General features: G+C 42.0%; 62 protein-coding genes and 2 pseudogenes (2 of these 64 running past the window's edge). 38 read left to right on the top strand and 26 right to left on the bottom strand.

Annotated elements, in window-relative coordinates; all coding sequences use genetic code 11:
• A protein-coding gene (gene strH / locus GOM47_RS00295) for an LPXTG-anchored beta-N-acetylhexosaminidase StrH (protein ID WP_235080707.1) crosses the window boundary here: on the bottom strand, positions 1-1848 show its beginning. The gene continues 2184 nt to the left of window position 1, outside the view; only the first 1848 of its 4032 coding nucleotides appear in the window; the start codon lies at positions 1846-1848; its stop codon lies off the left edge, out of view.
• A 299-nt stretch (positions 1849-2147) separates the two neighbouring features.
• Positions 2148-2864 carry a GntR family transcriptional regulator gene (locus GOM47_RS00300; RefSeq protein WP_235080708.1) on the bottom strand — a complete coding sequence of 239 codons (717 nt, stop codon included), beginning with the start codon at positions 2862-2864 and terminating at the stop codon, positions 2148-2150.
• Between the two features lie 315 nt (positions 2865-3179).
• On the opposite strand from GOM47_RS00300, the gene GOM47_RS00305 reads away from it, so the two are divergent.
• The 9 genes from GOM47_RS00305 to GOM47_RS00345 all read left to right on the top strand — a co-directional run bounded on the left by GOM47_RS00305 (position 3180) and on the right by GOM47_RS00345 (position 12014).
• The gene (locus tag GOM47_RS00305; RefSeq protein WP_000196619.1) at positions 3180-4967 is read left to right on the top strand and encodes a glycoside hydrolase family 35 protein; all 1788 of its coding nucleotides are present in this window, start codon (positions 3180-3182) and stop codon (positions 4965-4967) included.
• On the top strand, positions 4964-5440 hold the full coding sequence (locus GOM47_RS00310; protein ID WP_000156968.1) for a PTS sugar transporter subunit IIB: 477 nt from the start codon (positions 4964-4966) through the stop codon (positions 5438-5440). Before GOM47_RS00305 ends, GOM47_RS00310 begins: the two co-directional genes overlap by 4 nt.
• 26 nt (positions 5441-5466) lie before the next feature.
• The gene (locus tag GOM47_RS00315) at positions 5467-6372 is read left to right on the top strand and encodes a PTS mannose/fructose/sorbose/N-acetylgalactosamine transporter subunit IIC (RefSeq protein WP_235080709.1); all 906 of its coding nucleotides are present in this window, start codon (positions 5467-5469) and stop codon (positions 6370-6372) included.
• Entirely contained in the window at positions 6359-7180 is an 822-nt protein-coding gene (locus GOM47_RS00320; RefSeq protein ID WP_000185287.1) for a PTS system mannose/fructose/sorbose family transporter subunit IID, read from the top strand. The genes GOM47_RS00315 and GOM47_RS00320 overlap by 14 nt, the downstream gene beginning before the upstream one ends.
• Positions 7181-7183: 3 nt before the next feature.
• Positions 7184-7588, top strand: a complete 405-nt coding sequence (locus GOM47_RS00325; RefSeq protein ID WP_080702733.1) for a PTS sugar transporter subunit IIA — start codon at positions 7184-7186, stop codon at positions 7586-7588.
• A gap of 104 nt (positions 7589-7692) precedes the next feature.
• Positions 7693-8859 carry an SIS domain-containing protein gene (locus tag GOM47_RS00330; protein WP_042901933.1) on the top strand — a complete coding sequence of 389 codons (1167 nt, stop codon included), beginning with the start codon at positions 7693-7695 and terminating at the stop codon, positions 8857-8859.
• Between the two features lie 10 nt (positions 8860-8869).
• A complete protein-coding gene (lacD, locus tag GOM47_RS00335; RefSeq protein WP_042901976.1) occupies positions 8870-9865 on the top strand; it encodes a tagatose-bisphosphate aldolase in 996 nt (331 codons plus the stop codon).
• 145 nt (positions 9866-10010) lie between these two features.
• Positions 10011-11048, top strand: a complete 1038-nt coding sequence (locus tag GOM47_RS00340; RefSeq protein ID WP_000649398.1) for an aldose epimerase family protein — start codon at positions 10011-10013, stop codon at positions 11046-11048.
• 111 nt (positions 11049-11159) lie between these two features.
• A complete protein-coding gene (locus GOM47_RS00345; protein ID WP_235080710.1) occupies positions 11160-12014 on the top strand; it encodes a VOC family protein in 855 nt (284 codons plus the stop codon).
• A gap of 177 nt (positions 12015-12191) precedes the next feature.
• On the opposite strand, the gene GOM47_RS00350 is transcribed toward GOM47_RS00345, so the two are convergent.
• From GOM47_RS00350 to GOM47_RS00385, 8 genes and pseudogenes are all read right to left on the bottom strand, one after another.
• Positions 12192-12749: an SMI1/KNR4 family protein gene (locus GOM47_RS00350; protein ID WP_235080711.1), complete on the bottom strand. Its 558-nt coding sequence runs from the start codon at positions 12747-12749 to the stop codon at positions 12192-12194.
• A 12-nt stretch (positions 12750-12761) separates the two neighbouring features.
• A complete protein-coding gene (locus GOM47_RS00355) occupies positions 12762-13484 on the bottom strand; it encodes a DUF4241 domain-containing protein (protein WP_235080712.1) in 723 nt (240 codons plus the stop codon).
• A 27-nt stretch (positions 13485-13511) separates the two neighbouring features.
• Positions 13512-13673: pseudogene (locus GOM47_RS00360) on the bottom strand (SMI1/KNR4 family protein); the annotation flags it as partial.
• Positions 13674-13804: 131 nt separating this feature from the next.
• Positions 13805-14869 carry an ankyrin repeat domain-containing protein gene (locus GOM47_RS00365; RefSeq protein WP_235080713.1) on the bottom strand — a complete coding sequence of 355 codons (1065 nt, stop codon included), beginning with the start codon at positions 14867-14869 and terminating at the stop codon, positions 13805-13807.
• A 39-nt stretch (positions 14870-14908) separates the two neighbouring features.
• Positions 14909-15316 (bottom strand): hypothetical protein, encoded by a 408-nt coding sequence (locus GOM47_RS00370; RefSeq protein WP_235080714.1) that lies wholly within the window; start codon positions 15314-15316, stop codon positions 14909-14911.
• A gap of 51 nt (positions 15317-15367) precedes the next feature.
• Entirely contained in the window at positions 15368-16600 is a 1233-nt protein-coding gene (locus GOM47_RS00375) for a sensor histidine kinase (RefSeq protein ID WP_235080715.1), read from the bottom strand.
• Positions 16601-17275, bottom strand: a complete 675-nt coding sequence (locus tag GOM47_RS00380; protein ID WP_235080716.1) for a response regulator transcription factor — start codon at positions 17273-17275, stop codon at positions 16601-16603.
• 9 nt (positions 17276-17284) lie between these two features.
• The gene (locus GOM47_RS00385; RefSeq protein WP_414930295.1) at positions 17285-17905 is read right to left on the bottom strand and encodes a GTP pyrophosphokinase; all 621 of its coding nucleotides are present in this window, start codon (positions 17903-17905) and stop codon (positions 17285-17287) included.
• 182 nt (positions 17906-18087) lie between these two features.
• On the opposite strand from GOM47_RS00385, the gene GOM47_RS00390 reads away from it, so the two are divergent.
• The 3 genes from GOM47_RS00390 (at position 18088) to GOM47_RS00400 (ending at position 20458) form a co-directional block, all read left to right on the top strand.
• A complete protein-coding gene (locus GOM47_RS00390) occupies positions 18088-18345 on the top strand; it encodes a metal-sensitive transcriptional regulator (protein ID WP_000185163.1) in 258 nt (85 codons plus the stop codon).
• Positions 18346-18398: 53 nt separating this feature from the next.
• Entirely contained in the window at positions 18399-19709 is a 1311-nt protein-coding gene (locus GOM47_RS00395; RefSeq protein ID WP_235080717.1) for a DUF6630 family protein, read from the top strand.
• Positions 19710-19969: 260 nt separating this feature from the next.
• A complete protein-coding gene (locus GOM47_RS00400) occupies positions 19970-20458 on the top strand; it encodes a prolyl-tRNA synthetase associated domain-containing protein (protein WP_000388668.1) in 489 nt (162 codons plus the stop codon).
• Between the two features lie 44 nt (positions 20459-20502).
• Here the strand turns inward: GOM47_RS00400 and GOM47_RS00405 are convergent, their stop codons facing one another.
• The 3 genes from GOM47_RS00405 to GOM47_RS00415 are packed head-to-tail and all read right to left on the bottom strand — an operon-like array spanning position 20503 to position 22773.
• Complete coding sequence (locus tag GOM47_RS00405) at positions 20503-20799, bottom strand: rhodanese-like domain-containing protein (RefSeq protein ID WP_235080718.1); 297 nt, start codon at positions 20797-20799, stop codon at positions 20503-20505.
• Positions 20789-22444, bottom strand: coding sequence for an FAD-dependent oxidoreductase (locus GOM47_RS00410; protein WP_235080719.1), 1656 nt, complete (start codon positions 22442-22444; stop codon positions 20789-20791). Before GOM47_RS00410 ends, GOM47_RS00405 begins: the two co-directional genes overlap by 11 nt.
• 23 nt (positions 22445-22467) lie before the next feature.
• Positions 22468-22773, bottom strand: a complete 306-nt coding sequence (locus GOM47_RS00415; RefSeq protein WP_235080720.1) for a rhodanese-like domain-containing protein — start codon at positions 22771-22773, stop codon at positions 22468-22470.
• A 176-nt stretch (positions 22774-22949) separates the two neighbouring features.
• Here GOM47_RS00415 and GOM47_RS00420 point away from each other — a divergent pair, with 176 nt between their 5' ends.
• Complete coding sequence (locus GOM47_RS00420) at positions 22950-23513, top strand: sugar O-acetyltransferase (protein ID WP_235080721.1); 564 nt, start codon at positions 22950-22952, stop codon at positions 23511-23513.
• Between the two features lie 39 nt (positions 23514-23552).
• On the opposite strand, the gene GOM47_RS00425 is transcribed toward GOM47_RS00420, so the two are convergent.
• Positions 23553-24236, bottom strand: a complete 684-nt coding sequence (locus tag GOM47_RS00425; RefSeq protein WP_235080722.1) for a DUF4956 domain-containing protein — start codon at positions 24234-24236, stop codon at positions 23553-23555.
• A complete protein-coding gene (locus GOM47_RS00430) occupies positions 24229-25005 on the bottom strand; it encodes a polyphosphate polymerase domain-containing protein (RefSeq protein ID WP_235080723.1) in 777 nt (258 codons plus the stop codon). Before GOM47_RS00430 ends, GOM47_RS00425 begins: the two co-directional genes overlap by 8 nt.
• Before the next feature lie 199 nt (positions 25006-25204).
• Here GOM47_RS00430 and GOM47_RS00435 point away from each other — a divergent pair, with 199 nt between their 5' ends.
• A complete protein-coding gene (locus GOM47_RS00435) occupies positions 25205-26443 on the top strand; it encodes a carbohydrate-binding domain-containing protein (RefSeq protein WP_235080724.1) in 1239 nt (412 codons plus the stop codon).
• Positions 26444-26505: 62 nt separating this feature from the next.
• On the opposite strand, the pseudogene GOM47_RS09660 reads toward GOM47_RS00435, so the two are convergent.
• A pseudogene (locus GOM47_RS09660) lies at positions 26506-26640 on the bottom strand (low temperature requirement protein A); the annotation flags it as partial.
• A gap of 231 nt (positions 26641-26871) precedes the next feature.
• On the opposite strand from GOM47_RS09660, the gene GOM47_RS00440 reads away from it, so the two are divergent.
• The 10 genes from GOM47_RS00440 (at position 26872) to GOM47_RS00485 (ending at position 36288) form a co-directional block, all read left to right on the top strand.
• Positions 26872-27588, top strand: coding sequence for an ABC transporter ATP-binding protein (locus GOM47_RS00440; protein WP_235080725.1), 717 nt, complete (start codon positions 26872-26874; stop codon positions 27586-27588).
• 1 nt (position 27589) lies between these two features.
• Positions 27590-28672 carry an ABC transporter permease gene (locus GOM47_RS00445; protein ID WP_235080726.1) on the top strand — a complete coding sequence of 361 codons (1083 nt, stop codon included), beginning with the start codon at positions 27590-27592 and terminating at the stop codon, positions 28670-28672.
• A 39-nt stretch (positions 28673-28711) separates the two neighbouring features.
• Positions 28712-29335 (top strand): TetR/AcrR family transcriptional regulator, encoded by a 624-nt coding sequence (locus GOM47_RS00450; RefSeq protein WP_125827636.1) that lies wholly within the window; start codon positions 28712-28714, stop codon positions 29333-29335.
• Positions 29336-29619: 284 nt separating this feature from the next.
• Complete coding sequence (locus tag GOM47_RS00455; protein WP_235080727.1) at positions 29620-30384, top strand: nucleoside phosphorylase; 765 nt, start codon at positions 29620-29622, stop codon at positions 30382-30384.
• Between the two features lie 33 nt (positions 30385-30417).
• On the top strand, positions 30418-31797 hold the full coding sequence (locus GOM47_RS00460; protein ID WP_235080728.1) for a TrkH family potassium uptake protein: 1380 nt from the start codon (positions 30418-30420) through the stop codon (positions 31795-31797).
• A gap of 13 nt (positions 31798-31810) precedes the next feature.
• Complete coding sequence (locus GOM47_RS00465) at positions 31811-32476, top strand: potassium channel family protein (protein ID WP_001283883.1); 666 nt, start codon at positions 31811-31813, stop codon at positions 32474-32476.
• 235 nt (positions 32477-32711) lie between these two features.
• A complete protein-coding gene (rpsD, locus tag GOM47_RS00470; protein WP_000092756.1) occupies positions 32712-33323 on the top strand; it encodes a 30S ribosomal protein S4 in 612 nt (203 codons plus the stop codon).
• 220 nt (positions 33324-33543) lie between these two features.
• Complete coding sequence (locus GOM47_RS00475; protein WP_235080729.1) at positions 33544-34338, top strand: hypothetical protein; 795 nt, start codon at positions 33544-33546, stop codon at positions 34336-34338.
• A 20-nt stretch (positions 34339-34358) separates the two neighbouring features.
• A complete protein-coding gene (locus tag GOM47_RS00480) occupies positions 34359-35606 on the top strand; it encodes a toxic anion resistance protein (RefSeq protein WP_235080730.1) in 1248 nt (415 codons plus the stop codon).
• Between the two features lie 172 nt (positions 35607-35778).
• Positions 35779-36288 (top strand): hypothetical protein, encoded by a 510-nt coding sequence (locus tag GOM47_RS00485; RefSeq protein ID WP_235080731.1) that lies wholly within the window; start codon positions 35779-35781, stop codon positions 36286-36288.
• A 214-nt stretch (positions 36289-36502) separates the two neighbouring features.
• Here the strand turns inward: GOM47_RS00485 and rpmG are convergent, their stop codons facing one another.
• From rpmG to GOM47_RS00505, 4 genes are all read right to left on the bottom strand, one after another.
• Complete coding sequence (rpmG, locus tag GOM47_RS00490; RefSeq protein ID WP_001265622.1) at positions 36503-36652, bottom strand: 50S ribosomal protein L33; 150 nt, start codon at positions 36650-36652, stop codon at positions 36503-36505.
• A 15-nt stretch (positions 36653-36667) separates the two neighbouring features.
• A complete protein-coding gene (gene rpmF / locus GOM47_RS00495; protein ID WP_000290417.1) occupies positions 36668-36850 on the bottom strand; it encodes a 50S ribosomal protein L32 in 183 nt (60 codons plus the stop codon).
• A 151-nt stretch (positions 36851-37001) separates the two neighbouring features.
• Positions 37002-37202 carry a PTS ascorbate transporter subunit IIC gene (locus tag GOM47_RS00500; RefSeq protein WP_000796544.1) on the bottom strand — a complete coding sequence of 67 codons (201 nt, stop codon included), beginning with the start codon at positions 37200-37202 and terminating at the stop codon, positions 37002-37004.
• Between the two features lie 2 nt (positions 37203-37204).
• Positions 37205-38212 carry an SPFH domain-containing protein gene (locus tag GOM47_RS00505; RefSeq protein WP_235080732.1) on the bottom strand — a complete coding sequence of 336 codons (1008 nt, stop codon included), beginning with the start codon at positions 38210-38212 and terminating at the stop codon, positions 37205-37207.
• Positions 38213-38396: 184 nt separating this feature from the next.
• Between GOM47_RS00505 and ilvD the strand changes: the two genes are divergently transcribed.
• Positions 38397-40100, top strand: a complete 1704-nt coding sequence (ilvD, locus tag GOM47_RS00510; RefSeq protein WP_235080733.1) for a dihydroxy-acid dehydratase — start codon at positions 38397-38399, stop codon at positions 40098-40100.
• A gap of 165 nt (positions 40101-40265) precedes the next feature.
• Here ilvD and GOM47_RS00515 read toward each other — a convergent pair whose 3' ends face one another.
• Positions 40266-40607: a metal-sulfur cluster assembly factor gene (locus GOM47_RS00515; RefSeq protein ID WP_235080734.1), complete on the bottom strand. Its 342-nt coding sequence runs from the start codon at positions 40605-40607 to the stop codon at positions 40266-40268.
• 123 nt (positions 40608-40730) lie between these two features.
• Between GOM47_RS00515 and GOM47_RS00520 the strand changes: the two genes are divergently transcribed.
• From GOM47_RS00520 to GOM47_RS00580, 13 genes are all read left to right on the top strand, one after another.
• Positions 40731-41582, top strand: coding sequence for a helix-turn-helix domain-containing protein (locus GOM47_RS00520; protein ID WP_235080735.1), 852 nt, complete (start codon positions 40731-40733; stop codon positions 41580-41582).
• 196 nt (positions 41583-41778) lie between these two features.
• On the top strand, positions 41779-43026 hold the full coding sequence (locus GOM47_RS00525) for a transporter (protein WP_235080736.1): 1248 nt from the start codon (positions 41779-41781) through the stop codon (positions 43024-43026).
• 77 nt (positions 43027-43103) lie between these two features.
• Positions 43104-44384 (top strand): histidine--tRNA ligase, encoded by a 1281-nt coding sequence (gene hisS / locus GOM47_RS00530; RefSeq protein ID WP_235080737.1) that lies wholly within the window; start codon positions 43104-43106, stop codon positions 44382-44384.
• A 143-nt stretch (positions 44385-44527) separates the two neighbouring features.
• Positions 44528-44731: a helix-turn-helix transcriptional regulator gene (locus GOM47_RS00535; protein ID WP_125395540.1), complete on the top strand. Its 204-nt coding sequence runs from the start codon at positions 44528-44530 to the stop codon at positions 44729-44731.
• Positions 44731-44928: a hypothetical protein gene (locus GOM47_RS00540; RefSeq protein WP_235080738.1), complete on the top strand. Its 198-nt coding sequence runs from the start codon at positions 44731-44733 to the stop codon at positions 44926-44928. Before GOM47_RS00535 ends, GOM47_RS00540 begins: the two co-directional genes overlap by 1 nt.
• 2 nt (positions 44929-44930) lie before the next feature.
• Positions 44931-45281 carry a PspC domain-containing protein gene (locus GOM47_RS00545; RefSeq protein ID WP_235080739.1) on the top strand — a complete coding sequence of 117 codons (351 nt, stop codon included), beginning with the start codon at positions 44931-44933 and terminating at the stop codon, positions 45279-45281.
• Positions 45282-45294: 13 nt separating this feature from the next.
• Positions 45295-45996 carry a DUF3169 family protein gene (locus GOM47_RS00550; protein ID WP_235080740.1) on the top strand — a complete coding sequence of 234 codons (702 nt, stop codon included), beginning with the start codon at positions 45295-45297 and terminating at the stop codon, positions 45994-45996.
• A gap of 11 nt (positions 45997-46007) precedes the next feature.
• A complete protein-coding gene (locus GOM47_RS00555; RefSeq protein ID WP_235080741.1) occupies positions 46008-46832 on the top strand; it encodes an ABC transporter ATP-binding protein in 825 nt (274 codons plus the stop codon).
• Positions 46825-47523 (top strand): ABC transporter permease, encoded by a 699-nt coding sequence (locus GOM47_RS00560; RefSeq protein WP_235080742.1) that lies wholly within the window; start codon positions 46825-46827, stop codon positions 47521-47523. Before GOM47_RS00555 ends, GOM47_RS00560 begins: the two co-directional genes overlap by 8 nt.
• A gap of 9 nt (positions 47524-47532) precedes the next feature.
• On the top strand, positions 47533-48174 hold the full coding sequence (locus tag GOM47_RS00565) for a CPBP family intramembrane glutamic endopeptidase (RefSeq protein WP_235080743.1): 642 nt from the start codon (positions 47533-47535) through the stop codon (positions 48172-48174).
• Positions 48175-48191: 17 nt separating this feature from the next.
• Positions 48192-48410, top strand: coding sequence for a hypothetical protein (locus GOM47_RS00570; RefSeq protein WP_000832176.1), 219 nt, complete (start codon positions 48192-48194; stop codon positions 48408-48410).
• A 151-nt stretch (positions 48411-48561) separates the two neighbouring features.
• Complete coding sequence (gene aspS / locus GOM47_RS00575; RefSeq protein WP_235080744.1) at positions 48562-50325, top strand: aspartate--tRNA ligase; 1764 nt, start codon at positions 48562-48564, stop codon at positions 50323-50325.
• Positions 50303-51244, top strand: coding sequence for a YitT family protein (locus GOM47_RS00580; RefSeq protein ID WP_235080745.1), 942 nt, complete (start codon positions 50303-50305; stop codon positions 51242-51244). Before aspS ends, GOM47_RS00580 begins: the two co-directional genes overlap by 23 nt.
• A 30-nt stretch (positions 51245-51274) precedes the next feature.
• Here GOM47_RS00580 and GOM47_RS00585 read toward each other — a convergent pair whose 3' ends face one another.
• The 5 genes from GOM47_RS00585 to GOM47_RS00605 all read right to left on the bottom strand — a co-directional run.
• Positions 51275-52261 (bottom strand): LacI family DNA-binding transcriptional regulator, encoded by a 987-nt coding sequence (locus GOM47_RS00585; protein ID WP_235080746.1) that lies wholly within the window; start codon positions 52259-52261, stop codon positions 51275-51277.
• A 9-nt stretch (positions 52262-52270) separates the two neighbouring features.
• Positions 52271-53071 carry a DUF1189 domain-containing protein gene (locus GOM47_RS00590; protein ID WP_235080747.1) on the bottom strand — a complete coding sequence of 267 codons (801 nt, stop codon included), beginning with the start codon at positions 53069-53071 and terminating at the stop codon, positions 52271-52273.
• 181 nt (positions 53072-53252) lie between these two features.
• Entirely contained in the window at positions 53253-54095 is an 843-nt protein-coding gene (locus tag GOM47_RS00595; protein ID WP_235080748.1) for a sugar ABC transporter permease, read from the bottom strand.
• Position 54096: 1 nt separating this feature from the next.
• The gene (locus tag GOM47_RS00600; protein WP_000431414.1) at positions 54097-55389 is read right to left on the bottom strand and encodes a carbohydrate ABC transporter permease; all 1293 of its coding nucleotides are present in this window, start codon (positions 55387-55389) and stop codon (positions 54097-54099) included.
• A 126-nt stretch (positions 55390-55515) separates the two neighbouring features.
• Positions 55516-56235: the 3' portion of an extracellular solute-binding protein gene (locus GOM47_RS00605; protein ID WP_235080749.1), read on the bottom strand. The gene runs 552 nt beyond the window's last position; 720 of the gene's 1272 nt are visible here — the last part of the coding sequence; the start codon falls outside the window, past its right edge; the stop codon is at positions 55516-55518.

Consider the following 56235-nt stretch of genomic DNA (forward strand, 5'->3'; position numbering starts at 1 on the left):
GAAGTACTTACGTCCAGCGTCAATTGAGATCACCTTGTTCTTGGCAAGTTTTTCAACTTCACGTTTCGCGTCTTCTTCTTTTTGAGCTTCTGGTGTGAAGGTCAAGTTGGTAACAGCTTCTTGGAGTTTTGCAATTGCTTGGTCAATGGTGTCTTGTTGGGCACGACTGAGGTTGCTATCGAGTGAGCGAATGGCTTTTTCAGCTTCTTTTACAGCCGCGACACTTTCTGCAGTATAGCGGTTAAGGTCTGTTGGCACTTCTTTCAGAGCTTGCTCAGCAGACTCATAGTCGGCAGCAAAGTATTCAGCATTGGCATTTGCGAAGCTACGCATGAGTTTGAAGAGACGTGATGGAGAATAGCGTGCTGATGGAGTATCTGCCCAAGCAGCTACCATACCACCGATGAAAGGAATATCAGCTCCTTCAGATTTTGGTACAGAAGTGATTGGAGTGTTCTTGATTCCATTGAGTCCTTGGTCCAGGTTGTACCAGCCTTGGCCGTCGGCATTTCGTCCGAGAACATAGTACCAAGCATCGTTGGTATTAAGAATTTGGTGACCTTTTTCCACTAGGAGTTTAGAAGAAGCGACGTCGTAACCGCCCCATCCACCAGTCCACATAGAAACAATGATATCTTTATCAAAAGTACCAAAGCTTGTATCGCTATTGTAGTAGATACCATCGTTAAAGGCCATTGGTTTGAGACCGTGAGATTTGACGATGCGAGCAAGGTCGTTGGCGTAGGCGATAAATTTCTCATATCCATCTACAGGGTAGCCTTCATTTGGATAGTATTTATCAGCCTGAAGAACGCTCCATCCCTTGGCGTTTGTAGCATCGTTGGCATACTCGTCGAGTCCGATATTGAAAATGTCAGATTTGCCAGCGAAGTAAGCAGCATACTTGTCAATCAGAGCCTTGGTAAATGCAACTGCTTCTTTGTTATCAAGGTCAACGGTACGAGCAGATTCCTTATCAAAGTAGGTAAAGTTTGGTTTTTGGATACCTAGTTCTTTCATAGCATGCAAAATCGCATCCATGTGGCCAGGGCTGTTGACTGTTGGGATTAGTCCGATACCTTTATCTTTGGCATAGTTGATCAAGTCCGTCATCTGACTCTCTGTCAAATGGTTGCCGTTTGGATCCTTGTAGTAGGCATCGGTTCCTTTTTCGAGTGCACGTTTGACATCATCACTGGCATAGGTTTTGCCATTCGCTTTGATCGTCATGTCGTCCAGCATGAAACGCATGCCATCATTTCCGACTAGTAAATGAAGATCAGTATAACCGTAGTGTTTGGCTTTGTCAATGATTTCTTTGAGTTGGTCTGGAGAGAAGTACTTGCGTCCAGCGTCGATTGAGATCATTTTTCGTTTTGCCAGTTTTTCATTTACTTGACTTGCTCGTTCAGTGCTAGGAGCAACTGCAGCAGGTGTGGCTGGTTCATTTTTCTTGTCTGAAGAAGTACTTTCAGCAGGAGTTTCAGCTGGGGCAGGGCTTTCTTTCTCGGCAGTAGGAGTTGGAGCAGCATTTTCTGTCACAACTGGTGTGCTTGACTCTTCTGTTTTTGGAGCAACTGTTCGAGGAGCCTCCTGGTCTTCTTTGACCTCCTCTTTTACAGGCTTGTTAGCCTTTTCTTCCAGTTTTTCTGGAACCTTGGAGTCTACAGCTTCTTTGACTGCTTGAGGACTCTCCTGAATAGTTTGAACAGTTTCCTCAGCTGTTGGAGTTGGAGTAATCCCGTCAGCAGATACGACTTGTGCACTAAAAGCAAATCCTATAAGTACAGAAGCTGCCCCAACTGCATATTTACGAATGGAGAAGCGCTGTTTCTTTTCTAGTTTCATGATAAAACCTCCCTATTATTATATCGTATGATAGCGTTTACACAAAACTGTTTTTATTTTATTATCTAAGATATAAAAAGTCAAGCGGCTTTATGAAAGAACTATAATAAATGGAGGAAATCATAAGATTTAGGAAAAAATTGTCAAAAAACTAAAAACAAGGAAAATCTAGCCAATATTTAACTTGTTTTTAGTAAAAGCACTACTAATTAAAGAATTACCCTTCGTCATATGTTCATACTAAATGGTGCATGCTATAATGAACATAGAAAAAGCCTGAGCTAGGCTCAAGCTTTTTCTTAATGACCTCGATCACACGAGATGAATTTGATTTTGTAGTAGTCTGCTCGCTTATACGTTTCACTATAGGCAAGGACTTGGCCAGTGGCCTCAAGTTTTGTAGTCTTTGTTTGGAAGACAGTTGGAAATTGTGTATCAATTCCCAACATAGAAGCAGCATGCTCTGGTGTTGGGAATGCGATTTCGTTGATTTCCTCAAAATGCTCATCAGTCATGTGAATGCGGTAATCCAATTTGAAACGTTTATAGATAGAACTATAATAGTCAAGATTTGGATAGTTGGCATTGATATATTGTTCGGGAATATAAGAAGTGTGGTAGATATAGGTCACACCGTTAGTTTGACGTGTCCGTTCGATCTTGTAGTAGAACTGGTCTCCACGCAAACCAAGTTTTTCCAAATATTCAAGCTTATTTCCACGTTCGATAGAAAGGACAGTTACCTTATCGTCCTTTGTTTCAAAAATTTCCACATCTGAAAACTCAACGAGTTTGTGCTTACGAGCGCGTGAAACAAAAGTTCCTTTTCCTTGTTGGCGGACAATATAGCCATCTTTGGCAAGGTCGTTCAAGGCACGAACAACTGTGATAGAACTGACATCATACATCGCGATCAACTCTGCTTCAGTATAAAACTTGTCTCCACTCGCAAATTGACCTGAGATGATTTTATTCTTGAGTTCGTCTTTAATATATTGGTATTTTGGAATAGCCATAATTGCACCTCAATTTTTTTCTTTCTCCTTCTTTGATTTTACCACAAACACAAAGAAAATAGTAGCATTTAGATGAAAAAATAACATAATACATTAAAAATATTATTTTGCACATATATAAAAGCGCCATCAAAACAGAGGTCGTGCAAAAGCCCTCATTTCATGCTATTTTTAGATAATTTCGGTAAACGGTAAGTAAAAAAATAGAAAAATTTTAAATAATTTTCTAAAACCTATTGACAAATGCAAAAGATTTGATTATAGTTAATATTATAATAAATGAAAGCGCAAACTTAATTCGTCAGAGGTAATAACATGACCAGATTTAAAATTGAGGACGATTTCTATTTAGACGGAAAACCGTTCAAGATTTTGTCCGGCGCCATTCATTATTTTAGGATTCCAGCAGAGGATTGGTATCATTCTCTCTATAACTTAAAGGCGCTTGGCTTTAATACAGTCGAGACCTATGTGGCTTGGAATTTACACGAACCTGTTGAAGGGGAGTTTGATTTTGAAGGTGCCAGAAATTTGGAGAGATTTCTTCAAATTGCACAAGATCTAGGTCTCTATGCCATTGTACGCCCGTCTCCATTTATCTGTGCGGAATGGGAATTTGGTGGCTTGCCGGCTTGGCTCTTGACAAAGGACATGCGAATTCGCTCGTCCGACCCGGCCTACATCGAGGCTGTTGCTCGCTATTATGACCAATTATTGCCAAGGCTTGTGCCTCGCTTGTTGGATAATGGTGGAAACATTCTTATGATGCAAGTCGAAAATGAATATGGCTCTTATGGAGAAGATAAGTCTTATCTACGAGCAATTCGGAAATTGATGGAAGACCGAGGGATTGATTGCCCACTCTTTACTTCAGATGGCCCATGGAGGGCTACTCTGAAAGCCGGAACCTTGATCGAAGACGATCTCTTTGTGACAGGAAACTTCGGTTCTAAAGCTCCGTACAACTTTTCACAGATGCAGGAATTCTTTGATGAGCATGGCAAGAAATGGCCCCTCATGTGTATGGAATTCTGGGATGGTTGGTTCAACCGTTGGAAAGAACCCATCATCACTCGTGATCCTAAAGAATTGGCAGAAGCTGTTCGAGAGGTATTGGAGCAAGGCTCTATCAACCTTTACATGTTCCATGGTGGTACAAACTTTGGTTTCATGAATGGTTGCTCGGCTCGAGGAACTCTGGATTTGCCGCAAGTCACATCTTACGACTATGATGCCCTTCTCGATGAAGAAGGAAATCCAACTGCTAAATACTTAGCAGTCAAGAAGATGATGGCAACCCACTTCCCAGAGTATCCACAGTTGGAACCACTCTATAAGGAAAGCATGGAGATAGGGTCCATTCCATTGGTCGAAAAAGTTTCCTTGTTTGAAACCCTGGATAATCTCTCTAGTCCTACTGAAAGCCTCTATCCAAAAGCGATGGAAGAACTTGGTCAAAGTTATGGCTACCTTCTCTACCGCACTGAGGCAAGTTGGGATGCAGAAGAGGAACGTCTCCGTATCATCGATGGACGTGACCGAGCTCAACTCTTTGTAGATGGTCAATGGATTGCTACTCAATACCAGACAGAGATTGGTGAAGATATCTACTGTCAGGGCAACCGAGAAGGCTTTTCAGAGATTGACATCTTGATTGAAAATATGGGGCGTGTCAACTACGGACATAAGTTCTTGGCAGATACGCAACGTAAAGGAATTCGTACAGGTGTCTGCAAGGATCTACATTTCTTACTGAATTGGAAACAATATCCACTGCCACTGGATAATCCTGAGAAAATTGATTTTTCAAAAGGATGGACAGAAGGACAACCAGCCTTTTACGCTTTCGACTTTACTGTTGAAGAGCCGAAGGATACCTACTTAGACTTGTCTGAGTTTGGTAAGGGAGTTGCCTTTGTCAACGGGCGTCACTTAGGACGTTTCTGGAACGTCGGCCCGACCCTCTCACTTTATATCCCTCATAGTTATCTCAAGGAAGGTGCTAACCGCATCATCATCTTTGAAACTGAGGGCGAATATAAAGAAGAGATTCATTTAACTCGTAAACCTACACTAAAACACATAAAGGGGGAAAACTTATGACAATTGTAGGATGCCGTATTGATGGACGTTTGATCCACGGTCAAGTAGCCAATCTTTGGGCTGGAAAACTAAATGTTTCACGCATTATGGTTGTAGACGACGAAGTTGTTAACAACGATATTGAAAAGAGTGGTTTGAAACTTGCGACACCACCAGGTGTGAAACTCAGTATCTTGCCAGTTGAGAAAGCAGCAGCAAATATCCTTGCTGGTAAATACGATAGCCAACGTCTCTTTATCGTTGCACGTAAACCAGACCGTTTCCTTGGTTTGGTCGAAGCAGGTGTACCGCTTGAAACACTCAACGTCGGCAATATGTCTCAAACACCAGAAACTCGCTCTATCACACGTTCTATCAATGTGGTAGACAAGGATGTGGAAGATTTCCACAAACTAGCAGAAAAAGGTGTGAAACTCACTGCTCAAATGGTTCCAAATGATCCAGTTTCAGACTTTTTGAGCTTATTAAAATAGGAAAAAATTTTTAGGAGGTCATTGTTATGATACAATGGTGGCAAATTTTACTTCTCACTTTGTACTCAGCTTATCAAATCTGTGATGAGTTGACAATCGTTTCATCTGCAGGTTCCCCTGTATTCGCTGGTTTCATTACTGGTTTGATCATGGGAGATGTGACAACTGGTTTGTTTATCGGTGGTAGCTTGCAGTTGTTCGTTCTCGGGGTTGGTACCTTCGGTGGTGCTTCTCGTATCGACGCAACTTCTGGTGCGGTTCTTGCAACAGCATTCTCTATCTCTCAAGGTATTGATACAGACCTTGCGATTACAACAATCGCTGTACCAGTAGCAGCACTTTTGACATACTTCGACGTTCTTGGACGTATGACAACTACTTTCTTTGCACACCGTATTGATGCTGCGATCGAACGCTTTGACTACAAAGGTATCGAACGTAACTACCTACTTGGTGCGCTTCCATGGGCTCTTTCTCGTGCCCTTCCAGTATTCTTCGCTCTTGCTTTTGGTGGTGCTTTCGTACAATCAGTAGTAGACCTTGTTAAAGAATACCAATGGGTTGCAGACGGTTTGACTCTTGCAGGTCGTATGCTTCCAGGTCTTGGATTCGCTATCTTGCTTCGTTACCTTCCAGTTAAACGTAACCTTCACTACCTTGCTATGGGATTCGGTTTGACAGCTATGTTGACTGTTCTTTACTCAAACGTAACAAGTCTTGGTGGAGCAGTTGCGGGTATCCTTGGTACTCTTCCTGCTGAAGTTGCTGAAAAAATTGGCTTTGTTAACAACTTCAAAGGATTGTCTATGATCGGTATCTCTATCGTGGGTATCTTCCTTGCAGTTGTTCACTTCAAGAACAGCCAAAAAGTTGCTGTAGCAGCACCTTCTACACCATCAGAAAGTGGGGAAATCGAAGATGACGAATTCTAATTACAAACTAACAAAAGAAGATTTTAATCAAATCAACAAACGTAGCTTGTTTACTTTCCAATTAGGTTGGAACTACGAACGTATGCAAGCTTCTGGTTACCTTTACATGATCTTGCCACAATTGCGTAAAATGTATGGGGATGGAACTCCTGAATTGAAAGAAATGATGAAAGTTCATACTCAATTCTTCAACACTTCTCCATTCTTCCACACAATTATCGCTGGTTTTGACCTTGCCATGGAAGAAAAAGATGGTGTGGGTTCAAAAGATGCCGTTAACGGTATCAAGACAGGTTTGATGGGACCATTCGCTCCTCTTGGAGATACAATCTTTGGTTCACTTGTACCTGCTATCATGGGATCTATCGCAGCAACTATGGCGATCGCTGGGCAACCATGGGGTATCTTCCTTTGGATCGCAGTTGCAGTTGCTTATGATATCTTCCGTTGGAAACAATTGGAATTTGCCTACAAAGAAGGGGTTAACCTTATCAACAACATGCAAAGTACCTTGACAGCTTTGATTGACGCTGCATCTGTACTTGGTGTCTTCATGATGGGTGCTCTTGTAGCAACAATGATCAACTTTGAGATTTCTTACAAATTGCCAATCGGTGAAAAGATGATTGACTTCCAAGATATCTTGAACTCAATCTTCCCACGCTTGCTTCCAGCAATCTTTACTGCCTTTATCTTCTGGTTGCTTGGTAAGAAAGGTATGAACTCTACTAAAGCGATCGGTATCATTATCGTTCTTGCAGTAGGTCTTTCATTCATCGGTAAATTCTTGCTTGGAATGGGCGCATAATTTATGAGTAAATCATTAATTTTGGTGAGTCATGGTCGTTTCTGTGAAGAACTTAAAGGTAGCACAGAAATGATCATGGGTCCACAGGACAACATTCATACAGTGGCTCTTCTTCCAGAAGATGGCCCAGAAGAATTTACTGCAAAATTTGAAGCTGCTATCGAAGGATTGGATGATTTCCTAGTCTTTGCAGATCTTCTCGGTGGTACACCATGTAACGTGGTGAGCCGCTTGATCATGGAAGGTCGCGACATTGAACTCTACGCAGGGATGAATCTTCCAATGGTGATTGAATTTATCAATGCCAGCCTTACAGGTGCAGATGCGGACTACAAGAGCCGTGCTGCAGAAAGCATTGTGAAAGTCAATGATTTGTTAGCGGGCTTTGATGATGACGAAGATGAATAAGATGTGACTTAGGGCATCTTATATAGAATATACATGGGAATGGGAGTCAATCCCATTCCCATATTTTCAATAGGAATGAAACAACAATAGATTAGAGGAACTCTATGCTAAATTACACAAAAGAAGAATTACTTGAACTGGGTGCAGAAATCACGACTCGTGAGATCTACCAACAGCCTGATGTATGGAAAGAAGCTTTTGAAGCCTATCAAGCAAAACGTGAAGAAATTGCAGCCTTCCTACAAGGGATTGCGGATAAACATGACTATATCAAGGTCATCTTGACGGGTGCTGGTACTTCTGCTTATGTGGGAGATACCTTGGTACCATACTTTAAGGAAGTCTATGACGAACGCAAATGGAATTTCAATGCTATTGCGACAACTGATATTGTTGCCAATCCAGAAACTTATTTGAAAAAAGATGTGGCGACTGTCCTTGTTTCCTTTGCTCGTAGTGGGAATTCACCTGAAAGTGTGGCGACGGTTGATTTGGCTAAGGCCTTGGTGGATGACCTCTATCAAGTGACCATTACATGTGCTGCAGATGGTAAATTGGCTCTTCAAGCTCATGGAGATGACCGCAATCTCTTGCTTTTGCAACCAGCTGCTTCTAATGACGCTGGATTTGCCATGACTTCTAGCTTTACATCTATGCTACTAACAGCTCTCTTGGTCTTTGATCCTACAGAATTTGCTGTGAAAGCTCAACGTTTTGAAGTTGTGTCTAGACTTGTCCGCAAAGTTCTAGACAATGCAAAAGATGTCAAAGAGTTGGTTGACCTCGACTTTAACCGTGTTATCTACCTAGGCGCTGGTCCTTTCTTTGGACTTGCTCATGAAGCTCAGTTGAAGATTTTGGAATTAACAGCTGGTCAAGTGGCGACCATGTATGAAAGCCCAGTTGGCTTCCGTCACGGTCCAAAATCATTGATCAACGAAGATACAGTTGTTTTGGTATTTGGCACAACGACAGACTACACTCGCAAGTACGACTTGGACTTGGTTCGTGAAGTGGCTGGTGATCACATTGCTCGTCGTGTTGTGCTTTTGAGTGATCAAGCCTTTGGTCTTGAAAATGTCAAAGAAGTAGCCCTTGGCTGTGGCGGTGTTTTGAACGATATTTACCGTGTCTTCCCTTACATCGTTTATGCTCAACTCTTTGCCCTATTGACTTCACTCAAGGTAGAAAATAAACCAGATACACCATCTCCTACTGGCACTGTAAACCGTGTGGTACAAGGTGTGATCATTCATGAATATCAAAAATAAGGAAGTGTCTATGAGTAAATTACAATTAAGTCCCAATAAAGTAGCTTGCTTGCAAAAACTCTCTGACGAGAACGGCATTATCTCAGCTCTTGCCTTTGACCAACGTGGTGCTTTAAAACGCCTCATGGCTCAATACCAAACAGAAGAGCCAACAGTGGCTCAAATGGAAGAACTTAAAGTATTGGTTGCAGATGAATTGACAAAATACGCATCCTCTATGCTTCTCGACCCTGAGTATGGTCTCCCAGCTACAAAAGCGCTTGCTCCAAATGCTGGTCTTCTCCTTGCTTATGAGAAAACTGGCTACGATACAACTAGCACTAAACGCTTGCCTGACTGCTTGGATGTTTGGTCTGCCAAACGCATCAAAGAACAAGGTGCAGACGCTGTTAAGTTCTTGCTTTACTATGACGTAGACAGCGCTGACGAACTCAACCAAGAAAAACAAGCCTATATCGAACGCATCGGTTCAGAGTGTGTGGCGGAAGACATTCCATTCTTCCTTGAAATCTTGGCTTACGATGAAAAAATCGCTGACGCAGGTTCTGCAGAATACGCCAAAGTAAAACCACACAAGGTTATCGGTGCTATGAAAGTCTTCTCAGACCCACGCTTTAACATCGATGTTTTGAAAGTGGAAGTTCCAGTCAACGTCAAATACGTTGAAGGCTTTGGCGATGGTGAAATCGTACATACTCGTGAAGAAGCGGCAGCTTTCTTCAAAGCGCAAGACGAAGCAACTAACTTGCCATATATCTACTTGAGTGCAGGTGTATCAGCTAAACTCTTCCAAGAAACCCTTGTCTTTGCTCACGAATCAGGCGCAAACTTCAACGGCGTTCTTTGTGGCCGTGCAACCTGGGCTGGATCAGTTGAAGCTTACATTAAAGATGGTGAAGCAGCAGCTCGTGAGTGGCTACGCACAACAGGTTTTGAGAACATTGACGAACTCAACAAGGTTCTTCAAACAACAGCGACTTCATGGACTGAACGTGTGGAAGCATAAAACAAGAATAGAAGCCCCCCTTTTGTTAAGAAGATACTTAAGGTTTTCTGACAAAGGATTCTGAAAATAGAAACTACAACCATAGATGGTGAATACACTCTCTATGGTTTGTTTACTTAAGAGAAATGGATCAAAGGAGAGAAGAATGAAAGCATACACAGAGCGTGTATTTGGAAATCATGAGGGCAAGGATGTCTTGGCTTATCGCTTTGAGACTGATGGTGGTTACCAGCTTGAAGTTATGACTTATGGTGCGACCATCTTGCGCTATGTCACGCCTGATAAGGCTGGAAATTTTGCCAATGTTATCTTGGGTTTTGATGACTTTGATAGCTATGTAGGGAATAGTCCCAAGCATGGAGCTAGTGTAGGTCCTGTGGCAGGCCGTATTGCAGGTGCGACCTTTGAGCTTAATGGTAAGACCTATGACCTTGAGGTCAACAATGCTAGCAACTGTAACCACAGTGGTTCAACAGGTTGGGATTCGAGCTTGTTTGAACTAGTTGAAGTGAGCGACCATGGATTGACTCTCTATACAGAGCGTACAGATGGGACAGGAGGGTTCCCTGGTAACCTCAAGATCTGGATCAGCTATCACTTGGAAGAAACTGGTGCCTACGAAGTCAGCTATAAGGTGACGACAGATCAGGATACGCTTGTCAATCCAACCAACCACAGCTATTTTAACTTGTCTGGTGATTTCACGCAGACGGTTGACCGTCATGTATTCCAACTAAACACAGAGGGCATTTACCCAATCGCTCCCGACGGTGTCCCAGCTAAGACTCCAGACGCTACTCGTGATGTGGTTAAACATATCTACAATGGTGCTTTGTTGAAGGACATCTTTGCAGAGGAAGATGAGCAAATCCAGTTGGTATCTGGTTTGGATCACCCATTTGCTCTTCCCGCCGGTCATGACAATGCTGGTTTCCTTTATGACCAAAACTCAGGTCGCTTCCTACTTTTCAAGACAGAGGCCCCTTGCTTTGTGGTCTACACAGCAAACTTTGTGGATGAGAGTGTGCTCATCGGAGGCCAACCAATGGTACAGCACAATGGGATTGCCCTTGAAGCGCAAGCTTTACCAGATGCCATTCACAGTGACCTCAAAGACCAGGTCATTCTCAAAGCAGGGGAAACTTTCACTAGCAAAACTCGCTACGAGCTTGTTGTAAAATAAAAAGAAGAGCTGGTTTCCAGCTCTTTTGAGTTGTCTTCGTTGACATTTTATCTCAATAGTGTATAATTGATGTAATTAACAAAGTTACAACAAACAAAAGGAGACACCACGATGACTTATGCATACCAAAGCCACATTTACCTAGCAGAAGTGGTTTTAAATGTCAAGGATTTGACGCGTCAAACGGCTTTTTATCACCAGATTATTGGCTTGGAGATTTTATCCCAAACAGAGACAGAGGCGATTTTGGGACTTGGTAGAAAAGCCTTGGTCCACTTGATTCAGGCAGAAAAAGCTGGGGAAGTAAGGGAGCATTATGGGCTCTACCATCTGGCGATTTTGTTGCCGACACGAAAAGCCTTGGCAGATGTCCTGAAACACTTAAGTGATTTGCGCATTCCTCTGGTCGGAGGTGCGGATCATGGATACAGTGAGGCCCTTTATCTGGAGGATTTGGAAGGAAATGGCATTGAACTCTACCGTGATAAGCCAGTTTCTTCATGGGATATTCGAGAAGACGGACGCATTATCGGTGTGACAGAGGCCCTTGCGGCACAGGATATCTATGAGTTAGGGGAAAAGGTAGATCCCTTTATCCTAGCTGAAGGGACGAGAATGGGGCATATCCATCTATCAGTTAAGGATAGCCGCGCGGCGAGTCAGTTTTATCAAAAAGTGTTAGGGTTAGAGGATAAATTTAGCATCCCTAGTGCTAGTTGGATAGCGGCTGGTCAGTACCATCACCATCTGGCCGTCAACGAATGGGCTGGAAAAGGTCTAGCTCCGCGTAAATCTGGCTTGCCTGGCTTGGCCTACTATGTCCTTGAGGTCGAAAGTAAGGAAGAACTCTTAGCCATCGTTCAGCAAGCACAAGAGCTAGAAGCACCGATCAAGTGGATAAATTCGAGTGAACTGGATCTTGTAGACCCAGATGGGATTGTGACTCGCATTCGCTTGGCACGATGAGACGAGGAAAACACGTCATTTATTTTAGAGACATAGAAAAAGGCGGATAAGCTCGTATTCTGTTTTTAGAATGCGGACTTGTTCGCTTTTTATATTTAAGGTTAGACTTTTGTCCCAACTCATTTTGAGTTCCGTGCTGTTGTGATGACATTAGATATAACTTTACTAGCCCAAGGCTTATTTTCCTTTTTTCTGGGTCTCAATTCTCTCTAACATTCTGTTTTTACGCTCCTCCAGTTCTTGGATTTGCTTGAGCAAAAGATCTGAAAAGTCACTATCGAGTTCTTCAGCCTCTCCACTACTATACCAATCTAAGGCGACAATGTGATTATTTTTATCAAAGCAGAAAATCACATCTCCATCACCGATGATAGACAGAAAAGGGATATAATTTACAAAGCCTAGTTCATGTAATTCTTTGGTCTTCAGTCGAATATCTAGAAAATCAGGTATCTCATTTGCAATGCCGTAAACCTTAATACCACGGCAAAATGTCCAAAATGGTGCCACATCAAATGCTTTAGCTCTAGGCCACAGTTCCTCCCTGACTTCCATATAGAGTCCACCTAGGGGTGACATGGTAAACTCTTTAAAGTCGTATGGAAGACTGATTTGATACAGTTTTTCAAAATCTTCTATATCCTCTTCAGAGGGTTCATTTCCCATGCAGGCTACAACTTGGTAGGTTTTAGAATCATAATGATGAAAATAATCATAGACTTTTTCTAGTGACATGACTACACCTTTCTATCCTAGGTAAATATATTCGACAACCAAATCACAAAGCTGATTATCCTTATCATAGCCAAAGTACACAGGATAGACACCATCTCCAAAACCTGATTGGATCATCGGAATGCTTAGGTCAGTGTTGGGGATTTTAAAATTAATCCAATCCCCACCCTCACGTTGATAAAGGGGATTGTCTATGGCATTTTGAGCAAAAACTGCTGCAAAGAAATCGTCGTAGATATTTTTGTCAGGATTTTCTTTATACCAACTCTCTTCAAAATCGCAGTAGGCATTCTTGGTGTCAACGTCCACTATCGTTGCCAGACCTGCATCAACTGAAAATCCAAAATAAGAGTCTTTTTCAACAGCATCTAAATCTTCATCACCACTTAATGCTTCATAGTAAGTCACTGGCACTTGATCTGTAAATTGGATTCTCGTTGCTACATACCTGTAATGGTCTTCTTCTATCTTGGCTACTAAAGTTTTTAGTCTATATGTTCCTTTGGGAACAGATTGTAAGTAAGGCTTTTCCTCTCTACGGAGCCAGACCAAAGGATCTCGGACCAGAATTTCTCCACTAGGAAAAGTCACTTCCCCCATATCCAAAACAAAAACTCCCATGTCCTGTATTTCTTTCCTATCAAAATAGTCTGCATAATTGATAGACGAAGTGAGCAGGTGTTTTATTTCTTGGTATTTCTGTAACCACTCTTGTGAAGTTTGTATTTTTTCCATAAACAGCTCCTTTCTAAATCTTCTATCTTATGCTTTTATTTCCCTAATTATCGAAAAGATTAGGTCTTTAAGACTTTCTGCGACATACACAACTTCATCAGGATCATGAATATAGCAAAGAATCTGACCTTCTTTTCCTTCTTTGTCAGGATCAAAATCCAGCATCAGGAAACAGCTGTCACAATACTCCATCCCTTTGAAAATACTCATCTAGTGCGGATATATTCCCCTTTATAATATCACCTACAATTTGTGGAACAGATTTAAAATTTCCTATATCTTTTAATTTGACCATTTTAAGTCTCCTACAGATTATGTACTCATCTGTTATAATTTATTTCCCCTAAAGGAAGCGGATCAGGATTTAAGCTTACCCAGAGAACCGAAAGTTCACACAAACGTTCGGTTATAGTATCTTCATCACTGTCTTTTGCACGGATGCTGGAAATCAGTTCCTTAGTTTCTTCCAGTTCTTCTTCGGAAAGTGGTGTACCTGAAGCGAAATGATTTGGCAGGGATTTCAGCATGTTCCGGTAGTGTTTATCCCAGTTGACACCGCCATTTCTATAGAGCTCATCCTGTACGCGCCCTGTTATACGAATCACTTCGCCTTGTACAGTTTTTGCTGGTCCGCTTGAAGGAATGAGTAAATCCCAAAGCTCGTTATACTGCTCCTTCCAAGAACCTTTTTTTACAATAATAGGAGAAACTCCGTCATATATCTTGCGTTTTGGAGCAGGCTTTACACCAAACAGTGCATAGAGTTTCTCAAGCCCTGCTTCTGTTTCGGCCAAGTAATCTTTATTAAAGTTTTCTCTGTGAAATTCAAAATCCTTACCGATTAGTTCGACTCTTTCTGCCATATCAGGGGTTACCTCAGCGCCCGCCTTTATGAGCATTTCTGCAATTTTTGCTACCTGTGCAATATTCATATTCCTACAAGTAGCAAGGGCTTCAGCTAAAGGAGTTCGTCCCATATCAGTTTTGGGATTAACATCTGCACCTTTTTCAATCAAAAAACTGACTATCTTAGGTCGGAAAAACCCTGCTGCCGTATGTAGAGGTGTACTCCCATATGTATCAGGTTTTTGTATATCTCCGCCTAATTCATACAGCAGTTTTACAGTATCTCTCCCCAAAGTGGCATGTTTATATAATGGTGTACGCCCATAATAATCAGGAGTATTTACATCTAAACCCTGTTCCACCAGCCAGATAACAAGCTCATCAGGAACACCTCCAAAATGAAGTGCTGTATTTAAGCTGTATCTGCCGTCATGAGCAGTAAGCTCACATTTATCATATACGGCTTTAAGAGCTTCAATATCTCCTGCTGTAATCAGTTCATCAAAATTTTTAGGTAAGGTCACTCTTTTTTTGGCCATTATTTTTCTCCTTATGTTAAAAATCCACATTTTACATTTTTAAGACCACTTCAGTCCATTAAGATTTTTTAAAACCATAGACTTTCCATCGTAGTCGTTTTTCAGCTCGACTTCTTTTTCTTTAACGGATATGTTGTTGTACCAGTGGTCTAAACTGGCATATTTCCCTGTATGGATATTGATAAGCATGCTTGTTATAGGATTCCAAGTGCCCTTCTCCACTGTTTCTGCAAGCAAATAATAGGCATCTAAAAATATGAGATTTCTTCCATAGATCCAAAATGGAAGTTGAATATTTAATAAAAGCAATTTTGCAGAAAAAATATCATCTCCATGTGGCGGCACGGTTTCATAATGAAATTCTATCTCACTCCCATAATATGCTATCGTTGCTCCTTCGCAACCGATGCTTTGAGGAATACCCTCCTCAGCTACTAAAAATTCCATGGGCTTCTCCTTATATTGTAATTGAATGAACCCCGATCAGACTCTCCACGTTTACAACCAGATAGTAAAGGTAATCACTTGTTTTTTATAGGTGACAAAGATTTTTCCTCTAAACAGACTGACGAGGTGCTGGGCCATGGAGAGACCAATGCCATACCCAGAGGTGGTTTGGTTATTGTGTGATGTTTCGGCACGGTAGAAGCGATCAAAGAAGCGTTTGATATTGGCAGGCTGCCCATCCTTGTAGTCGTTAGACACAGTGATACAGGTGCGTTTGCGTAGGAGATAGGCTTTGCGTTTGAGAGTCAGACGGATGGTGCCTGCTGGATCACAGTATTTGCGGGCATTGTCGAGCAAAATACTGAGTAATTCGTAAAATTCCTCCTGAGCAACTTTTTCTATGATATCTGCTTCAATCAGGCTTTCAAAGTTTTTATCTTCTTTTTTAAAGAGGGGAGCAAAATCTGTCGCAACTTTCTCAGCAATAAGCGAGATATTTTGAGGAGCTAGTTTGATATCCTCTTGCTCCTCGAGCCGAGCAAGTCGGATCAGTCTTCCAATCAAGTGGTTGAGACGCTCGGTCTGTTCTTTGGTACTGATGCTCCACTCGGTCTCTCCTTCCATGAGTTCCTGAAGCTCCGTATTGGCCGAAATGATAGCCAGCGGTGTTTTGAGTTCATGACCTGCATTAGTGATAAACATCCGTTGTTTTTCATAGTTCTTGACAAAGGGACGGATAACAATCCCAGAAATCAAGGTAAAGAGCAGAGCAAGGAGAAATAGGCTAGCCAGCGATAACCAGATAGATACTTGAAAGAGGGTGTCGCGTTCGCGAATGTAGTTGGTAGCTTCAAAGAAGACTAGGAGCTTACCCGAAGCTGTCTGACTAATCTGGTAGGTGAAGTAGCGCCCGTTGCGAGTAATCGTGCCATAGGTTTCCGGTTTTTTAAGAATTTTCTGGAGAAAACCTCTGACGTCTGCTTCAGTCAGTGATTGGACATTCCCTAGAGAAATAGTGTAGTCATTCCCTTTTTCTCTGACAGAGAAATACTGAAAATTGTAGATAATCCCTTCCTGGATGTTCTTTTTGGTGAAACTTTCCTTGATTTCATCTGTGATTGGGAGTTCGCCTTCATTTTTAGACAAGATGGAGAGGACGGTTTGGATATTATCCTCTGTCTGAGTATAGACGATGCTATTCATCAAGACCAGAAAGAAAGCAAGAATCAGAGCGATAGCAGCAGTGGCTGTGACAATAAACTTGATACGTAGTTTTCGAAACATCTAGTCTCCTCCTATCAGTTGGAAAGGCCCTTCTGCAGATCCTAAGATTTGCAAGTTGGACTGAACGCTTTGAAGTTTTTGGCGGAGATAGGAAATATAGAGAAAAACGAGCTCGTAATCACTTTCTTCCAGCTCCTCTGGCCAGACTTGCTCTAGTAGTTGTTGACAACTGAGGGTCTGGTTAGCATGCTGGATGAGGAGGGTCAAGAGTTGAGTCTCCTTTTTCCCTAAACGAATGCTGTTTGTAGCAGCTAATTCTTGTTCGTCAATATCCAAGCGAGTATTTCCTAATTGGACCGTATCTGGGGTATAGTCCTCCAGACGGCGGGCAGTAGAACGGAGCCTAGCCAATAGTTCCTTGAGAGAGAAGGGTTTAGTCAAGTAGTCGTCAGCACCTGCATCGAGTCCGGTTACACGGTCATCTACTTCAGCCATGGCTGTCAGCATGATAACGTGGGTCGTATTGCCCAACTGGCGAATTTCTTTGAGGGCTTCGATTCCTGTCTTGATCGGCATCATGATGTCAAAAATCATGAGGTGATAGTGGTTAGTTGTAGCTTTTTCGACAGCATCTTGTCCATTAAAAACAGAATCAACGTTATAGCCTTCCCGTTCTAAAGCAACAGTGATGACGCGATTTAGTTGAGCTTCATCTTCGGCAAGTAGGATTTTCATAGGTTCTCCTTAGTCTTGGTCAGATCGCTGAATCAAATCACGGATGGTCTGCATGGTCAAGTCGCATGAAGCAAGCTCATCGGCACAACGTTTGAGCTCACGTGTGATTCGCTCAGGATTTTGGATGTTTTTCTTATATTTCATCTGATGCTCAAGGCTGGCCCAAGAGTCCATAGCAATCGTGCGTAGCTGGATCTCAATAAAGTAGGTACCTTGGTCATTTCCCAGACAGTCTGGGTAGGGGGTAGTCACTTCGAGAATCAGATGGTAAGAACGGTAGCCATTGGGTTTGACCTGACGGATATAGTCTTTCTCTTTAAAAATATGGATGGTGGGTATCTGGCGAATATAGTCAACGATGCGGTAGATATCATCTGTAAAGCTTGTGATGATCCGAACACCGATAGCATCTCGGATTTCTTTAAGAGCAGATTGACTCGTCTGAGGAAGGCCTTTGCGTTGGCATTTTTCACGCATACTTTCCTCGGTTTTGATACGCGCATGCAAATGCTCATATAGTTTGAGGGAGGTTTCTTTTTTGTAATTAGCTGCGGCTTCTTCCATATCTTCAATAAAGGTCTGCAAGATAGTGGGTAAGTAGACTTCGCAAGGGCCATAGATAGAGTTCATAGGCTGGTCCATTCTAAGAATGACTCGTATTGCTACGAGCATAGATTCTAATAGTATTTGTCATTCTATTATACCATGAAAGCGATAGCAGGGTGAGATTCTATTGATAAAGAGGGAACGAGAATTTTGACAAAGGAGTCCATTAGAGATATAATGAAGAAAAAGTGACCAAGGATAAATCAATGACAAACTCAAAGTATATTACACGGCTCAAACGCTCAGAAGGCCAGTTGCGTGGTATTCAAAAAATGATAGAAGAAGAGCGTGATTGTGCAGATATCATTACCCAGTTGACAGCGGTTCGTTCGAGTGTGGAGCGCGTGATTGAGATGATCATTACCGAGAATCTCACAGCCTGCATCAACCAACCCCTAGACGACCCTGAGGCTCAAAAAGAACGCTTAGAAAAGGCTGTTCAGTACCTAATCAAACGAAAATAGTAGTTCTCTATGTGATAGAACAAGATAAGAAAGTGGATCACCGGAGGGGAAAGATGACAAAAGAAGAGCGAGCAGAAAAATGGTTTCAGAGTATTCCTGAGACAGAAGCCATTCCTATGCAAACTAAAATGGAGATCTGTAGTCAGGCAGCGAAGCGAATGGCGCTTATCTGGCTTGGCCTACTTGGTGTGGAATGTTTGTTCCTATTCTGGATCACTGGAGGCGAACTTTTTAATCAAGTAGCGGACTTTCTAAATCAGCTATCAGAAGGGAGCCCCACAAAAAATCGATATAGGGGTCTCGCACTCGCAGGTACTCTTATTTGTCTGCCTGTCTTGATTTTGCCTAGCGTTGTTGCCCATTTCTTTAGACAAGTTTGGATTCAAAAAGAGACTGAAAAGGTTGTCAAAGAGATGGCCCCTGTTACAAGTGATCAGCCTTATCTAGATGGAGATGAGGGAGAAGATTTTGCGAGTATTTCCGGAAGAATCTTTGCGGATTGGGTGCTAGATGATGGTGAGAAGGAACAAAATGGCTTTGAACTTGAGGAAGTATGGCAGCAACTAGCAGCTGTACAAGATGGTGATAGGGATTTTCTAACTTTAATACCTCAGCAGCCAGTTAAACTAAAGGGGAGTCAGCTTGTATCGGATTTTGTACAGGTTTGTCAGGATGAAGATTCGGACGCTTTTCGTTTTGAGATCAGTATTGCCGACGCCGAACGAATCAACGAGAATGTAATCTACGAAAAAAATGGTCTGAGCGAGAAAGAAACTCAAGACTTGCTTCGGGCATATTTGGAGAACAGAGTCACACCGGACCTAGAAGACTGGGAAATTGTACTAGATATGCGGACAGATGAGCAGCAAAATATCACAATCTATCAGGAAATAACCCAATTGCTAACAGATGATAGTGAGGTACGATCTCGTTTGACCTCCTGTTTTGAGTCACCGAAAGCCTATTTCAAGCAGTATGCAGAGAGATATGACGAGCGGGGCATAGGCGAAGGAGTCGATGAAGCTACGATAAAATGGCTTGCTATTGCTGATGAACTGCTCGCTGTGAATACAGTGATTGAGTTAGACTGGAAGACAGATAAGGATGAATTTCTGTACCAATTAACGCCTCTGGCAGCTAAACAAACTCTTGATTTGGAGGAGAATTGGTTCGACGAGGATGACATCCTTACTTGGTGTAAGATTTTGGACGAAAGATGGGCTGGACACGATTTCTGTCTTGCTTGTATGGATATTAATAGTGATAGTTATGTGCTATTTATCTGCAAGAGGGATATTTTGGAAAAATTAGTCACTCTGAGTCACACAATCAATCAGCGTTTCGGCTATGCAAAAAATATGTAATGGCTAGTGTATTTCAAGGAGGGAGTTCAAGATGATTTTTGTTATACCCATCGGACAAATCGCGGATATACCTTGTGGCTATGCGGTGGAAAAGATGGGCTTGCTGGCTGGAAATCATGCCCATCCTAACAGTTGGGGTTCCGTCTAAGATAACTTGTATGAAAATGAAAGAAACCTAGAGATGCTTGGATATAAATTGGAAGAAAACCCATTTTGTGGTATAATTAAAGGTAGTAAGACAAGTTAAAGGAGGCCAGCAAATGGAAGCATACGAAAAAGTAGTAGAGATGCTAAATGGGCTAGATATTCCCTTTGAAATCGTGGAGCACGAGCCAGCCTTAACGACGGAGCAGGCAGATAGTTTTATCGAGGGAATCGAAGGTGTCCGTACCAAAACCATGTTTCTCACCAACAAAAAGAAAACAGCCTATTATCTCGTGATTATGGATGACAAAAAACGTTTGGATATGGACCTCTTGAAAGACTTGGTAGGAGCCAATAGAATCCGTATGGCTTCCTCTGAGAGCCTATTTGAAAAAATGAGCTTGCCCGCAGGCGTTGTCTCTCCATTTGGCTTGCTGAACAATACTGATAAGGACATTCAGGTTTATTTTGACAAAGAAATCATGTCTGAAAAACGGATGAGTTTTCACCCCAATACCAATGAAAAAACTCTCTTTTTAGATACGACAGATATACTCAAATTTCTAGAAGCCATTGGTTACGAAGCTCATATCATCGAGTTATAAAGATTAAAGAAACCGACTAAGTTCATCTTAATCGGTTTTTTTGATTATTCTACTTGCCCAGGCCAAGCATTCATACCACCTTCTACGTTGGTAACGGTGAGGCCTTGGGAACTGAGAAATTGGCAGGCAGATGCAGAACGCACTCCACCTTGACAAATGACATGGTATTCATGGTCAGGTTTGAGTTCTTTGTAGCCTTTCTCCAAGGTACTTAAAGGCAGATTTTTTGCACCTGGTGCATGTCCTGCTTGGAATTCATGTACTTCACGGACATCGATAAGATTTAGATTTTCATGTTGGTATTTTTCATAAAAGTCAGCCATGCTGATACTAGTTTCCATATTCTACTCCTTCTGGCTTAGCCATTTTGTATAGTGAATAAGCGCCGTCAAGGTTTTGGACGGTAAATCCTGCTTGTTTGAGGATACGCTCTGCGATATAGCTGCGCAAACCGCTGTGGCAGCTGACGATATAGGCTTGGTTCTTATCCAGTTCGTCCAAGCGTTCCCGTAGTTCGTTTAGGGGGATGTGGATGGTATCGACTTTGAGTCGGCCACTCTGGAATTCGCCACTTGTCCGTACATCTAGGAATTTCTTGCCCTTGTCCAGTTCATCTTCTAGTTGGTACCATTGAATATTGTCGCTTAAACCTTCGATTAGGTTTAAGGCTGCGTAGCCCAGCATGTTGACGGGATCCTTGGCGGAGCCAAATGGTGGCGCATAGGTGAACTCCAATTCTGGTAAGTCAAAGACGGTGAGATTCCCCTTGATAGCAGTTGCCAGGATATCGATTCGCTTGTCAACGCCTTTCTTCCCAACTCCTTGGGCACCGTAGATTTTGCCACTGGTTGGGTCAAAGAGGAGTTTCAAGGTCATATCAGTAGCGCCTGGATAATAACCAGCGTGGTCTTTCCCGCTGACATGAAGCGCCTTGTAAGGGAGTTGATTCATGCGAAGGATGCGTTCGCTGAGACCAGTCGAAGCGGCTGTCATATCAAAGGCACGAACGATAGCAGTGCCGATGCTGCCCTTGTTTGTACGACCGAGTCCTGCTATGACGTCCGCCACTTGGCGTCCTTGACGATTGGCAGGAGAAGCGAGAGAGATGAGGGCATCTTGGCCTGTAATCTCTTGCTTGACGACGATGGCATCCCCAACTGCAAAGATATCTTTTTGACTGGTTTCGTAATGTTCATCGACTAGGATACCACCACGTAGTCCGAGTTCAATCCCAGCTGCCTGAGCCAGTCTGTTTTCAGGCTGAACACCGACAGATAAGATAGTGAGATCAGAAGCGATCTTTTGCCCGTTTTCGAGAACGATGACTTTTCCTTGATCTTCAAATCGAGTCGCAGACTGAGAAGTGATAACGCGAACGCCGTTTTTGACCAATTCTGCTTGGACAAAGGCCGCCATTTCCTGATCTAATGGTGGCAAGACATGGGGTGCTTTCTCCACGATGGTGACTTGCAATCCACGTTTTGCCAGATTTTCAGCCATTTCAAGCCCGATAAAGCCTGCACCGATAACGACAGCTTCTTTTGGATGATTGCCCAAGGCTGTCATAATTTCATCGAGATCAGGAACATTGCGAAGTGTGTAGGCATTCTTAGTTTCTGCCAAACCTTCAATGGTAGGAACAAATGGTTTAGCTCCTGGAGAGAGGATCAGCTTGTCGTAGCTTTCTGTGAATTCCTGCCCATCATGCCGCACCGTCACAGTGTGTTCTTCTGGCGAAATCTGGATAACCTCGTGAAATGGTCGCACATCGAGATTAAAGCGTACCTTGAGACTTTCAGGAGTTTGAACCAATAAACTATCACGGTTTGCAATTTCTCCTGAAACATAGTAAGGAAGCCCGCAGTTTGCAAAGGAAACAAAGGGACCTTTCTCAAAAATAGTAATCTCAGCATCTTCCATCAGACGTCTGAGACGTGTTGCGGCGGACATTCCGCCTGCCACTCCTCCGATAATGACAATTTTCATCGGATTCCTCCTTATAATAAATTTTAGATCACTTTTCCTGTCCAAGCGCTCATACCGCCTCGGACATTGATAACATCGTAGCCTTTTTTCTTAAGTTTTTTCGCAGCTAGTTTGCTTCGCACACCAGAATGACAAATGACATAAAGTGTTTCTTTTGTCGCAGGTGTATAAGAACCGATTTCGGTTAGAGGGACATTCTTGGCATTTTTGATATGACCTCTGTGAAATTCCGTAGACGTCCGAACATCTAGTAGCTGAATTGGTTCCTTGAGTTTAGCTTCTAACTCTCTGGTAGAAATACTGTCGATTTTTGTAAATAAGTGAAACATAGGCACCTCCAAATATACCCTTATGGGGTATATTAAACCATGAAGTCAATCTTTTGTCAAGCAAGTTGTTTTGACTTGGGAGAGGGCTTGGTTTTGAGAGTTTAGAAAACAGGCTATTCTTGACCTTTCAAAGTCATTTTGATATGATGGGTCCAAAGTAAGTGTGAGGTGATAAGATGGCTAGCGAATACCAGAAAATGATAGCAGGGGAGCCTTACCGTCCGTCGGCCCCAGAGTTACGGGCCTTGGCGCAGGCTTCTCGCCAAAAACAGGCTGCCTTTAACAAGGAAGAAGACCCCTTGAAGGGGGCGGAGATTATCAAGACTTGGTTTGGTTCAACCGGGCAAAATCTTTATATCAATACTCGCTTGATGGTGGACTACGGTGTCAATATCCATCTAGGGGAAAATTTTTATTCTAATTGGAACTTGACCATGCTGGATGTTTGTCCGATTCGCATCGGGAACAACGCCATGCTTGGCCCCAACTGTCAATTTTTAACCCCACTCCATCCACTGGATCCGCATGAACGTAATTCAGGGGTCGAATACGGCAAGCCCATCACCATCGGTGACAATTTCTGGGCTGGAGGTGGCGTCATTGTCCTTCCTGGAGTGACATTAGGAAATAACGTGGTGGCAGGAGCGGGGGCCGTTATCACCAAGTCCTTTGGAGACAATGTTGTCCTAGGTGGCAATCCTGCGCGCGTAATTAAGGAAATCCCTGTGAAAGAAAACTAAAAAGAACAGCCTCGGCTGTTCTTTTTATGAGCTTAATTCTTATAAATTTTTCTTCTTTTTGGCTTTTTTAGTCAAGGAAACATCGCACTGAGAAATCTTGCTTGTCAGGTAGCTTGTCAGTTGGAAATCATCTACTTGAGGATTGAGATCGACTTCGTAGACGGTTTGCAAGGATTCACCAGCATTGCTGGTATCTACTGAGATGAGGTCAGACTCGGTACAAAATTGATCCAGCGCGACCTGGATAGTATCTAGGCGGTCTTCTTTATTGGGAAGTGTGATGGTTAAGAGTCTACGACGTTGGTGATTGCTCTTGCTCTGTTGTTTTTCCAAAAGGAGCCAAATGCCTAGGATAAAGACCGTGAAGAGTACGGCCAAGAGAAGGTATCCTGTCCCTGCCGCCAGACCGATGATCATGGCTAGAAAGATAGCGATCAGCTCTCGAGAGCCACTCGTTGCAGAACGGAAACGAATGAGACTAAAGGTCCCTGCTACTGCAATCGACGTTCCGAGACTGCCATTGACGAGGAAGATAACCAGCGACATTAAACAAGGTAAAAGGGTCAAACTGATGACAAATTCCCGTGTGTAAAGAGTCCGTTGCTTGTAGGCCCAGCTGAGTGCTAGTCCTAGAAAAAGGCTGACGACAAGGGCGAGTAGGAGTTGGAGTGGGTCAGCAGTGGCGGTTGCGTCGTTGAAAATAGAGTTAAAAAGGTTAGACATAAGCGTTACCTACACTTTCTCTGATAGGTTGCGGGGCATAGGCCAGTCCTTGTGATTTATGGTAGGCGCAGGAGTGTTTTGAGAATTTTTGCTCTACCAGCCCATATTTATCAAGGATATCCTGTAGCCATTGCGGTTTGTCACCAGGCGCCTTGATTTCCATGATGACCAGGTCGTCTTCTAAGAGAGGCAGGCCTTCCTTGTCTGCAAATAGGCAGACCTGTTTATCACGATAGATCAGGTTTTGGTCAAGAGTGACACGGATTTTCTGGTAGGGGAATCCTGGTATTTTCTTTTTTTCTTTTAATGAAAAACGGTCATAAGAGATATAGATACGCGGTTTGAGAGCTTTACTGTAGCGTTGACGTAGCTTTTGAACCTCTGCTACCAGAAAGCTATCTTTGATCAGATTTTCTCCCCAACCCTTAGTGATGAGTTGGGTGATGATATTTGACTGGGATAGGACGCGGTGCTTATGACCGACACCGGCATCATCTTTTGACTTGATTTCTAGAAAGACGGGGCTGTCAGCGCTTGGCTGTGCGAGATAGGTCCGCATACGGATTTTTTCCTTCTTATGCTGATCCTGCAAGGAGTCTTGGATGAGCTGAAAATCTTCTGTATCAAAGTAGATATTGGAAATGGTAGAAGTCGGATAGTCGTCTTCGACGAGGTAGTCTTTCAAATCTTCTATTAAATCCTGTAAGTCTGTTTTAGAAACCACGTACTTGGTTTCGATCCGTTCAAAGCTTGTTTCTAGGGGTTTCATAAGCAATTCTCCTTTAGATAAATCATAGATTAAACAAGGTAAACTTGCTTGGAACAAGTCTAGAGGACATTTCTAAAAGTTTTATTAAGCGAAACTTAACTGAAACTGAATTTAAGGAAACTTTCAGAAAAGTTTTAGTTTTGTTTCAGGAATCTTCTGTAGACTGTCTAGCTATATCATACGAAGGAGAGGAAAAAGTATGAAATCAAAAAAATGGACCCTACTCGTAACGAGTTTAACGGCAATGGTGCTGATGGCAGCATGTGCCCAGTCAACAACTACATCCAATACCAATGCAACGACAAATAGTGCAACAACAACTTCAACAAAGACAAACCAATCATCCTATTTTACAGAGAAGGACAATGATACTTCTTATGATGAAAGCACAGCTTCTAAGATTGAGTTATCTGGCTCATCAGCAAACGTCTCTGGAGATGGGGTGACAGTCTCTGAATCAACAGTGACCATCACAAAATCTGGAACCTATGTGATTTCAGGTCAGTCTGACGGAGTGCAGATCAAGATCGAGGCAGATAAGTCGGCAGATGTTCATCTAGTCCTAAAAGGTGCGACCATGACCAATACCAATGCAGCGATATCTGCGACATCAGCTGGCCATGTCTATTTGACTCTAGCAGAGGGAACCACCAACAGTCTCTCTGACTCAAGCTCTAACAGCGACGAAAAAGCAGACGCAGCTCTCTTTTCTAAGGTGGATTTGACCATCAACGGGAAAGGAACTCTCAATGTAGATGGCAAGAAGAACAACGGGATCAAGGCCAATGACACCCTCCACATCACGGGCGGAACCTATAACATCACAGCAGTTGGCGATGCCTTTAATGTCAATGATGAACTCAACATCACTGGTACGACCATGACTATCGATGCCAAGGAAGATGGCGTAAAGGTGGACAATGATGAGGATACTTCAGTCGGAACCATGTACCTATCCAACAACAACATCACCGTTACAGCAGGAGATGATGGCATCCACGCTTCTGGTGATTTGGTTATCGATAGTGGTACCTACACCGTCAAGAATTCGACAGAAGGACTTGAAGGTAAGTCCATCACTATCAACGGTGGGGACATTAGCATCTATTCGACAGATGATGGAGTCAATGCAGCTAATAAAAACGCCCAACAGAGTGAAATTTTCTTCACTATGAACGGTGGGAACCTGACAGTAGAAGTCGGTCAAGGGGACACAGACCCAATCGACTCAAACGGCAATATAACGGTCACAGGCGGAACCATTAAAATGACTGGTCAAACAGGTTTTGACTTTGATGGAACTGCGACCTACACAGGCGGAGACATCTATCTCAACGGTGAAAAACAAACGGAAATCGTCAATTCTATGCCTGGAGGCGGTGGACCAAATGGAGGTCCTCAAGGAAATGGCGGTCCAGCCCCTGGCGGACAAGGATAAACAAAAAATCTCCTTTCTCGAAAGAGAAGGGAGAGTTTTTGTGTTTGAGAGATGGATTGTAGCTAAAACAACTCCCAATTAGGTCTTGAAAATTTCTTAGTCTGTTTCATATAAAAATGAGTAAAATGAATTTCCATCGCTAAGGTCATTAGAGTTGCGATAGCAATGACGATGGTAGGATTGGCTGAGAAAAGTAGAGGAAGAATAGGCCTTTAAAAAGTGGACAGGAAAGACCATTTCGGAGTATCGAGAAGAGATTTAGAAACAGCTCTAAAAGTAATAGCTATCCATTATAAGCATCAGATAATAATGTCTGGTGCTCTATTTTTTAAAGAATTTAGATTTTTTTCTTGACAAGTGAGTGATTACTCACTATAATAGCTTCTGTGATTTAAAAAGTGAGTGCCCACTCACCAAGGAGGAAGTAAATGAAAATATTACTACATTTACAAGATTTAGTAAAATCTTTTGACAATCAAATAGTTCTGAATCATGTCAGCTTTGAATTGCAGACAGGAGAAATTATAGGATTAATTGGTCCGTCTGGTGCTGGTAAATCAACTATGATTAAGACTACGTTAGGAATGGAAAAGGCTGATGGAGGCGTAGCTTTAGTGTTAAATCACACTATGCCCAATCGCTATATTTTAGGAGATATTGGCTATATGGCCCAATCAGATGCTTTATACGAGACCTTGTCAGGCCAAGAAAATCTGGAATTTTTTGGTCAGCTAAAGGGGCTTTCTAAAAAAGACCTGAAGGCGGAAATTGCTTATATAGCTCAAGTAGTAGATCTGACAGACTACTTAAACAAGGCGATATCTGGTTATTCTGGAGGAATGAAACGGCGTTTGTCACTGGCTATCGCGCTTTTAGGAAATCCTCAACTCTTGATTTTGGACGAACCGACAGTTGGAATCGACCCTTCTCTTCGAAAGAAAATCTGGAAAGAATTATTCGCGCTTAGAGACAATGGGGTTGGGATATTAGTTACTACCCATGTTATGGATGAAGCAGAGTTGACGGATAAGGTCGGCTTATTATTAGGCGGAAAAATCATTGCTTTTGATACACCGCAACACTTAAAAGAAAGTTATCAAGTTTCAAGTATTGAAGAAGTATTTTTAAAAGCAGAAGGTGAGTAAAATGAGAACAATAGCGATTGCAAAAAAAGTCATCAAAGAATTACTTCGTGACAAACGAACTCTAGCCCTGATGTTTATAGCACCTGTTTTTATCATGTGGTTGATGAACCTCATGTTTTCAGCTAGTACAACCGTGAATGTCAAGTTAGCGACACAAGATCTACCAACTGGTTTGGTAACGAAAATGGATGAGCTTGATCATGTGGACATCGAGACTTATCAAGACTTAGATCAGGCCAAAGAAGCGCTAGCAAATGAAAAAGTCGATGCTGTGATTTCTTATAAAGACGGTGAGTATCAGGTCGACTACGCAAATACAGATGCCTCCAAGACATCTATGATACGACAAGTGTTACGAACAAGTATCGCCAGTGAAGGCACCGATCAGTTACTATCTCGTGTCAAACAAGCTCTTCCACAATTGGACTCGGACGCAAAAACACCAGAAATCAAGGAGTCTTATCAGTATGGAGATGAAAATACAAGCTTCTTTACCAGTATGATTCCGGTTTTGATAGGTTTTGTAGTTTTCTTCTTTGTCTTTTTGATTTCAGGTATGGCGCTTTTGAAAGAGCGCACCAGTGGAACACTAGAACGTTTGTTAGCAACACCAGTGAAACGATCTGAAATCGTCTATGGCTATATGTTGTCTTACGGTATTATTGCGATTTTTCAAACGGCAGTTGTCGTCTTAGCAGCAATTTGGCTACTAGATGTAGAAGTTGTAGGAAGTATTTTAAATGTTATAATAGTTAATGTGGTACTGGCTCTTGTAGCACTAGCTTTTGGAATTCTCTTGTCTACTCTAGCAAAATCAGAATTCCAAATGATGCAATTTATTCCTCTCGTGATTATGCCCCAACTTTTTTTCTCAGGAATTATTCCATTGTCATCCATGGGAGAATGGGCTCCAACTGTGGGGAAATTTTTGCCATTAACCTATTCTGGTGATGCAATAAGCCAGATTATTCTTTACGGACACAATCTTAGTGATATTTTGCCAAATCTTTTTGTTTTAATGATTTTCTTGATCATTTTAACAATTCTCAATATTGTTGGATTGCGTCGTTATCGTAAAGTTTAGAAATCAACATAAATAATGCTAAAAAGGTGTGAAGATTAGATGGATAAGACTGTTTTTGAATCGTTTGAAGATTACTTAGAAGAAGCGAATTACCCTCAAGGAAAGAAAAAAATCATGCAGGCAGCAGTGGATCTCATATCAACCAAGAGTTACCATGGGACCTCAACTCTTCACATAGCTGAGCGTGCTGGACTAAGCCAGGCAACTTTGTTTAAGTATTTTAAGACGAAGGATGATCTACTGACGGCTATTTTACATCCTGTAGTCCCAGGCATTTTCGGTAGTTTTTTTGAGGAACTCTTAGCTTTTGAAACGACAGAAGAGAGGGTTCGTTATCTCGTCCACAATCGTATGAGCTATCTCAAAAAAAATCGTGCTTTGATGAAAATCATTCTGCAGGAGAGTTTTTCAAATAAAAAACTAAAAAATGAACAGATTTTTATCTGGAATGCTATTCAAGATAAACTTCGAGTACTTCATAAGGAATTGCTGGCAGATCCACGTGTAAATCCAGAGTTAACGAGTCCTCAAATGGTTCGTATTTGTGTTGGTCCATTGTTGGCTTACTTCGCTCAGCTTTATATCGTTAGCGATAATGGAGAAATAAAAGAGGAAGACTTAGACTTATTAGAAAAACAGATTTTAGGTGGTTTGTGGAAATAGAGTAGACCTAGACAAAATGGAGGCTAGATTCTATTGGTTTGGCTTCTTGTACAAGATAATATAAAAGGGTATACATTACCTGATGCAGATTCGTGCTTTTTTATTATTGAATTTGGTATTTTGGTGATAGTCCTCAATCACTTTACTAAAACAGAAACCGACCTCTCCAGCAGTGCAACGATTTCTTAAATGTATGGAAGAGGAGTTTTCTGGCTTGCTAAAGACAACTCCTTGACACTCCGTCAGCTTTTGATACAATAGTACAAAATTAGAGGAGGTGGGCTATGATTCAGAAACATGCGATTCCCATTTTGGAGTTTGATGACAATCCCCAGGCGGTCCTTATGCCAACACATGAGGGGCTAGATTTAAAGTTGCCAAAGAAGTGTATCTATGCATTTTTGGAGGAGGAGATTGACCGCTACGCTCAGGAAGTAGGGGCGGATTGTGTTGGTGAGTTCGTTTCGGCCACCAAGACTTATCCAGTCTACGTCCTCGACTACAAGGGCGAGGAGATCTGTCTGGCTCAGGCGCCCGTGGGCTCTGCCCCAGCGGCCCAGTTTATGGATTGGTTGATTGGCTATGGTGTGGAGCAAATCATTTCCACTGGAACCTGTGGCGTCCTAGCCGATATAGAGGAAAATGCCTTTCTCGTCCCTGTTCGCGCTTTGCGAGATGAGGGGACCAGCTACCACTATGTAGCGCCTTCTCGTTATATGGAGGTGCAGATTGAGGCTATCTCTGCCATTGAGCAAATTTTGGAGCAAAGAGACATTCCTTACGAGGAAGTTATGACCTGGACGACAGATGGTTTTTACCGAGAGACGGCCGAAAAGGTTGCTTATCGTAAGGAAGAAGGCTGTGCTGTTGTGGAGATGGAGTGCTCTGCTCTTGCGGCAGTTGCCCAACTACGTGGTGTTGTCTGGGGGGAATTGCTCTTTACCGCAGATTCCTTGGCAGATCTGGACAACTACGACAGTCGTGACTGGGGCTCAGATGCTTTTGATAAGGCACTCGAACTCTGTCTTGCTATTGTGCACCACATGTGAGTATTCTGACTGTTTTTATGGTAGAATGTAGCTATGTTATTCAAATCTTTTTTGGAAAAAATAAATACGACTCTGGCTCGGTTATCACCAGCCCGTCGCATCTTTTTAAGTTTTGCCCTAGTGATCTTCTTGGGTTCTCTCCTTTTAAGCCTTCCCTTTGTGCAAGCAGCAACGTCACAAGCGACCTACTTTGACCATCTCTTTACGACGGTGTCCATGGTCTGTGTGACAGGGCTCTTCACCCAGCCGGTGGCTTCGACTTATAATATCTGGGGCCAGTTGATCTGTATGATTTTGATCCAGATTGGTGGTTTGGGGCTCATGACCTTTATCGGAATCTTTTATATCCAAGGCAAGCAAAAGCTCAGCCTTCGTGGTCGTGAGACTATTCAAGAAAGTTTCAGTTATGGAGAAACCCAGTCTCTAAAGGACTTCATCCGCTCAATCTTTCTGACGACTTTTCTGGTGGAAGGAATTGGTGCCTTTCTCTTGAGTTTCCGCTTTATTCCTGAATTTGGCTGGGGACGAGGGATTTTAACCTCTATCTTTTTGGCTATTTCAGCTTTCTGCAATGCTGGATTTGATAATTTTGGTAGTACGAGTTTGGTAGCCTTTCAAACGGATCCCTTGATCAATCTAGTGATTGCAGGTTTGATTATCACGGGTGGGCTAGGATTTATGGTCTGGTTTGATTTAGCGACCCAGTTTGGAAAAAGGAAAAAACGCCGCCTACGTTTCCATACCAAGTTGGTTCTCCTTTTAACGGCGGGAATTTTGCTCTTTGGAACCGTATCGACTCTCTTAATTGAGTGGAACAATCCTGGGACGATTGGAAATCTCAGCGCTCCAGAGAAACTGCTAGTTAGTTTCTTCCAGACCGTCAGCATGAGAACGGCTGGTTTTGCTTCCATTGACTACACCCAGGCTCGACCAGTTACCTTACTGATCTACATCTTGCAGATGTTTCTGGGCGGGGCACCTGGAGGGACAGCAGGGGGGCTCAAGATTACGACCTTTTTTGTCTTGTTGGTCTTTGCCCGTAGCGAACTATTGGGCTTGCCTCATGCCAATGTGGCTCGGAGGACCATTGAACCCCGAACCGTGCAAAAATCTTTCAGTGTCTTTATTATCTTCTTGCTGACCTTCTTGCTGGGCTTGATCCTACTAGGGATAACAGCAGAAGGAAATCCGCGCTTTATCTACCTCATGTTTGAGACCATTTCAGCCCTTGCGACAGTTGGGGTGACGGCAAATTTAACGCCGGAGCTAGGCAAGATAGCCCTCAGCATCGTTATGTTGTTGATGTTTATCGGTCGTATTGGTCCCTTGACACTACTGGTCAGTGTAGCAGAATACCAGCCAGACAAGAAAGATACGATTCACTATATGAAAGCAGATATCACCATTGGGTAAGAAAGGAAGAACGATGTCAGATCGGACAATTGGAATTTTAGGCTTGGGAATTTTTGGGAGCAGTGTTTTGGCTGCCCTAGCCAAGCATGACATGAATATCATTGCTATTGATGACCACGAGGAACGCATTAATCAATTTGAACCCGTGCTGGCCCGTGGGGTAGTTGGGGATATCACGGATGAAGAACTCCTTCTATCAGCGGGGATTGACACCTGTGATACCGTAGTTGTCGCAACGGGTGAAAATCTGGAGTCCAGTGTTCTCGCGGTTATGCACTGTAAGAGTCTAGGAGTGCCGACCGTCATTGCCAAGGTCAAAAGCCATACAGCTAAAAAGGTGTTGGAAAAAATTGGTGCAGACGCAGTCATTTCACCAGAGTTTGAGATGGGGCGCTCATTGGCGCAGACCATCCTCTTTCATAACAGCGTAGACGTCTTTCAGCTGGACAAGAATGTATCGATTGTCGAGATGAAAATCCCTCAATCGTGGGTAGGTAAAAGTCTCAGTCAGTTAGATCTACGTGGGCGATACAATCTCAATGTACTAGGTTTTCGTGCCTACGAAAACGCTCCTCTGGATGTCCAATTCGGACCTAATGACCTCTTGCAGGCAGATACCTATATCATGGCCGTCATTAATAACCAACATTTGGACACCCTGGCTGAACTGAGTGAGTAGGAGAGGTCTGAGATTAACCTCAATTTGAAATAAAGGCGTAAAATCCCTTTACAAATCTAGCTTTTCATGGTACAATAGCCTTTGTGTGAAATAGCAGCAGGAAAGCATGAAGCTCGTCAACAGGTGTCTTATGACAAGTAACCTTGGCTGTTTAGGCGAAGGGCATCTGCACGAATCAGGGCTTTCTAAGTGACTATTTCCACCGAAATATTATTTATATCAGGAGGACATACACATGTCACGTTATACAGGACCATCTTGGAAACAAGCTCGTCGCCTTGGCCTTTCACTTACAGGTACAGGTAAAGAATTGGCACGTCGTAACTACGTACCAGGACAACACGGACCAAACAACCGTTCTAAATTGTCAGAATACGGTTTGCAATTGGCTGAAAAACAAAAACTTCGCTTCACTTACGGTGTAGGTGAAAAACAATTCCGTAACTTGTTCGTACAAGCTACAAAAATCAAAGGTGGAATCCTAGGTTTCAACTTCATGCTTCTTTTGGAACGCCGTTTGGATAACGTTGTTTACCGTCTTGGCCTTGCGACTACTCGTCGTCAAGCTCGTCAATTCGTAAACCACGGTCACATCCTTGTTGACGGAAAACGCGTTGATATCCCATCATACCGTGTAACTCCAGGTCAAGTGATCTCAGTTCGTGAAAAATCATTGAAAGTTCCAGCAATCCTTGAAGCAGTAGAAGCTACTCTTGGACGTCCAGCATTCGTATCATTCGACGCTGAAAAATTGGAAGGTTCATTGACTCGCTTGCCAGAACGCGACGAAATCAACCCAGAAATCAACGAAGCACTTGTCGTTGAATTCTACAACAAAATGCTTTAAGATAAGACTTTATATTGTAAGAAGCCTACAAGAGTGGGCTTTTTGCTTTGTCTCAAAAGGTTGATTTCTGGGTTTGCTTAGTATTTGGGGAATCATTTTTACTCAGGAAGAATGTTTCGAGTTTTAGTGTAAAGAAATCAACTCTTTTAGGCGACTTTTCCGCCCTCATTTTCTGCTTTTGTGCTAAAATAGATTTATAAATTTAAGATAAGGGATGTTTATGAAATCAGGGAATGGATTTTTGAAAGGCTGCCTCTATTTCTGGGGAGGTTTGATTCTACTGGGACTCTTGGCTGAGTACGCTGTCCCCTTGGCAATCTGTAGTCTAATTGGTATTGGTGCTTATGTACTCTATCGACGCAGGGGTAATAATCGTTCAGTAGAAGATCAGATTGAACTTTTAAAAGCGCGGATTCGCCAAGCTGATAAAGATATCCAGCAGTTAGAGGGGACCCTGTCTGAAAAAGGACCAGCGGTCTATAAAAGTCGAGCCAGTCAGGTGTTGCTTGAACTGAGTGAGATTCATCAAGAAGCCAATCAGTTTAAATCTTATATTGGTGATTCTGTTTATGGTCGAATTGATAAGAAGGTTCGCTCAGTAAGGGCAACTATCAATGTTCAGCTAGAGCGTCTGGAAAGAGACAGTCAGATAGATATTGAGAATATGGAACCTGAGGAAGTGGCGCCAGAATTGGCTCAGACACTCGCCAATATTGCGCGTGACCATCAGGAAATTATAAATAAAATCGAGGCTTCTGATTTTGGAGACAAGGAAGAATTGGCGACCATTCATAATTTAAAGATGGAAAAATTTCAGACCGTTTTAGAGGGTTATTTGAAGATTAAGGTAAATCCTAAGAACTATAATCGATCTGAGGAACGCTTGGAACAAGCTAGAGTAGCTATCGAACAATTTGACCTTGAGCTAGACCAAGTTTTGAGAGAACTAAATGAAACAGATATGCGCGATTTTGATATTAGCCTGCGTATCTTAGGAAAAGATCGCAAAGAATAGGGTAGAAAAAAGGAGTAACCATGACAGAATTTAATTTTGATATTGATCAGATTGCCAGTAATACAGTGGCTAAAGTGGACAAAACCACTGAAATCATCGGGACCAACACAGGTTCAGTCCAGACCATCACCTTTCTTGAAAAGCTAAGTCCTGAACAGCAAGAGAGAATCAAGGCGCGTGTCCCTCAGCTGGTGGATCAGTTTGTCACAGACCAAAATGCTCTCTTGGACTTTGGTCAATCAGCGGTGGAAGATGTCAATGGTACGGTTAACCGTATCTTGACCGAGCAGAAGAAACTGCAAATTCCACAGGTGGATGATTTGTTGAAAAATACCAACCGCGAACTCCAAGGTTTTGTAACCAAGTACAAGAATGCTGAAATTGCAGAATTGGAAGAAAAGCCAAACTTTTTGCAAAAATTGTTTAAAAAGAGCCAAAATAGTCTACAAGAATTTTATTTTGACTCAAAAACAGTGGAGCAAAAACTAGATGGTATGGCTGCAGCAGTGGTCAAGCAAGAAGATGTGCTTGCTCGAAATATTGTTTCTGCTGAGATGTTGATTGAGGACAATACCAAATCCATTGAAAATCTAGTGGGAGTTATTTCCTTTATCGAAGCCAGCCAGACAGAAGCTGGGAATCGCGCTGCAGAATTGAAGGCTCAAGTTGATCAATTAGATGCAACAACGGTAGAATACCAGATGAAGTCCCAAGAATTAGCTCGTATGGCTGAAGTGGTCAATACACTGGAACAACAACATACAGAGTATGTCAGCCGCCTTTACGTAGCTTGGACGACGACTCCACAGATGCGCAATCTTGTCAAAGTTTCGTCAGATATGCGTCAAAAATTGGGCATGCTTCGCCGCAATACCATTCCAACAATGAAACTCTCGATTGCCCAACTTGGTATTTTGCAACAATCAATCAAATCAGGGGTCGTAGCGGACGCCATCTCCAATGCCAATAATGCAGCCCTTCAGATGTTAGCTGAAACCAGCAAGGAAGTGATACCGCAGATGGAACAGATTGCCCAAAGTCCAACAGTCGCCGTCGAATCTGTCACCAAGCTGGCTGAAAGTCTTGTTGCTCAAAACCAAGGCATTGTCGCAGCGATTGAGTTGGGACGTCAGAAACGTGCCCAACTAGAGACAACGATCGTCAAATCTGCAGAAATGATCAACGATTCTGTCAAACTCCGCGATGAGAAAATCGTCCAAGCCCTTCTAGACCAAGGAAAGGCTGCGCAGAAAGAAGTACAAGAATAAGAAGAAACTCGACTTGCTATTTGACTTGCATTTTCAAAGTTGACGCCTATAGGGTTAATCTAGTCAAGAAAATCTTATAAGATTATAAAATTTTTAAGAAATTAGCAGTAAGTATTGCCAAAAAACTCATCGGAAGTCATTCATTTTAAGGTTACGAGGGAGAAGATTGGATATGGCGATAGATAAATTGATTTATTTAGCTATTTTGTCAGTGGTGGGAGTCTTTGTTTTCAGAAAGATGATTAATCCATCCAGGGGACCGAGATATCACTTGAAAACAATCCTTTTTGCGATGGGGGTCAAAGAAATACCAAAGACAACAGAGCTTGGCGGACACATGTTTACATCAAAGGCCAAAAGAAAATGGATTCTGCCTTGGGAATTTGATGTATGGGAGCAGGTTGATCTGTTTGAGAATGGGATTGTTTTGAAAAGGTATAAAAAAGAAAAATCCATATTTTTTCATGAATTATATGCTATTGAGCCTCTACTGCTTCATTCCCTTTTTGTAAAAGGGAAATACTTTGGCTACGTGTTCGAGTGTAAAGACAAAAGTAATTTCATCTTAAATAGTCGAGATCTATGTGATTTGGATATCTTTATCAATGAACTCTGCTCGCTATTCCCATCAGAAAAAGGGGAGGCGGTTGTCATGGATGTTGATAAAAAATCAGAAATTTAGCAAATGCAACAATTATTATTTGAAAACGATAAAAAATAGGCAAGAGAATTTATTCTCTTGCCTATTTTGCATATCCAAATCAGTTACTTAGTTCAAAAAAGGTAGTGAAAAAGGTAGTGATTCGAATGATTTATATTGCAATGTACTGAAATTAACAAAAAGAAAAAACGCTTAAAATAAGCGTTTTTCTTATGTATTGATTCGTAATGAATGCTTATTTAACTTCTGTAAACACAACGTGTTTGCGAAGTTTTGGTGAGTATTTCTTCAATTGAAGACGGTCTGGAGTGTTACGTTTGTTTTTAGAAGTAAGGTACAAGCGTTCACCAGATTCTTTGTGTTCAAGTGTAATATTTACGCGCATGGTATCTCCCTTCTATTATTCAGCTGATGCAGCTTTAGCGATTTTACGTCCTTTGTAGTATCCTTTAAGTGATACACGGTGAGAACGTGAGTAATCTCCAGTAGTTTCGTCAAAGTTTACAGATGGAGCTGTTACTTTGTAGTGTGTACGACGTTTGTTTTTCTTCGCTTTTGAAGTGCGACGTGCAGGTACTGCCATTTTGATTTCTCCTTTAGGTATTTAAATTCGATTCAATCTACTGATTTTCATCAACCATACTAGGATAACACATTTTTTTTGTAAAGTAAAGTTACTTGACAAAAAAAGATGAAAAAATTCTCCCGTCCGACCCAGCAGACAGGAGAAGGTGTTAAATATCAATCTCAAATGGTTCGTCAATGGTTTCTGATACGTATTTTCCGTCTTTCTTCCGTTGCTTGACACATTCTGTGAGGAGATATTCGATTTGCCCATTGACTGAACGAAAGTCGTCTTCTGCCCATGATGCGAGTGCAGCGTATAACTTTGTTGAGAGTCGAAGGGGAATCTGCTTTTTTTTAGCTTCAGCCATCTTTAGTAAAGACTTCCTGCGTTGACAATTGGTTGTGCATCATGATTGCCACAGAGAACGACTAAGAGATTTGAAACCATGGCAGCTTTTCGTTCTTCGTCAAGCTCTACCAATTCTCCTTCATTGAGACGTTCTAGTGCCATTTCAACCATTCCTACAGCACCATCTACAATCATCTTACGTGCATCAATAATAGCTGATGCTTGTTGACGTTGAAGCATAACAGCTGCAATTTCTGGTGCATAAGCTAGATAAGTGATACGTGCTTCAAGGATTTCCAAGCCGGCATCTTCTACGCGACTTTGGATTTCTTCACGAATACGGTTAGCTACAATTTCGCTAGAGCCACGGAGACTTCCTTCATCTGCTTGCCCGTCACCCGTAGTATCCACATTAGGAGACACATCGTAAGGATAGATGCGGACAATATTACGAAGGGCGCTATCACACTGCAAAGAGAGATATTCCTTGTAGTTATCAACGTTGAAGACTGCCTTAGCGGTATCGACAACTCTCCAAGTTACCGCGATACCGATTTCTACGGGATTTCCTAGACAATCATTGATTTTTTGGCGAGAATTACTCAAGGTCATAACCTTGAGGGAAATCTGTTTCTTGCCAATTTCAAGGTTTACATCATTGCCATTTGATGATTTCATTCCTGAAAAAGGAGATTTTGTGCTAACATCACCACTTTGACCAAGTCGAGTGTGGTTTGCAGGGTTGACTGCTATGCTAAAAGGATTGACAAAATAAAAACCAGGTTCTTTGATGGTACCTGTATAATTACCAAAGAGGGTCAAAACCAGAGCTTCCTGAGGTTTGACAACTTTTAAACCAGCATGAGCTAGAACTGAAATTAAGATTAATAAAAGACCGATAATAATTCCGAAAATGTTTTCTGAACCAGCACCCATTATAAATACAAAAACACCAAGTACGAGTGCTAACTCAATTAGAATCAATGCGAATACACCATTTGGTTTTGAATTGATGAGCTTTTCAGTCATAAGAATGACCTCCTGTTTCATGATATCTAAATGATATCACTTTAATTTATAAAGTCAAGAAATAAATGTAACATTTTTAAAGAAAATATTACTGTATGGAATTTTCTGAAAATTCAAGAATTTTATTCTGTTCTTCATGCGGAAATTGTGCTATAATGGTAAAAACTGAAATGGGAGGGATAAGATGACTGAATTAGATAAACGTCACCGCAGTAGCATTTATGACAGCATGGTTAAATCACCAAACCGTGCTATGCTTCGTGCGACTGGCATGACAGATAAGGACTTTGAAACACCGATTGTGGGGGTGATTTCGACTTGGGCGGAAAATACACCATGTAACATCCACTTGCATGATTTCGGGAAATTGGCTAAAGAAGGTGTCAAATCTGCAGGTGCTTGGCCTGTTCAGTTTGGAACCATTACCGTAGCGGACGGGATTGCTATGGGAACGCCTGGTATGCGTTTCTCTCTAACATCTCGTGATATCATTGCGGACTCAATCGAGGCGGCAATGGGCGGTCATAACGTCGATGCCTTTGTCGCTATCGGTGGATGTGACAAGAACATGCCTGGTTCCATGATTGCCATTGCCAACATGAATATCCCAGCTATTTTTGCCTATGGGGGAACCATTGCACCTGGAAACCTTGATGGCAAAGACATCGATTTGGTTTCTGTATTTGAAGGGATCGGAAAATGGAACCACGGTGACATGACAGCTGAGGACGTGAAACGTCTCGAATGTAATGCCTGCCCTGGCCCTGGTGGCTGTGGTGGTATGTATACAGCTAATACCATGGCGACTGCTATCGAAGTTCTCGGTATGAGTTTGCCAGGATCTTCATCTCACCCAGCTGAATCAGCTGATAAGAAAGAAGATATCGAAGCAGCAGGACGTGCTGTTGTTAAGATGTTGGAGCTCGGTCTCAAACCTTCAGATATCTTGACTCGTGAAGCTTTTGAAGATGCCATTACAGTAACTATGGCACTCGGTGGTTCTACAAATGCCACTCTTCACTTGCTTGCTATAGCCCATGCTGCTAATGTTGACTTGTCACTTGAAGACTTCAATACGATCCAAGAACGTGTGCCTCACTTGGCCGACTTGAAACCATCTGGTCAGTATGTCTTCCAAGACCTCTATGAAGTCGGTGGGGTTCCAGCGGTTATGAAATATCTCTTGGCGAATGGCTTCCTTCACGGAGACCGTATCACATGTACTGGTAAGACAGTTGCTGAAAACTTGGCTGACTTTGCAGATCTTACTCCAGGTCAAAAAGTCATCATGCCACTGGAAAATCCAAAACGTGCAGACGGACCATTGATTATCTTGAACGGGAACCTTGCTCCTGATGGTGCGGTTGCCAAGGTATCAGGTGTTAAAGTGCGTCGTCACGTTGGACCAGCTAAGGTCTTTGACTCAGAAGAAGATGCTATCCAAGCTGTCTTGTCAGATGAAATCGTTGATGGCGACGTTGTCGTTGTTCGTTTTGTTGGACCTAAGGGTGGTCCTGGTATGCCTGAGATGCTGTCACTTTCATCCATGATTGTTGGTAAAGGTCAAGGAGACAAGGTTGCCCTCTTGACAGACGGACGCTTCTCTGGTGGTACTTATGGTCTGGTTGTTGGACATATCGCTCCTGAAGCTCAGGATGGTGGACCGATTGCCTACCTCCGTACAGGTGATATCGTTACAGTTGACCAAGATACCAAAGAAATTTCCATGGCCGTATCGGAAGAAGAACTTGAAAAACGCAAGGCAGAAACAACCTTGCCACCACTTTACAGCCGTGGTGTCCTCGGTAAATATGCCCACATCGTATCATCTGCTTCTCGTGGAGCCGTGACAGACTTCTGGAATATGGACAAGTCAGGTAAAAAATAAACTCATACTCTTCGAAAATCTCTTTAAACCACGTCAACGTCGCCTTGCCGTACTCAAGTACAGCCTGCGGCTAGTTTCCTAGTTTGCTCTTTGATTTTCATTGAGTATCAAAAAGCAAGCCATCTTCGGCTTGCTTCTTTTCATCTTCAAAAGTGATTTGCCTCATTAACGGGGTGGCAGTCCAAGGGCAATACGTCCGTAGCGACTGATTCGTGTGATCTTCCAGGCAGGCGACCAGGTAACTTCAACCTTGACATCTTCGATACCCTCGATTTGTTTCAGACCGGCCACGATTTCGATAGGCAGGCTTTCGGCGCAATCGCAGGCAGTGTCGGTAAAGGTCATGACAATCTTGCAGATACCTGTTTCATCTAGATTGATTTCATAAATCAAGCCCAGATTGTAAACATCCAATTCCACATCTGTATCAAAAACCTTCTCTAGTTTTTCGATAATTTGGTCTTGTAAGGCCAAAGCGCGGTCATTGATTTTGATATCGTCTCTCATAACAGTCCCTCCACCTGATAAATATCCTCTATTTTCTCATAATTCTGACAATTTGGCAAGTTTTTGATGAATTTTCTGAAAAATATGATAAAATGAAGAAAATACTCAATCAAGGGGAAATCTATGGAGCAGATTGGAAAAGTCTTTAGACAATTACGAGAGTCAAGAAATATCTCGCTGAGACAAGCAACTGGGGGACAATTTTCGCCGTCCATGTTGTCCCGATTTGAAACAGGTCAGAGTGAACTTTCGGTGGGAAAGTTTCTGTTTGCCCTAGAAAATATATCTGCGAGTGTAGAGGAAATCCTCTTTCTGGCGAGAGGTTTTCAGTATGATACAGATTCTGAGTTGAGAAAAGAAATCACAGATATCTTGAATCCAAAGAACATAGCACCTCTCGAGGACTTGTATCGTAAGGAGTATCAAAAGCATGCCGATTCTCAAAATAAACAGAAACATATTCTAAATGCCATTATGATCAAGTCTTATATGAAGAGCATGGATGAAACGGTAGAGTTAACAGCAGAGGAAGGAAAAGTCCTTCATGATTACCTGTTTTCCACCGAGATTTGGGGAATCTATGAACTCAATTTGTTCTCAGTTAGTTCCCCACTCTTATCTGTTCCTCTTTTTACTAGATATGTACGAGAAATGGTCCGAAAATCTGATTTTCTAACGGAAATGAAGGGAAATCGGAACCTATTTCACACCATGCTACTGAATGGTTTTTTAGCCAGCATTGAGTGTGAAGAATTTACCAATGCCTATTATTTTAAACGTGTTATCGAAGAGCATTTCTACAAGGAAAACGAGACCTATTTCCGAATTGTTTATTTGTGGGCGGAAGGTCTCCTTGATAGCAAGCAAGGTAGAGTTAAGGAGGGTCAGAAAAAGATGGAAGATGCTGTCCATATTTTTGAGATGCTTGGCTGTAACAAATCTGCCGAATACTATAGAAAAACGACCGATTGTTGAATATCTGCAAACCAAGAAAAAAATTTGAAATTTGAAGCGATAGAACTCTTGCCCTCTCTCAGGTCATTACAAAAGTTCTATCGTTTTTTCTTATTTTGTGTGTTGCATATATTCAAAAGTTCTCCATCTCAAATTTCTAAGTGCTATACTATAGTCATACTTCATATAGGGATTAGAACAAGAAGGGAGATTACCTATGAAACTATTGTTTAGAAATCCAGCTTATAGAATTTTGACTTTGTCACGATTCTTCAATGCTTTTGGTGCTTCGATTTTTAACCTGGTATTTATCGTCTATGCATCGACCTTGCCACAAGCCTCTTTTGCTGTTGCTATGGCGAATATTGTCATGATTCTTCCGACTCTCTTTACAGTTTTTGTAGGGATTCGGGCAGATTACACGAGGGACAAGGTCAAATGGATGACCTATAGCGGTTTGTTTCAGGCTCTTCTCTTTTTCCTAGCAGCTTTGGTACTTGGTCAAGCCAGTCTCTTTGCCTTTTCCAGCCTGTGTTTGATTAATGTCATCAGTGATGTGATCAGTGATTTTGCAGGTGGTTTGCGCATGCCTCTTATTAAGGAAAAAGTGGCTGAAAATGATCTGATGGAGGCTTATTCTTTTTCCCAGTTTATCACCTATATTTCAGCTATTGGTGGTCAAGCTTTCGGAGTCTGGCTCTTAGGTCTATCGGTCAATAATTTTTCTCTCGTTGCGGGAATCAATGCCTGCTTTTTCCTAGTATCAGCCTTTATTCTCTTTTTAGGAAAAAGCAAATTGAGTCTGTCAATGTCATCTGCTGATGGTGAAAAACTAAAAAATGAGAAGCTTTCTATCAAAGACCAGTTCCTAACAATTTACCGAAATTTACGTCTCGTTTTTCTTAAAGGTGGACAGAAAAACTTTGGTTTCATGATCTTTGCTGTCTTGCTTATTAATGCCTTGGGTGGGGCTTTAGGAAGCATCTATAACATCTTCTTTTTGAGCCATTCTCTCTTGAATTTTTCTTACACAGAGGCACTATTTATCAATCAATTCTGTGTTTTAGTAGCAATCATAATCAGTAGCCTTACGGGCAATGATTATTTTGGGAAGCAGTCTTTGCCTAGATTGATGATGTGGGCGACCGTAGGACTCAGTCTAATTGGTCTAGCTAATGTATTCAATCAAGTCGTACTTGGTTTACTATTTCTCTTTTCAACTCTGTATGTGTCTGGTAAAGTTCAACCAAAGATTAGTGCCATGCTCATGAAAAATCTAGCTCCAGATGTTCTAGCTCGTACCAGTAATTTTTTAGGTTTATTGTTTACCTTATCAGTACCTCTTGGTACAGCCTGTTTTTCACTTGTAGCCGTATGGAGTATGCAGTTGACTTGGATGCTATTTGTTGGTCTTTCCTTGCTAGCTATTCTTTTGACAGTTATTAATCTCAAAAATGATATTTGAATCCTAATTTTATTCATACTGTTTTAATCCCTCTATTTATGGTAAAATAAGACTATTAAGTTTAAAGAGGATTCCCTATGAAATTACAAAAACCAAAAGGAACGCAGGATATTTTACCTGCTGAGTCTGCCAAGTGGCAGTATGTTGAGGGCTTTGCCCGTGAAATTTTCAAGCGCTATAACTATGCGGAAGTGCGCACGCCTATTTTTGAGCATTACGAGGTCATCAGTCGCTCTGTCGGAGATACAACGGATATTGTAACCAAGGAAATGTACGATTTCTATGACAAGGGTGATCGTCATATCACCCTTCGTCCAGAAGGAACTGCGCCCGTTGTCCGCTCTTATGTGGAAAATAAACTCTTCGCCCCAGAAGTGCAAAAGCCAAGTAAGTTCTACTACATGGGCCCAATGTTCCGTTATGAGCGTCCACAAGCAGGGCGTTTGCGTCAGTTCCACCAGATTGGTGTCGAGTGCTTTGGCTCTAGCAATCCAGCTACCGATGTGGAAACCATCGCTATGGCAGCTCATTTCTTGAAAGAAATCGGCATTCAAGGTGTCAAACTGCATCTTAACACTCTTGGAAATCCTGAGAGCCGTGCGGCTTATCGTCAGGCCTTGATCGACTATTTGACACCGCTCAAGGAGACCTTGTCGAAGGATAGCCAACGTCGTTTGGAGGAAAATCCTCTCCGTGTTTTAGACTCTAAGGAAAAAGAAGACAAGGAGGCAGTGGAGAATGCGCCGTCTATTTTGGACTTCCTTGATGAAGAAAGCCAGGCCCACTTTAATGCTGTGCGTCAGATGTTGGAAACTCTCGGAGTAGACTATATCATCGATACCAATATGGTACGTGGTTTGGACTACTACAACCACACGATTTTCGAGTTTATCACTGAGATCGAGGGCAATGACTTGACCGTCTGTGCAGGTGGTCGCTACGATGGTTTGGTTGCCTACTTTGGTGGTCCTGAAACTGCTGGATTTGGATTTGGCCTTGGTGTAGAGCGCCTGCTTCTCATCCTTGAAAAGCAAGGTGTGGCCCTCCCTATCGAAAACGCTCTAGATGTTTATATCGCAGTCTTGGGTGAAGGAGCAAATGTCCAGGCCTTGGAATTGGTACAAGCCCTTCGTCAGCAAGGTTTCAAAGCAGAGCGTGATTACCTCAACCGAAAGCTCAAAGCTCAGTTTAAGTCAGCCGATATCTTTGCTGCTAAGACCCTCATCACCCTAGGAGAGAGCGAAGTCGAAAGCGGACAAGTGACGGTTAAGAACAACCAAACACGAGAAGAAGTGCAAGTGTCACTTGATGCTATCAGCCAAAACTTCTCAGAAATCTTTGAAAAATTAGGCTTTTAATGACAGATAAACTGGTCAGGATCTCATTCCTGACCTTTTTCTTTTGCAAAATGACAAAAATCGTAAACTTTTTGACAAATATTATTGTCAAAAAGAAAAAGATATGTTACAATGTAAGCAAGTTAAGAGTAAAGGAGAAAGGAATGCTAAAAAATCGTCTAAAAGAGCTTCGGGCTCGCGATGGCCTCAACCAAACCGAACTAGCCAAGTTAGCAGGAGTTTCCAGACAGACCATTAGCCTACTAGAACGGGACGAATACACCCCGTCCATTGTGATCGCCCTGAAGATTTCACAGATATTCAATGAACCAGTCGAGTCGGTATTTCGCTTGGAGGAGGACGAGTGATGAACAAGTATAAAGTAATCTATTATGTAGTTGCCATAGCTCTATTAGTCAGTGTGTTTCTACTGATTGGGATGGACCTAGGCTGGTTTAATCTGTATCAAAGTGACCGATTCGTTTGGATTTACTTTGCTCTCATCCCAGTAATTGAATGGATTGAAAAGAAATCAAAAAATCTAACAAGCGAAAAAGGAGAATGAATATGAAAAAGTTTTTAGCAGATTTTCAAGTAGATACGGAACACAAGGAACTTGCAGGTGTCTGTGCGGGTTTAGGAAATTATTTTAACATCCAGACCAATGCCATTCGTTTAGTGCTGGTTTTGTTGTTTCTTTCTTCGACTGAATTTGGGATTTTGACAGTCACTCTGTATGCCTATCTTGCCGGTTGGCTAAGTAAAGAGCCTTTGGGGGTTAGTGAGACAAAAGCAAGAAACCAAGCTATTCTCTTGTTTACTGTTTGTTTGATTTTAGTATCACTTGGTTCAGAGGGATTGACATCTATTTTTGAATCAGGTAAAGTGCTTGGTCAGTGGTTGGTTGGATTGGTTTAGAGAAAGGATAAATATGAAAAAGAAACATTTATTAATTTTGTTGGGGAGTTTACTGTTAGGTGTTTTATTGGGAATGATCGGTACTGGCTTTGCTGATCTTCGTTCAGGAATTTCTCAAGATCAAGTACTGTTTGTTTTGGATACCTTCTTTTTCTGGCTTGGGATTATTTCAACAATTTTAGCTCTTTATTTTACCAGAATGAGTCGTAAAGCCTACAATAACTACCAAAGAGAAGAAGACGATGAACAAAGTGAACAAGACTATATTAGGATGTATCGTTTCTTAGATTATGGTACAGTGGCTAACAGTACTTTGCTAGTTAGTATGTTATTCAGCTTAGTTACCATGTTTCCTGAGTTTAGATTATCTTTATCTCCTTTTCTCTTAACCATACTTGTAATTTTTGTGGGTAGCTACTGCTTCAACACGACTAGCTTGATCCGTAATTATAAACTTTCTATCATGGCAACCCCTAAGGAAATGTTAGAACTCCTAAATACTTATGATGAGGGAGAAAAACAAGCAGAAATGGAAGAGGCTTATTTAATTTTGTTCAAGATTAATCAGACGATCTTGCCAGCTATCTACATTCTCTTGATGGTTTTATCACTGGTGTTAGGTGAAGTACAGTTGATTGCTTTAATTATAGCGGTTGCTATTCACATTTATATTAACCTTGCACAATTAAGAAAAACAAAACGTTACTTTAAGTAAAAGGAGTTCCTATGATTCGTGTTGAAAATGTAAGCAAAAGTTTTGGAAGCAAGAAAGCTCTGCATCAGATTTCTTTTGAGATTCAAGAGGGTGAAATTTTTGGCTTCCTAGGGCCCTCAGGTTCAGGTAAAACAACTATGATCAATGTTCTGACGGGGCAGTTAGCTGCAGATCAGGGTGAGACCGTTCTTCTAGGAAAGTCCTCTCGAAATTTGACTTCAAATGATTTGGAACAAATCGGGATTGTTAGTGATAGCAGTGGCTTTTATGAAAAGATGAGCCTCTATAAAAATCTGCTCATTTATGCAAAATTATACGGTCTTAAAGCTTCTAGAGTAGATACAGTGCTTGATCAAGTTGGGTTATCAGATGCCAAAAATCTTATCGCGGAAAAACTATCTACAGGTATGAAACAGCGAATGTTCTTGGCTCGTGCTCTTCTAAATGCCCCTAAAATCCTCTTTCTAGATGAGCCGACAAGTGGTCTTGATCCTACCACTTCAAAATCGATTCATGCTCTTTTACAGGAACTGAAGCAGGCTGGTACAACGATCTTTTTAACAACCCACGATATGAATGAAGCAACCTTGCTTTGCGATCGACTCTCTCTTTTAAATAAGGGGAACTTGATTGAGTATGGTAGCCCACAAGAGATTATCCAGAAATACCATGTGGATAAAAAGGTCCGTTTACGCTACCAAGATGGACGCGAGCAAGTGATTCCTTTTGAAGAATTGCCCCATTTGAATACGACAAATCTAATAGCTGTTCATTCTTGTGAACCGACTTTAGAAGAAATCTTTATTAGATTGACAGGAGAAAAGTTAGATGTTTAGAAAATTAAATGCCCTTCTTTGGTTAAGGTTACAAGTTCTTATTAGCAATTCAACCTTGTTAGCGACATTATTGATGCCTTTTGGACTGACTGTTCTATATAATGAGTTCTTAAACAAGAGTGGAGAATTAAGTATGTTTCTCCTTTCTATGAGTTTGACGATGGTCTTGAGTATGGGAAGTGGTTATATGGTATCGATTATGATGGCAGAAGATAAGGAAAAGCGCAATCTTAAATCACTCATACTAAGTGGAGTGACAGCAACAGAATATACTTTCAGTATGCTCGTTCTCCCTTTGTTGATTATGTTGCTTGGAATGATTTTACTACCAATCTATCTTAAAGTAGATGTATCAGGTTACTTATTTGCCTATGTTATCTATTTGATCCTAGCAACTATTAGTATTATTTTTCTCAACCTTCTAATCGGTGCGGTGTCAGATACTCAGTCTAAAGCGCAAGTCTATAGTCTCTTCCCTATGTTAATCGTCTCATTTTTACCTATGATTGCTTCTCAAAATGATATGGTTCAAAAAGTGGTGGATTACTCGTTCATCGGTCCTATTGCAAATCTTTTAAATAAAAAAGGTGGGGAAATATCTTTTTCTAATATTGGTATGTTACTTGTCTGGGTAGTTGTGTTAGGAATAGCAAACCTCTTCGTATTGAAAAATAGTTATAAAGGAAAGTAGGAGGCCCATATGAACTTACTTAAAAATCTTGGCTGGTTTATTCTAGCTGTTCTATCCTTTTTCTTTGGTTATGGTCTGGTTCAGAGTATGGCGTTATCAGCTCTTGGACTAGGGGCTTCAATCTTTGGAGTCTTACCACTTTATATCGCTCTGTCAGGGGCCTATGTTTATGGAGTTTACAAGTGGTATCAGACAGAAAAGGTTAGCATCCAGACGACTGCTTTTAATCGTTTCATTTGGTTGCCAACCTTGGTTTTGCTGGTGGCTATTGCAGCCCAGTTCTTTTTGCCAGATGATCCGTCGGCCAATCAACAGATTGTATCACAATTGACACTAGCTCAGCCTGTCTTTGGTTTCTTTATGGTGGTGGTCTTTGCTCCTCTGACGGAAGAACTCATCTTTAGAGGGATGTTGGCGCGCTATCTCTTTCCTAAACAGAATAACAGCAAACAGACAGCTCTGTTTCTCCTCGTATCGAGTGTGCTCTTTGCCTTGATTCATTTTCCAGGGACTTTGCAACAGTTTTTAGTTTATGCTAGTCTGGGATTGAGTTTGGGTCTGGCTTATGTGAGCCGAAAAGGTCTTCTTTACAGCATTTCTTTACACGCTTTGAATAATTTAATCGGCTTTTTGATGATACTCATGCTATAATAGAGTCAGGAGGTCACATGAAACGAGTAATTTTATTAGCAGTGATACAGGCGGTCGTTCTCTTCTTTATCATCGGGGCACTTGCCTATGCCTTTAAAGGCGATTTCTTTTACAACTATCTAGCAGTTGTCTTTGCGCCTATTGCAGGTGTCTTGCGTTTTGCTTCGGCTTATGCGACGGAGATTGTTCTACCTAAAAAGGCAGCTGAGATTGCTGAAAAGCGTAAAAAAGGTTAAGAATCATAATCAGAGAATCCGATAATGTTTTCATCGGATTTTTTGTCTGTTCGTTTTGATTTCTAAAGACAATCAAACTTTTCTGATGATTTTCATGAAGAGCCTGCGCTTTTATGGTAAAATAGTAACAGAATAAAAGAGGAGAGAAACAATGAAACGTAGTATGTATGCTGGTCGTGTTCGTGAGGAACACATCGGACAAGAAATTACCTTGAAAGGATGGGTTGGCCGTCGTCGTGACTTGGGTGGTTTGATCTTTATCGACCTTCGTGACCGTGAAGGGATCATGCAGTTGGTTATCAACCCTGAAAAAGTTTCTGCAGAGGTTATGGCAACAGCTGAAAGTCTTCGTAGCGAATTTGTCATCGAGGTGACTGGACAAGTTGCTGCGCGTGAGCAAGCCAATGATAAATTGCCGACTGGTGCGGTTGAGTTGAACGTGACAGCTTTGACAGTGCTGAATACAGCTAAAACAACGCCATTTGAGATTAAGGATGGGATTGAGGCCAATGACGATACACGTTTGCGTTACCGTTACCTTGACCTTCGTCGTCCAGAAATGCTAGAAAACCTTAAGCTTCGTGCCAAGGTGACTCACTCTATCCGCAACTACTTGGATGAGTTGGAGTTTATCGATGTGGAGACGCCATTCCTTTCTAAGTCAACACCAGAAGGGGCGCGTGACTATTTGGTGCCATCTCGTGTCAATAAAGGGCATTTCTACGCTCTTCCTCAGAGCCCGCAGATTACCAAACAGCTCTTGATGAATGCTGGTTTTGATCGTTATTACCAAATCGTTAAATGTTTCCGTGACGAGGACTTGCGTGGAGACCGTCAGCCTGAGTTTACCCAGGTCGACTTGGAAACGTCATTCCTTAGTGAGCAAGAAATCCAAGATATCACAGAAGGCTTGATTGCGCGGGTGATGAAAGAAACAAAAGGCATCGAAGTGACGCTTCCATTTCCTCGTATGAAGTACGATGATGCTATGGCCCTTTATGGTTCTGACAAGCCAGATACGCGTTTTGACATGTTGCTTCAGGACCTGACAGAAGTTGTCAAGGGTGTTGATTTTAAAGTCTTCTCAGAAGCACCTGCTGTTAAAACCATTGTCGTCAAAGGGGCTGCGGACAAGTACTCACGTAAAGACATCGACAAGATGACCGAAGTAGCCAAACAGTACGGTGCCAAAGGTCTTGCTTGGGTCAAGGTAGTTGATGGAGAATTAAACGGACCGGTTGCCAAGTTCTTGACTGGGATCCAAGCAGACTTGACTGCAGCGCTTGGTCTTGAAGACAAGGATTTGGTTCTCTTTGTGGCGGATACGCTTGAAGTGGCGAATGCAACCCTTGGTGCCCTTCGTGGTCGTATTGCTAAAGAGCTTGGCTTGATTGATAGCGATAAATTCAACTTCCTTTGGATTGTTGACTGGCCGATGTTTGAATGGTCTGAAGAAGAAGACCGCTACATGAGCGCCCACCATCCATTTACCCTTCCACAGGAAGAAACAGCTCACGAATTAGAAGGTGATTTGGCTAAGGTTCGTGCCATTGCTTACGATATCGTCTTGAACGGTTATGAGCTTGGCGGTGGTAGCCTTCGTATCAACCAAAAAGACCTTCAAGAACGCATGTTCAAGGCTCTTGGTTTCTCAGCCGAAGAAGCAAATGACCAGTTTGGCTTCCTTCTTGAAGCCATGGATTATGGTTTCCCACCTCACGGTGGCTTGGCTATCGGTCTTGACCGTTTTGTGATGCTCTTAGCAGGAGAAGAGAATATCCGTGAAGTCATTGCCTTTCCTAAGAACAATAAGGCAACCGACCCAATGACACAAGCTCCATCAACAGTCGCTCTCAAACAACTAGAGGAACTCAGCTTACAAGTAGAAGAAGATGAAACAAGCAAAACGAATTAAGCGGTGGCGCTATTATCTGCGCCGCTTTGCTTATCAGATAAAAATCTTACGAGTTTTACAAAGTATCTCTCGGGAAAAATATGATGAGAAAATCTCGGCTTCTCTGGTCTATGGCTTTTTGTCAGCAGTAGCAGTCAATTTCTTTTTTCAACCAGGACACGTTTACTCTAGTGGTGCGACAGGTTTGGCACAAATTATCTCCAGTTTAAGTACTCATTGGTTTGGTTTCCATCTACCTGTATCCGCAACCTTTTATGCCATTAATATCCCACTGATGATTTTGGCTTGGTATCAGATTGGACATAAGTTTACGGTCTTTACCTTTATCACGGTATCCATGAGTTCCCTCTTTATCCAGCTTGTGCCCGTTGTGACGCTGACAGAGGATCCCATCATCAATGCTCTTTTTGGGGGTGTTGTCATGGGCTTGGGAATCGGCTTTGCTTTGCGCAATAGTATTTCCAGTGGAGGTACAGATATTGTCAGCCTCACCATTCGCAAGAAAACGGGGAAAAATGTCGGTAGTATTTCTTTCTTGGTCAATGGGACCATCATGTTGATTGCTGGGTTGACCTTTGGTTGGAAATACGCCCTCTACTCCATGATTACTATTTTTGTATCCAGTCGTGTGACAGATGCAGTCTTTACCAAGCAAAAACGGATGCAGGCCATGATTGTGACCAGTAATCCTGACAAGGTAATCGAAAAAATCCATAAAAAATTGCACCGCGGAGCAACCATGATCAACGATGCAGAAGGAACCTATAATCATGAGAGAAAAGCAGTCTTGATTACGGTTATCACTCGAGCAGAGTTTAATGATTTTAAACACATCATGAAACAAGTCGATCCGACAGCCTTCGTCTCTGTATCTGAAAATGTCCACATCCTAGGACGATTCGTAGAAACGGACAATTAGACATGCAAAAACCAGCTTTGGAGCTGGTTTTTATTTTTCGATAATTTTGTGGGCGATCAACTGACGGTAACAAATCTGTCTATTATTTTTCGCGTCATTGATAATCTGCAAAATCGTTTCAAATGATGTTCGTCCAAGTTCAAGACTATTGATGTCAACATAGGCTACTAGGTCGAGTCGAGGATTGACAGAGTCAAAACTCAAGACGGGAACATTTAACTGATGCTTACTGATGTAGTCGCAAACCCCTTCAGCTAGAAGGCTGTCGGTTGTGATGATGGCATCAATCTGCGGATCATGTTTGAAGAGGCGCTTACTAAATTGATACCCCTTTTCTTCTAGAAATTCATTTGCAAAGTAGGTCAGGTTCGTATCAATCGAAAGTTGGTGTTGTTTGAGTGCCAATTCGTAACCTTTTAGACGGTCTTGTGTAACGAAAAGTTTTTTGGTTCCTCCGATAAAGGCGATTCTGCTGCAGCCCTTTTTGATGAAATACTCAGTTGCATCAAAACCGGCTTGGACATTATCATTGTCAACAAGTGGGATAAAGGGGGAGAGAGATTTTCCGAGGATGAGGAAAGGAAACTGTTCCTCCGCTACGAGCTTCACTAGTGGATCTTCTTCCTGAGCGTAGAGGAAGATTAGACCATCGACACGTTTCCCATAGACCATTTGAGAAATGGCATTGAGACGCTCCTTCTCATCTTTACCAGTCGCAATCTGAATAGCATAGTGGTTTTCAGATGCGACTTGGGCGATCCCTCGTAGGACAGATGGGAAGAAAGGATTTTGGTAGAAGGCATCTGAGTCGTCAGGCAATACCAAACCGATAACTTGAGTATAGCTGCTAACTAGACTACGAGCATTGAGATTGGGATGGTAGTTGAGTTCCTTCATAGCCTTGCGAACTCGTTTTTTGGTTTCATCACTAATCGTAGATTTGTTTTGAATAACGCGGGTTACGGTTGAAGGTGAGACACCTGCAGCCTTGGCCACATCTTTAATCGTAACGGGCATAAAAATCTCCTATTTATGATAATCTGGATCACGGAAATGTGTCTTGTAAAAAATAGTGACCAGGTACAGAACAAAAAGAATGTTTTGCACAGTGATAAGGGTTGTCATATTTTGGCCAAAAAGTCCCAAAACAAGCGTAATCAAAGTTGGCAATCCTAAACAGTTCAAGATAAAATGGTAGCACTCTTTAAAGCTCCTAAATGAAAAGAGGCGTGATTTTTTGGTGATATAAAGGAGAAGACTAGCTCCAAGAGAGACAATGAAGAAATTCAATCCAAAGAGGAAGCTAGCACCAAGGACGAGAAAGAGACTGATATAGACACGGTTCTGTTGGTACCAGTCTTTAGAAATAGCCTGGGTTAAAGCTTCCTTACTCTGGAAACTCTCCGTTTGAATGGCGTGGTAGCGAATGCGGGTCAGTTCCTTGCTTTCCTTGCTGATGATGAGTTCTTCAGTATCAAAATGAAGTTGCAAATCCTTTGGCAACTCCTTACTTGGACTTGGACCAATCAGAAGAGAAGCTTGCTGATTTTTAGTCCCAGAATAGCTCAGTTTTCCATCTACTATCTGCGCATTCTCTGACAAGTCCATGATTACTTCATCTGTCAGGGGTGTGTAGACATTATCGATAAACGTATCCAGTGGATACGTTTCCTGTGAGCTGTTTTGAATGGCAATTGGAATCATGGACAAGCTGATGAGGAAAATGCTAGTAAAGAGGAGTTGAAACCAGTTGAGTCCGAAACGTTTTGACAGGGGCTTACGAAATCCCCAGATACTAGTAAAATACGAGAATGGATATGGAAGCATAGGCATCTTTCTAAAAGTGTTTTCTATATGAGTATTATTATATAGAGAAATGTACTTTATTTCAAGCCTAGTAGATAAATTGCTTATTGAAAAGCTGATTTTGCTACTATTTGCGGTCTTTTGTCTAATCTTTTAACTTTAGAAATAAGATCCAAAATGAAAAAAGGGTGGCGGGGATAGATTATCCCTTGTCGCCACCACTTGTAAGTCCTGAAACAAAGTTCTTTTGTAGGAAGAAGAAGAGAATACAGATTGGAAGGGCGATGAGGATAGCACCTGCTGAGAAGTAGGCGATCTTCATGTTTTTCACATTGCTAACGAAGGTTTGGAGACCGACGGCAACAGTAAAGTATTCTTTCTCACGAAGCAAGAAACTAGAGAGGATATAATCCCCGAAAGGTCCCATGAAGGCCCAGAGAGCTTGTACAGCCACCATTGGGCGAACAAGAGGGAGAACAATTTGCCAGAAGCGACGGAAGTGTCCTGCACCATCTAGTTTCGCAGATTCGTCAAGAGACATTGGCACGGTGTCGAAGTAACCTTTCATCAACCAAGCGTTCATTGGGATACCACCACCGACATATAGGAAGATGAGGAACCAGCTATGGTTAAGGGCGTTCAACATAAGGGCCATAACGAAGAAGGCTGTCAAAGCGGCCATAGTTGGCACCATTTGGATGATCAAGAAGAAGACCAAACTTTGTTTACGAGCCAAGAAGTTGTAACGGCTGTAGGCGTAACCAGCAAGTACGATGATACTTGTTTGAACAGCCATTGTAATCAAAGCGATAATCAAAGTGTTGAGGTACCAAGTGCCGTACAAGGTTTCAGTGAAGAGCCCTTGGAAGTTGGCAAAGCTAAAGTCGACATTAGCATCTAGTTTAAAAGCTACGACGTTACCAGTCTTGAAGGCTGACATAATAGTAATCAAAAGTGGATAGATAATCACGATTGAAAGACCAATCAAGTAGAGGTAAGTGAGGGTTTGAGTCAGTCTACGTTTGAGTTTGATTGAGTTATTCATCTTAGACGTCCTCCATATCAAATGCGTGTAGTTTCTTGAATGCGATCATAGAGATAGAGATGACAATGATAGAGATGATCAAGGTAACAGCTGCCGCCATAGAGTATTGAGGAGATGTACCTGTTGTCAAACGATAAATCCATGAGATCAAGATATCAGTTGAACCGGCTCCACCACCAACGCTACCAGGACCTCCGCCGTTGAAGAGGTACATGATAGAGAAGTTGTTAAAGTTGAAGGTGTATTGGCTGATCAATGTTGGTGCTGCAACAGCCAAAATCATAGGGAAAGTGATGTTGCGGAATTTTTGCCAAGCATTGGCACCATCGATATAAGCCGCTTCGTAGAGGTCGTTAGGAATTGACTGCAAGATACCCAAAGTCAAAACGTAGATGTATGGGAATCCTAGCCAACCTTGCATCATAATCAAGGCAATCTTGGTCCAAGTTGGGTCTGTTTTCCAAGGGATAAGAGCACCGTCAAGGAAAGGAAGAACCTTAGCCAAGATAGGCAATACTTGAGTGTTGATCGCTCCGACACTATCGTTAAACATGTTTGAGAATGTCAAGATAGTGATGAAGGCTGGAACAGCCCAAGGAAGAAGGAAAATAACACCAAAGATACGTTTTCCTTTGATAAATGGTTGGTTAGCAATGATAGCGGTGAAGATACCAATCACAATCTGCAAAGTAGAAGCAGACAAGGCCCAGATGATGGTCCAAGAAAGAACCGCACCGAAGGCTGAACGGAAGGTACTTAAACTCCAGATGTTTGTAAAGTTAGTCAAACCAACCCAGTCCAACAATTTGTTTGGTGGCAAGTGTTGGAAGTCATAGTTGGTAAAGGCAATCATCAAGGTTACGATAACTGGGAAGATAATCGCAAATGTCATAGCGACGTAAGATGGGATGATCAAGAGGTAAGGGAAACCATTCTCATAAATACCTTTGATCATATCTTTAAAAGTACGTGGGACAGGAATTCCATTGTTAATACGTTTTGCGATTGTATGTGCATCTTTAATATTTGAGAAATAAAAGAGCACATAAACGACTACAAAGATTAAATGGAAGGCACCACGAATCAGCATAAAGAGGGAATTATCACGACCTGGCTTGTCACCAAGAGTGATCAAATTGTGCAATTCAGGGGCTGCAAGTGCTAGGAAATAAAGAACAAATACGATAGTGACACCAAGGAAGATAAAACCTTTGGCCTTTTGTTTATTGTAAATCTGTCCTAACCCAGGAATCACTGAAAGCAAGGCTGCTTTGCTAGGTTGTTGGTTTTCCATGAATACTCCTTTCATAGGATACGAGATTGAAGTTTGTCTCCAATTACTAGATAGGCAACTGCAATCATTCGTAAATTTATAAAATCAAAGGGGGATCTGTATTCTCCCCCCTTGTAACGAATTCAATTATTCACCAAATTTTTGTTTGATTGTTTCTTTGATCAATGTTACAGCATCGTTAGCAGCTGTCTTAGCATCTTTTTTACCACTTACAGCGTCAAAGAGCATTGTTTTAGCTGGATCCCAAACTGCTGACATTTGAGAAATGTTTGGCATTGGTTGAGCGTTCTTGAACTGTTTGATAACAGCTGTTGTCAACTCATCGTTTTTACCTTCAGCGTATGAACGAGCTTCAGTGTTAGCTGGGATTTCGTTAGTTGCATCGTAGAATGCTTTTTGTTGTTCAGTTGAAACAAGGAAGTCTACAAATTTTTGTGCAGCTTCAAGGTTCTTAGTGCTTGATGGGATGATCCAAGCTTTACCACCACCGAATGGTGTGTATTCTTTACCATTTGGAAGAGTTGGAATAGTAGCAACACCGTAGTTTACTTTAGCATCTTTGAATGCTTGAGCTTTCCAAGGACCGTCGATGATAGCAGCTGTTTTACCTTCTTGGAATTGAGTTTGGATCAAGTTTGCAGCACCTTCAGTATCTTGCATACCTTTAGGCCATTTTTCGTACCAAGATTTAGCGTAGTTGATACCTGTGATAGAACCGTCGTTTGCAAGACCGATGTCTTTAGCGTCTTTACCGTTTTGTCCGAATACGTAACCACCGTTACCAGCAAGAAGTCCGTATGCGTAGTAGAAGTTTGTCCAGTCAGCTAGGAATGCAGTAGTTTTGCC

Source organism: Streptococcus oralis, assembly GCF_021497945.1.
Lineage (GTDB): Bacteria > Bacillota > Bacilli > Lactobacillales > Streptococcaceae > Streptococcus > Streptococcus oralis_BR.

Coding starts and splice junctions, on each gene's coding strand:
- GOM47_RS00450 (WP_125827636.1), top strand. CDS start 28,712: ATGGATAAGACTGTTTTTGAATCGTTTGAAGATTACTTAGAAGAAGCG.
- GOM47_RS00525 (WP_235080736.1), top strand. CDS start 41,779: ATGAAACTATTGTTTAGAAATCCAGCTTATAGAATTTTGACTTTGTCA.
- GOM47_RS00565 (WP_235080743.1), top strand. CDS start 47,533: ATGAACTTACTTAAAAATCTTGGCTGGTTTATTCTAGCTGTTCTATCC.
- GOM47_RS00545 (WP_235080739.1), top strand. CDS start 44,931: ATGAAAAAGTTTTTAGCAGATTTTCAAGTAGATACGGAACACAAGGAA.
- GOM47_RS00465 (WP_001283883.1), top strand. CDS start 31,811: ATGTCAGATCGGACAATTGGAATTTTAGGCTTGGGAATTTTTGGGAGC.
- GOM47_RS00555 (WP_235080741.1), top strand. CDS start 46,008: ATGATTCGTGTTGAAAATGTAAGCAAAAGTTTTGGAAGCAAGAAAGCT.
- GOM47_RS00350 (WP_235080711.1), bottom strand. CDS start 12,749: ATGTCACTAGAAAAAGTCTATGATTATTTTCATCATTATGATTCTAAA.
- GOM47_RS00420 (WP_235080721.1), top strand. CDS start 22,950: ATGGCTAGCGAATACCAGAAAATGATAGCAGGGGAGCCTTACCGTCCG.
- aspS (WP_235080744.1), top strand. CDS start 48,562: ATGAAACGTAGTATGTATGCTGGTCGTGTTCGTGAGGAACACATCGGA.
- rpsD (WP_000092756.1), top strand. CDS start 32,712: ATGTCACGTTATACAGGACCATCTTGGAAACAAGCTCGTCGCCTTGGC.
- GOM47_RS00365 (WP_235080713.1), bottom strand. CDS start 14,869: ATGGCCAAAAAAAGAGTGACCTTACCTAAAAATTTTGATGAACTGATT.
- GOM47_RS00560 (WP_235080742.1), top strand. CDS start 46,825: ATGTTTAGAAAATTAAATGCCCTTCTTTGGTTAAGGTTACAAGTTCTT.
- GOM47_RS00400 (WP_000388668.1), top strand. CDS start 19,970: ATGGAAGCATACGAAAAAGTAGTAGAGATGCTAAATGGGCTAGATATT.
- GOM47_RS00455 (WP_235080727.1), top strand. CDS start 29,620: ATGATTCAGAAACATGCGATTCCCATTTTGGAGTTTGATGACAATCCC.
- GOM47_RS00305 (WP_000196619.1), top strand. CDS start 3,180: ATGACCAGATTTAAAATTGAGGACGATTTCTATTTAGACGGAAAACCG.
- rpmF (WP_000290417.1), bottom strand. CDS start 36,850: ATGGCAGTACCTGCACGTCGCACTTCAAAAGCGAAGAAAAACAAACGT.
- GOM47_RS00600 (WP_000431414.1), bottom strand. CDS start 55,389: ATGGAAAACCAACAACCTAGCAAAGCAGCCTTGCTTTCAGTGATTCCT.
- GOM47_RS00355 (WP_235080712.1), bottom strand. CDS start 13,484: ATGGAAAAAATACAAACTTCACAAGAGTGGTTACAGAAATACCAAGAA.
- GOM47_RS00445 (WP_235080726.1), top strand. CDS start 27,590: ATGAGAACAATAGCGATTGCAAAAAAAGTCATCAAAGAATTACTTCGT.
- GOM47_RS00430 (WP_235080723.1), bottom strand. CDS start 25,005: ATGAAACCCCTAGAAACAAGCTTTGAACGGATCGAAACCAAGTACGTG.
- GOM47_RS00595 (WP_235080748.1), bottom strand. CDS start 54,095: ATGAATAACTCAATCAAACTCAAACGTAGACTGACTCAAACCCTCACT.
- GOM47_RS00425 (WP_235080722.1), bottom strand. CDS start 24,236: ATGTCTAACCTTTTTAACTCTATTTTCAACGACGCAACCGCCACTGCT.
- GOM47_RS00500 (WP_000796544.1), bottom strand. CDS start 37,202: ATGGCTGAAGCTAAAAAAAAGCAGATTCCCCTTCGACTCTCAACAAAG.
- GOM47_RS00505 (WP_235080732.1), bottom strand. CDS start 38,212: ATGACTGAAAAGCTCATCAATTCAAAACCAAATGGTGTATTCGCATTG.
- lacD (WP_042901976.1), top strand. CDS start 8,870: ATGAGTAAATTACAATTAAGTCCCAATAAAGTAGCTTGCTTGCAAAAA.
- GOM47_RS00480 (WP_235080730.1), top strand. CDS start 34,359: ATGACAGAATTTAATTTTGATATTGATCAGATTGCCAGTAATACAGTG.
- hisS (WP_235080737.1), top strand. CDS start 43,104: ATGAAATTACAAAAACCAAAAGGAACGCAGGATATTTTACCTGCTGAG.
- GOM47_RS00340 (WP_000649398.1), top strand. CDS start 10,011: ATGAAAGCATACACAGAGCGTGTATTTGGAAATCATGAGGGCAAGGAT.
- GOM47_RS00375 (WP_235080715.1), bottom strand. CDS start 16,600: ATGTTTCGAAAACTACGTATCAAGTTTATTGTCACAGCCACTGCTGCT.
- GOM47_RS00590 (WP_235080747.1), bottom strand. CDS start 53,071: ATGCTTCCATATCCATTCTCGTATTTTACTAGTATCTGGGGATTTCGT.
- GOM47_RS00405 (WP_235080718.1), bottom strand. CDS start 20,799: ATGGAAACTAGTATCAGCATGGCTGACTTTTATGAAAAATACCAACAT.
- GOM47_RS00540 (WP_235080738.1), top strand. CDS start 44,731: ATGAACAAGTATAAAGTAATCTATTATGTAGTTGCCATAGCTCTATTA.
- GOM47_RS00370 (WP_235080714.1), bottom strand. CDS start 15,316: ATGGAATTTTTAGTAGCTGAGGAGGGTATTCCTCAAAGCATCGGTTGC.
- GOM47_RS00580 (WP_235080745.1), top strand. CDS start 50,303: ATGAAACAAGCAAAACGAATTAAGCGGTGGCGCTATTATCTGCGCCGC.
- GOM47_RS00440 (WP_235080725.1), top strand. CDS start 26,872: ATGAAAATATTACTACATTTACAAGATTTAGTAAAATCTTTTGACAAT.
- GOM47_RS00315 (WP_235080709.1), top strand. CDS start 5,467: ATGATACAATGGTGGCAAATTTTACTTCTCACTTTGTACTCAGCTTAT.
- GOM47_RS00325 (WP_080702733.1), top strand. CDS start 7,184: ATGAGTAAATCATTAATTTTGGTGAGTCATGGTCGTTTCTGTGAAGAA.
- GOM47_RS00435 (WP_235080724.1), top strand. CDS start 25,205: ATGAAATCAAAAAAATGGACCCTACTCGTAACGAGTTTAACGGCAATG.
- GOM47_RS00385 (WP_414930295.1), bottom strand. CDS start 17,905: ATGAACTCTATCTATGGCCCTTGCGAAGTCTACTTACCCACTATCTTG.
- GOM47_RS00380 (WP_235080716.1), bottom strand. CDS start 17,275: ATGAAAATCCTACTTGCCGAAGATGAAGCTCAACTAAATCGCGTCATC.
- GOM47_RS00585 (WP_235080746.1), bottom strand. CDS start 52,261: ATGCCCGTTACGATTAAAGATGTGGCCAAGGCTGCAGGTGTCTCACCT.
- GOM47_RS00300 (WP_235080708.1), bottom strand. CDS start 2,864: ATGGCTATTCCAAAATACCAATATATTAAAGACGAACTCAAGAATAAA.
- GOM47_RS00390 (WP_000185163.1), top strand. CDS start 18,088: ATGACAAACTCAAAGTATATTACACGGCTCAAACGCTCAGAAGGCCAG.
- GOM47_RS00310 (WP_000156968.1), top strand. CDS start 4,964: ATGACAATTGTAGGATGCCGTATTGATGGACGTTTGATCCACGGTCAA.
- GOM47_RS00345 (WP_235080710.1), top strand. CDS start 11,160: ATGACTTATGCATACCAAAGCCACATTTACCTAGCAGAAGTGGTTTTA.
- GOM47_RS00475 (WP_235080729.1), top strand. CDS start 33,544: ATGAAATCAGGGAATGGATTTTTGAAAGGCTGCCTCTATTTCTGGGGA.
- GOM47_RS00570 (WP_000832176.1), top strand. CDS start 48,192: ATGAAACGAGTAATTTTATTAGCAGTGATACAGGCGGTCGTTCTCTTC.
- GOM47_RS00410 (WP_235080719.1), bottom strand. CDS start 22,444: ATGAAAATTGTCATTATCGGAGGAGTGGCAGGCGGAATGTCCGCCGCA.
- GOM47_RS00520 (WP_235080735.1), top strand. CDS start 40,731: ATGGAGCAGATTGGAAAAGTCTTTAGACAATTACGAGAGTCAAGAAAT.
- ilvD (WP_235080733.1), top strand. CDS start 38,397: ATGACTGAATTAGATAAACGTCACCGCAGTAGCATTTATGACAGCATG.
- GOM47_RS00485 (WP_235080731.1), top strand. CDS start 35,779: ATGGCGATAGATAAATTGATTTATTTAGCTATTTTGTCAGTGGTGGGA.
- GOM47_RS00535 (WP_125395540.1), top strand. CDS start 44,528: ATGCTAAAAAATCGTCTAAAAGAGCTTCGGGCTCGCGATGGCCTCAAC.
- GOM47_RS00330 (WP_042901933.1), top strand. CDS start 7,693: ATGCTAAATTACACAAAAGAAGAATTACTTGAACTGGGTGCAGAAATC.
- GOM47_RS00550 (WP_235080740.1), top strand. CDS start 45,295: ATGAAAAAGAAACATTTATTAATTTTGTTGGGGAGTTTACTGTTAGGT.
- GOM47_RS00415 (WP_235080720.1), bottom strand. CDS start 22,773: ATGTTTCACTTATTTACAAAAATCGACAGTATTTCTACCAGAGAGTTA.
- GOM47_RS00320 (WP_000185287.1), top strand. CDS start 6,359: ATGACGAATTCTAATTACAAACTAACAAAAGAAGATTTTAATCAAATC.
- rpmG (WP_001265622.1), bottom strand. CDS start 36,652: ATGCGCGTAAATATTACACTTGAACACAAAGAATCTGGTGAACGCTTG.
- GOM47_RS00515 (WP_235080734.1), bottom strand. CDS start 40,607: ATGAGAGACGATATCAAAATCAATGACCGCGCTTTGGCCTTACAAGAC.
- GOM47_RS00395 (WP_235080717.1), top strand. CDS start 18,399: ATGACAAAAGAAGAGCGAGCAGAAAAATGGTTTCAGAGTATTCCTGAG.
- GOM47_RS00460 (WP_235080728.1), top strand. CDS start 30,418: ATGTTATTCAAATCTTTTTTGGAAAAAATAAATACGACTCTGGCTCGG.